The following is a 57,671-nucleotide window of genomic DNA, read 5'->3' on the forward strand; positions in this document are numbered from 1 at the left end:
CAATCGCTGGCGGAGGCCATTTCAACTGCCTTCGAGCAAATTGACGAGCTAGATATGTACAACTGGTTTACTCATTGCTGCTATTGTTCCTCACCCACTTGAGAAACGCTATATACTAAATCAACACAAAAGGCAAAAGTAACTAATGTAGTTACTTTTGCCTTTTTAATTTAATCTTATGCAAGCTCTAGAGGAATTCAAGCTGCGCGGTAGCGAAGCGGTATTGCTCTTAGCAAATCGCCCCTTCTCGCCGAAGAGCTATACCTCTGATTGCTGCATCATACCCGCCGTCTTTTGCCGATCTAGCTTCAGGATCAGTACCCCCAGCGGAGGCAAACACAAATCAATCGAATAAGGACGATTATGTACAGACCACTCATCCGTCCACTTCCCGCCTAAATTCCCCATGTTACTGCCACCGTATTGACGCGAGTCGCTGTTAAACAACTCAGTATAGAATCCCGCTTCAGGCACGCCAATCCGATAATGGCTGTGAGGTTGAGGTGTGAAATTGCAAACCGTCACCACAAATTCATCGGAATCCTTCGACCGACGGATAAACGAACCCACACTATGGCGATTGTCGCTGCAATCAATCCACTCAAAACCTTGTTGAGCGAAATCCTGAGTATAAAGAGCTGGTTCGCTGCGATAAAGATGATTTAAATCTGTCATAAACCGCTTCAACTGTTGGTGCGGTTCGTACTCCAACAAATGCCACTCCAAATCGCCCCAGACATTCCACTCGCTCCACTGGCCAAACTCCATACTCATAAACAGAGTCTTTTTGCCTGGGTGCGCGAACATATAGGTAAACAGGCAACGCACATTTGCTAACTTCTGCCAAACATCCCCGGGCATCTTGCCGATCATATTACTCTTACCATGCACAATCTCATCGTGAGAAAGCGCCAGCATGAAGTTCTCGCTGTGGTTGTACCACATACTGAAAGTAATATTGTTCTGGTGGAACTGGCGGAACCAAGGGTCCATGCTGAAATAATCCAGCATATCGTGCATCCAACCCATGTTCCACTTCAAATTAAAGCCCAATCCCCCCACATAAGTAGGCCAAGACACCATCGGCCAAGATGTTGACTCTTCGGCAATCGAGAGCGTACCAGGATAATAGCTAAAAATTGCATGATTTACCTGGCGCAGGAAATCAGCTGCTTCAATGTTTTCTCGTCCCCCGTATTGGTTGGGTAGCCATTCTCCAGGCTTGCGGCAATAGTCCAAGTAAAGCATCGAAGCAACAGCATCCACCCGGATACCATCAATATGGTACTTGTCAAACCAAAACAGGGCATTCGCTACCAGGAAGTTACGCACCTCATGGCGGCTGTAGTTAAACACCAGAGTTCCCCACTCCTGATGTTCGCCTTTGCGAGGGTCAGCGTGTTCGTATAGGTGCGTACCATCGAAATATGCTAGACCGTGACCATCCTTGGGAAAGTGACCCGGTACCCAGTCAACTATTACGCCAATACCATTTTTGTGGCATTGGTCAACGAAATACATAAAGTCTTCAGGAGTGCCATACCGAGATGTGGGAGCGTAGTACCCTGTCACCTGATACCCCCAAGAGCCATCAAAGGGATGCTCTGCTATCGGTAGCATTTCGATGTGGGTATACCCCAAATCTTTGACATAGGGAATCAGTCGCTCCGCAAGTTCGCGATAGGTGAGGAAACGCGCTCCTGGCTTTAGTTCCGAAACGGGGACAACTGGCTCAAGTTCTCCATTTGGCTTCTTTGCTGGTTCAGCTGAGGAGGCATGAAGCCATGAACCCAAGTGAACTTCATAAATAGAAATTGGCTGAGTTAGAGCATCGGTGTGACGCCGCTGCTCCATCCAGTCGCTATCGTTCCAAGTGTAAGAATCTAAGTCAGTAACGATGGAAGCTGTTTTAGGCCGGACTTCCTGCTGGAAACCGTAAGGGTCAGATTTTTCGTAGGGGTGGCCGTCTTGGTTTTTGATTTCATACTTGTAATGTTCCCCCATGCCCAAATCAGGAACAAACAGTTCCCAAACGCCGCTACCACCTTTACGCATTTGATGTTTGCGTCCATCCCAAAGGTTGAAATCGCCGATAACTGATACATTGCGGGCGCTAGGTGCCCAGACAGCAAAGTAGACCCCTTGTACGCCATCTACTACCATCAGGTGGGCGCCAAGTTTTTCGTAAATGCGGTGATGATTGCCTTCGGCAAATAGATGAATGTCAAAATCTGTCAGCTTGGGAGAGCGGAAGGCATAGGGATCGTAGATTACACGCTCGCGTTCCCCTTCTTTGATCCGTATCTGGTAGTTTGCCAGTTCTGGCGTGTCAATTGTGCATTCAAAGAAGTGCGGATGATGCACTGCTTGCATAGGATATTCTTTGCGTTCTTCTGGACGCACTACCCACGCGGCATCAGCATTTGGAAGATAGGCCCGCACCGCCCAGGTTGTCTTGCCATTCTGCTCAATGGGATGGGAACCGAGTATTTCAAACGGGTCGTGATGCTGATTCCAAACAATCCGGTCAATCTGTTCAGGGGCAATTGTCATGGACATAAACCTACCTATCTTAAAGGTCGTTACCGATCGGTTTTGTTTGCGCGAAACCTCCCAACCTTACCCCTTCGTTATCACCAAAGGAGAAAAAGCTAGGTTCACAGCGCTTTATATGTTCTAGTTTCCGGAAACATAGACGAGTATATTCACGGTTTATCAGGTGTTACGCTGAAAGGCTGTAGTAGTTCAGCCTTACTCCCGCCTTTACACATAAGGGAGTTGCTTTACAACACATATTCTCTGAACCTTCCTTGAAACAAGTAGAGCTGGGTAAGCTTGGCGCGGGCAGCAAATATTGCTAGTTGACGACAACACCAAACGCAGATATCTACAAAATGGCGGGGATTAGTTTTGTTGGCGCGAAACCACGCCGCTTCCCCAAGCCTGCTGCTATCAAACCAGGAATTGCAGCAAAATGTAAATAAATATGTACTTTACCCTAGCAAATCATGGCAATAGTCTCAAATCATCAGTAAGCAGAAGCATATTTTGCTCACAATGGCAGGCCGATCGTCCGCAGCAGCTGCCGCACGCGGAGCAGGAAAATTAAGTGCCTCACTTCGGGATCGATGGGCGGTGCGTTTGGACTGGTTTGCAGCTGGGCTTGCAGTTGGGCGTACTCGGCTGCGGTCATGGGCTTGCCGTCGATGGGCGATCGCGCCCCAGTGATAATCTCCGTCCGCAGCACCTCTTCGGGCACATCATCGGGTGGGGGCAACGACAATGCAGGCATCGCCCCCACTGTAAGACTCATTAATACACTTAGCCCAAGCCATACAGTCTTCATATGAAACCTTGATGAAGAGAAGTAATTGCCTATTAACCGATGGCTCTTTTTCTGACTCATAACTTATCTAGTCCAGGCGGGGGGGGTTCGCCACAAATTTTATGAATCTCAACTATGCGCTCAAATAGCCAGGGATAGCCTTGACGGTATTCGGGAATTAGCGCTAAGGGACTTAGGAGGGCGGCGGCGGCAATGTCTGCAACGCTGGGGCAATCGCCCACCAGATACTCCCTCAAATGCCACTTACTCGACAGCACATCAAGCGCGATCGCCATCCTACTTTGTGCCAGTTCCACTGTCTCTCTAGTGATGCCGTACTGACGGCGCACCACATTGATTACCATCTGGCTCATCAGCGAAGAATCTATTTGCTTCCCCGCACCAGCCCGAAAGTCATAATAAATAAACCTAGTTGCTGTACCAATGCTTTCATCCAACCAATCTTCCAGCATCCAGGCTTCTTTTTGCTGTCGCTCGTCCGGCAACAACAGTGAGGGGGAGGGACAATAACCTTCCAGAAATTTGAATATCTGCGTCGAGTCTGCGATCGCCTCCGGCTGGCCCTCCACTTGGGGCAACAGGACGGGCAGCGTTGTCAAACCCGTTAGAGGCTTTAGCTTCAGGATGTGAAGCCCCGGCGTTAAATTTTCTACTTGATAGTTAATCTTTTTGTAGCCTAGAGCCAGCCTTGCTTTTCGACAATAGTGCGACGTACTAAATTGCAGTAAAAGCATCCTACTCTTGACACTTGTGTTAAAAGAGCTAGTTCAATATTTTAGCTCTTCGTTTTTCTATGGTCTTTTTTATGTCTAAATCCCGCCTCTATGAGAAGGCGGGATTTTTACTAAACCTGATGGTAGAGGTCGTTTTTAGTATCTGTCACCCAACATGCACGCTTTCCCCTAACGGCTAACCTTACAGGTATAGCCAGAATCAAGCGCGTTATTTTTATATAAAGCGGATCTACTGAGGAGCGATGGCACGCTTGCTTACTTGCTGGGAGTGGGAGACGCAGCGGGTGGTTTAGCGGGCGATTCGCCGGGGCTTGCGCCGGGGCTTGCGCCGGGACTTGGGCTAGTGCTTGAGTTATCACCGCAAGCTCCCAAGAAAAGGGTGCTCATGCCGAGTACGAGAGCCAAACTAATTACTTTTTTGTTCATACACTCCTTTTTTCCGGATGGCGGTAAAAGAGATTTGCCGCTATTAAATCGAGATTCTGTATTTGTAGCATACCTGACGCCTTTTAATCGCATATCTACAATATGAGTTTGCCACTGCCCCTCAATTGCGTCCCCCAAGAGCCGCTAGTATAAAAATTTATAGCGCTTGCGATCGCAGCGAAGTTATGCATATGGAGTGACTTAGAATACAACTTAACAACTGGCTGTAGAGCTAAATTAAAAAGGCTTACCGACCAGTAAAGTGTTTAGAATGACTTAACCAGAGGAATCATTGCGCCTACCTATAATTTGAATGAACGCTACTTAAAGTCTTATTTAAGGAAGGCATGGTGATGTTTAAAGAGGGGGGTATGTTGGGGGGACTCTCCTCAGCCAAACAAATAATTGCTCGAACCAGCCAAATATTCCCAGCCCGTATTCAGCATCCCCAAAAAAATTGGACACCGATCCAAAAAATAATCGATCGCATCCGCAATTCCTTGGAGTTAAACGTTGTACTTCAAACTGCGGTAGACGAAATTGGTATGATGCTGCACTTGGATCGCTGCTGTTTCTTTTGGTATTTCGAGGATACACAACGGATCATGGTGGTAGTAGAGAGCATTCAAGGCGCTCAAACAGAGTCTCTTGTAGGTTACTACCCGTTAGAAACATTTGGCACAGCTTCAATGGCGATCGCTGCGGGTGAATTAATTATCAACAGCAAAACTGCCAGAGTTAATCGAGCATCAGCCAGTTTGATCGCTCGACTGCAAGCGCTGCTAAATCGCAAAAATAGTATACAAGACAAGCATAGTCAGACTGCTACAGCAATACTGGGGGCGGCGTTTAATTTATTAGTTCCTGTCAAAGGTTCCCAAGGTTCGATAGGATTTATTGCCTGTCTTGCACAAAAGCCCCGCTTTTGGTCTAAAGCAGAAGTTGACGTTGTAGTGGCGATCGCGCACCATCTGGAGACTTCCATTACTAACGCCCAACTTTATGCAGATACCCAGAAACAAGCTCAAAGAGAAAAACTGGTAAATCAGATTACACGTCTTACCCGCCAGAGTTTTGACCTAGAAAAGATTTTAACCTCATCCATTAAAGCCCTGATGACAGCAATGGATGCAGATCGGTGTCTAGTTCATCTCGTGGACAACGAAGGCGACACCCATGAAGATTGGCACAATAGCAATCCCGCACCTTTGCTTGCAGGAGACGAGAAGAGTGTCAACAGAGGACAGGGGGATATTCCTCAATCTAAAATCCAAAATCCGAAATCTAAAATCGAACCATCCCCCTTGCCCCAAATTACCTCCTTTGGTGTCACAAGGCGACCCAAACATCTCTATGAAGTTTGCCGCGAACCTTTTCCCCCTACCATCGACGGCTTTGATACGCACGGGCCAATAACCCAATGGGTGATACAGCACCGAAAGCGGGTGCTGATCTCAGATATCACCCTTGATGAACGAATCGGACAGGACAATGAAGAATACCAAAATGCTCAAATTAAATCTTCGCTAGTTGTACCAGTCCAAGCCAACGGGACGCTGCATGCGATTCTCTATCTCAATCAGTGTTCTCACATCAGGTACTGGTCGAAAAACGATCAGAAACTAGCCCAATCCGTTGCTGACTGTCTGGCCATTTCTATTCAACAAGCCAATCTGTACGCTCAAACCCAGCTTGCAGCCGCTCAAAGCGCCGCCCAAGCCCAGCAACTGACCCAGACGTTACAAGAACTACGCCTAACGCAGAGCTTGGTCATTCAAAGTGAAAAGATGTCGAGCTTGGGCCGGATCGTGGCTGGTGTTGCCCATGAAATTAACAATCCGGTTAACTTTATCTACGGCAACATTCCCTATGTGGAGAAGTATGTTGAGGACTTGTTGCGGTTGATAAAAGCCTATCAGGAACTCTACCCCGAACCAGTTGCCTCCTTAGAGGAAATGGCGCAGGAATTAGAGCTAGATTTCTTAATGAGAGATCTACCCCAGATTTTAAAATCAATGCAGGCGGGGGCGGGTCGAATCCACGAAATTGTTAAATCTTTGCAAAATTTTTCCAGCCACAATCAAGCAGCGCTGAAATTAGCGGACATTCATGCAGGGCTAGAAAGTGCGATGGCTCTAGCGTACAACCAGAAAAACGGCGAAATAAAGTTTGTGCGGGAATTTGGAGAATTGCCAAAGGTAGAATGTTACCCAAAGCAAATCAATCAGGTGTTTCTGAGTCTGCTGAACAATGCCATCGAAGCAGTCATGCAGTCGCAATCGTCGGACAAAACGATTACCCTGAAAACTGAATTAGTACAACTTGAACAAATAGGCGATCTTTGGGTGCGTCTGGCGATCGCAGACAATGGGCCTGGGATCTCTCTTGAAATTCAACCCAAAATTTTCGATCCGTTTTTCACTACCAAAGACGTTGGCGGGGGTAGAGGATTGGGGTTGGCCGTAAGTTATCAAATCGTCGTAAACCAACACCAGGGGCATTTACGCTGTTACTCGGAACTGGGTAAAGGTGCAGAATTTGTTATTGAAATTCCTGTTAAGCACCCCAAAGGCGTTGACTTCCAAGAATCGCACTTCTCGAAGAGTGACCAGCCCGGGCTTAATCGTCACAGCCCGGACTATAGACTATAGACTATGGACAATCTAAAGTTTTAAATCTGAAGTCTAGAGGCTTATGTCTGTCAGCCCCCACTCAGTTGATTCTACTCGACGGCTCCGGTCTAGAAGACCAGCTGTTTCATCACAGCAAAGCACAAGGAAGGTGATGCCAAAGCCTCCACTAACGGGCTTACCATCTAGAGCAGCCACTCACCAGAGGGTGGAAAAGTTGCCGGATGTAAATCAAAACCCCCTCTGGTTGCGATCGCTGCTGTTTCTACAGCGCAGCTCAAGCGTTGTCACTTTCTGCCTTATTGGTACAACCCTTGCCGTTTACGCTTGGACCGTCTACACCCAGCAGTTGTGGAGTCGCGAGTACCGCAAGCTCGAAAACTTGCAACGCGAAGAACGTCAGCTGACAGGCGCCAATGAAGTAATGAAAAACCAACTGGCTCAACAAGCAGAAAGTACTGGGACAGGTTTGGTTCCGCCAAACCCGGCTAACACGCTCTTTCTCCCACCAGCGCCCCAACGCTCTGTTGCAGCTACACCAAATAACGCTAACTCCGATCCGAAGCCAGCGCCCAAAATGCCACTGGGGTATTAGATGAAGTCAAAAGTCAAAAGCCAAAAGTCCAAATTAAGAGTCGCAGAACCAGAAAGAGAAAAACCCGCAGAAGGAGAAAGAGCAAAACCCCAAAAATCCTCTCTTTTGCCTTTTGCCTTTTACCTTTTGCCTTCCTTTCGCCTGTTCGTCGTTTGGGGGGTAATGATGGCGGGGTGTGTGGGGCTAGGTGTGAATTTGTACAAGCTACAAATTGTGCAGTCACCAACCCTACTACAAAAAGCGCGGCAGCAGCAGATGGTCTACCTGCGCCCCTTCCTCCCTCGCCGCGAGATTGTTGACCGCACGGGAAATGTTTTAGCGACTGACCGACCCGTGTTTATGCTGTACGCGCACCCCAAGTTATTTAAAGATTCCAAGGAAGAGGTCGCCTCCAAGCTGGCTCCGCTTTTAAGTACCACGCCTGACGAGCTGGTAAAGCAGTTTAATAAGGGTAAAAGCGGACTGAGAATTTCTTATGCCCTAGCAGAAGATGTACGCGATCGCATTTCTAAGCTGCATATCGATGGCCTAGAGATGATTCAACATTACTCGCGTCTCTACCCCCAACAAGAACTAGCGGCTGATGTCGTTGGCTATGTCAATATTGACCATCGCGGTCAAGCGGGTGTGGAATATAGCCAAGAAAATTTACTCGAACGCAGCGTCCGTACTATCCGACTCAGCCGATCTGGGAACGGGGCGTTGATGCCCGATCTGATGCCAGAAGGATTTCTCCACTTTGATGACCTGCGCCTGCAACTAACAATTGACAGCCGCGTGCAACGAGCCGCACGCTTTGCCCTCAAGCAACAGATGCAGCTTTATCGTGCCAAGCGCGGTACTGTCATCATCATGGATGCGCGGGACGGTTCCCTATTAGCGTTAGTTTCTGAGCCAACTTACAACCCGAATGAATACTTCAAGTCTGATGTGGCTCTATTTAAAAATTGGGCGCTATCAGATCTTTATGAACCAGGTTCTACATTTAAGCCGCTCAATGTAGCGATCGCTCTAGAAGCTGGAGCCATCACACCTGATACCAAATTCTATGACGGCGGACAAATCACCATAGCTGGATGGCCGATCAAAAACGCCGAGGGTGGCGGCAGAGGTTCTCTAAGTATTGCGGAGATTCTCCAATACTCCAGCAACATCGGTATGGTGCACATCATCCAAAAAATGAAACCCAGCGTTTACTACGGCTGGCTAGAACGCCTTGGACTCGGCCAAACGGCTAGAATTGACCTGCCCTTTGAATCAGCAGGGCAGATGAAGAGCCAAGAGCAATTTACTAGATCTGTCATTGAACCCGCAACTACTGCATTTGGTCAGGGATTCTCTCTCACGCCTATCCAATTGGTGCAGATGCACGCTGCTCTCGCCAATGGCGGCAAACTTGTTACACCCCATGTAATCCGAGGACTATTCGATTCTCAAGGACAGGTTTACTGGCAACCCCGCCTCCCGACTCCGCGCCCCATCTTTTCACCGAAAACTACGCAGCAAGTGTTAGAAATGATGGAAACTGTCGTCACTAAAGGCACTGGGAAAACCGCACAAATCCCAGGTTATAGAATTGCTGGGAAAACTGGCACTGCTCAAAAAGCTAGTGCCAGAGGCGGCTACCACAACACTGCTTTGATCACCAGCTTCGTTGGCATTTTACCTGTTGAATCTCCCCGCTATGTAGTTCTAGCTGTAGTAGATGAACCTCAAGGGGCAGAAGTCTTTGGTTCTACGGTAGCGGCTCCCATTGTTAAGTCTGTAATGGAGGCGATTATTACTATTGAGCGCATCCCGCCTTCTACTTCTGCTAAGACTGAAAAAGGCAACAATTAGTTGTGTATTGAGAGTTAGGAATAAGGTGGCGATCGCACAATAAATTGTATAAGATTATACTCCTACGCTGAGCAGCCTGGGAGTATAATCTTATAATCGAAATCTATGTCAAAGAAATATTTTGTGCTAGTTCTTCCTCATCGAAATCATCATAGCAAAAAAATTGGTTAAAGTCTAGAACCTAAAAAAAATGTGCGTCAAAATGCTAATTTTGCTTGAATGAGACAATAGATTTTAAACAACACCCCTAGTTTCACTTTTCTGGATTTGTTGTAAAAGCTGTTCGTTGGTTTTCGCGGCTGGAAGACAAGCTATACCCTTGCAGACTAATCCTACCGCGTCTAGTGGAAGATCCGACTGCACGGAAAATACAGCGGTGGGGTGGTACTGGGGAATTAAAGAAACAAGCTGCTCAGAACTAGAGCGAATTAAAGTAGAGTTAAGATACCAATCTAAGGCAGCAAAAAGACTGGGACAAGCTTGAGGCGATCGCTCCATGACACTGCTAAAAGCTTGTAACGCTCGCTCAGCACGATCGAGATATGCTAGATTTTCGGTGAGCAGAGCGAGACGAACTAAATTAGCGATCGCCACCCCATTAGCTGAAGGCGTAGCATTATCAACATAGCTGCGTTCTCTTACCAACAACTCGCGATCGCTATCGCCAGCAGTATTATAATATCCCCCAGAATCTGCACTCCACAGTAACTCATCGAATTCCTTTTGTAGAGCGATCGCGTTATCTTTCCACTTAGTCTGTTCTGGAGAGCAATACTGTAAATCTAGTAGCGCTTTAACGAACAAAGCATAATCTTCTGATTGCGCCAAAACGGCGGGTTTACCATCATAATTTAGACGATGGAAGCGTCCCGCCACAAACTGATTATCTAAAATAAAATTAGCTGCTTTTACGGCTAACTCCAGATAACTAGGTTGCTTAAATACTGCATAAGCTCTGGCTAAACCTGAAATCATCAAGCTATTCCATGCCACAATCATCTTAGTATCAGTAACAGGCGGAATCCGACCAGGCCAGTTAACAGCTTTAGCCTCTTGATTATTCCGCGCTGGTGGGAAAGTTTCTAAGGATTCAGCTGTAGCACCATAGCGAACTTGAAAAAGTTTTTGCAGTGCAGTTTCCAATGTTCCGCTTAATTGTCCTGGATTGCGACGCTGTAAAACATTTTTTCCTTCAAAATTCCCCCCTGTAGTAACAGTAAACTGCTCTTTAAGTTCACCTAACTCCTCAGAAGTGAGAATTTGTTCTAGTTCTTGGTAACTCCATACATAGAATGCGCCTTCCTCTGGTTCCACCTCAGTCGGTGTGGTAAAATTATCAGCATCTTGGGCAGCGTAGAAATAACCTTCAGGCGCCGTCATTTCGCGCTTCAACCATTGAACAGTAACTGCGATCGCTCTTTCAAAAGCAGGTTCTTGTACTCCAGCACTCCATAGATTAGCCAGATATTCAACAATCTGGCCGTTATCGTAGAGCATCTTTTCAAAGTGGGGAACAGTCCAATTTTGATCTACAGTGTAGCGGTGAAAACCGCCGCCAACATGGTCATAAATTCCCCCCAACGCCATATCCAAACCGCGCTTATTACAAGCTTGATTTGGGTCATGCTGCAATTGAAAATTAAAGCGAATTGCCCTTAGCGCCAAGCTGGCATAAGGTATCATTGGAAAACGGGTGTCGTAATCGGCAGAAGCGATAATACTCGTGCTGCTTTCTAAGCCGCGTGAGAGCAAAGTGTTATTTAAAACTTGAGTAGCGCCGCCTTCAAGAATAGCCGCTTGCTGAAGATAACCCAGAAGTTCTTCTTTAAGCGATCGCACCTTATTTTTTTCAGTATCGTAGTAGCGGCGAATTCCTTGCAGCACTTGTAAAAATCCGGGACGACCGTACTTTGGGTCTACAGGAAAATACGTGCCGCCGTAAAATGGCACTAAATCATCAGGCGAGAGGAAAACATTTAGAGGCCAACCGCCGCTACCTGTAAGCATCTGCAAAGCTTGCATATAAATGCTATCGAGGTCTGGACGTTCTTCGCGATCTATTTTAATAGGAAGAAAATTGGCATTCATGTACTGCGCGATCGCAGTATCTGAAAACGCCTCTCCTTCCATGACCGTACACCAGTGACAGCTTGAGTAGCCAATAGAGAGGAAAATTGGTTTATTCTCCGCCTTTGCCTTTGCGAGTGCTTCGTCAGACCAAGGCCACCAGTCTATCGGATTGTCAGCGTGTTTGCGGAGGTAAAGGCTTTGGGATTGGGCTAGGCGATTAGTCATAATATAGTACAAGGCGTTGAGTTGCTAGTTGTTGTGTTGGTGCGTTGATATTTCTATCAATCTCCCAACTACTACTGACTTACCAATTACCAATTAAATCTCAGAGGTTTTCAACCAACTAGAGGAAGACTCTTCGTGCTTATCATCTTGGGGAATAGAGTTGGCTTTCGCGCTGCTTGCCAAACGCATATCTGTGCTGGTTAAGCAGCAGCCTATCTGTAACCACTTACCTAGAGTAACAAGGCGTATATGAATCCCGGAGCGGGGATTGAAATAATTTTAAGGGCATATTAACCCACTGAGCGATCGCTCTACCAAAATTTACCGTCAAAATGTCACACTCACGCAGCAATACGGGAGAAAGGCTCGCTTTACTGCCAGCAATTAATAAAGAATTTTATACAGCCAACTCACTATTGGCGTTGAGTGTTGCCGCAAGGGTAATTCTACCTCTTTAGGAGTAGCAGTTGGCGAACTCATCGCCGCAAGACAGTTGAGTAAAAGCGTGATTGTGGCGGCTTGCAGAAGTTTTTCCAGCATTGGAGACACCCCAAACTCTAGTCTTCATTTCTAAAGTACGATTGTTTTGCTGTATTGCACTTCATCTAGTTGACTCACCCATTCAGGTGATTTTGATAAATACAGCCGGACAGACCCGCGATCGCGCTGTATGCGATTTTCCAACGCGCAAATGCCACATTTTTCCTTAACTGTGCCAGAAATCCCTTTGCCACAAATGCTTTCGCAAGAGATAAAATAATCATAACTGTAGTTTTTCCGATAAATCTCCTGAATAAAATTCTTATTTATTGTCAAGAGCGCGGGTAATATAAAATATTACTGTTGGCAGATGTATTATTGCAAAACCAAGTTAATATAACAATTATAAATCAGGTGTGAGAATCTTATTCTTTCTTTTCTGCGCGTTAGGAAGCGACGAAAAGAGCGTAAGAGACAGTTTAAAAATGATTTAGGATTGCTATCGTTTATTGGTAATTAGGGGCAACCGAAGAGCTGCGTATAAAGCCATACATTTTCGCGATCGCGCTTTTATTTATTCGTGCATTTCGTAGTAAATAAATACAAGTAATACTTTGTTTTAATATTGTATGCTGTGGCAGAGAAAACGCTAGCGTATTTAAGATTTATTTTAGTAGTTAAATTAATCTTAAATATCAATTAATTAGTTAACAATTAGCTTTAAATACGAGTATTTTAAGTTAAAAACCAGTAGGAATTAGAAATAATTGCACTTATTCAGAGTTGAAGAAAAGAAAGATAGAAGATGCGATCGCATACTACTACCTAGAGTTCCTCGCTCCTCTTGTGGCGTTTTTGTAGTACAACCGTCTCGCCTGTAGGGTTCAAACTGTTACGAGCAACAATCGCTACAATCTAAGAAAAATCACCAAGAACAAGCAGGCTCCATGATACCTACCGTTATTGAACAATCAGGTCGCGGCGAACGCGCATTTGATATCTACTCCCGGCTGCTGCGGGAGCGTATCGTCTTCCTGGGACAACAGGTTGATTCCGACCTGGCTAACTTAATCGTGGCTCAACTGCTGTTTCTAGAAGCCGAAGACCCCGAAAAAGACATCTACGTCTACATCAACTCCCCCGGTGGTTCCGTCACGGCAGGCATGGGCATCTTTGATACCATGAACCAAGTCCGCCCGGATGTCTGCACTATTTGCGTGGGACTAGCAGCCAGTATGGGAGCCTTCCTGTTGAGTGCTGGAACCAAAGGCAAGCGCATGAGCCTGCCCCACTCCCGGATCATGATTCACCAGCCGCTAGGTGGCGCACAGGGACAAGCAACAGATATTGAGATTCAGGCTAAGGAAATCCTCTACCACAAAAGCCGCTTAAACCACTTACTGGCCGAACATACAGGTCAGCCGTTAGAGCGGATCGAGCAGGATACCGAGCGCGACTTCTTCATGTCGGCAGAAGAATCAAAAAATTACGGTCTGATTGACCAAGTAATTGACCGCCGTCCTTCTGCTACCAGTCCAGCCGCGGGGCTCGTCGGCTAAAGGATTTGCGATTTTAGATTCTGGATTGTAAATCTAAAATCCATAGCGATTCTCAATTCGCTGAGATAGATCGGTAGGGGCGCAAAACTTTGCGCCCTTACATTCAAGAGAATGAATGCGAGTGAGAACCGCTATAAAATCTAAATTTACTCAACAGGCGATGGCTGGGATCTTAAATAATCGAGGAATTCCCGCAATTGTTGGTCGTTGAGTAAAGAGCGCCCCCGCTTGCCATAGGTTCGGATCAAATAATCGCGTCCTTGCTCGTCAGTCCACTTCAATCGCTTGATTTCGACTGTGGTTTTAGCAATAAGGTCAGAAAAGTCATCAGGTGGGCTGTTCGAGGACGCTGGGGTAGCGCTGGCCTGAGATTTTTCGCTCTTGCTAGATTTAGACGTTGACTTGGCTTCGCTTGCTCCTTTGTCGGTTCGCGACGATTTAGGTTCGCTAACGGGAGGCTTTGGCGCTACAGGCGTAGGTGATTCAAAATCCGTCTCGTCTTCACTCAGAGGTAACTCATCGGCAAAAGGGATATCGCTGGCGTCCCAAGAAACTGGTGGCGCGGGAGGGTCAAGTTCCGGATGTTTTACCTCTGGAAAAGGTATCAATACATCATCATTACTTGAACTTAAACTTTCTGTAAAAATAGAATTCTGGCTTGCCTGCGGAAGCTTTTCGGGCGAAAACGTCGGTTGAGGTATGTGAATGGGGGCTTGATGGACGGACGCAAGAGGGACAGGCGGCGACGCGATCGCAGACTCAGCAGCAACGGTGGCTGTTGTGGAATGAATCCCTAAAACTGCCAAAGCGCGGCTTCTTGCCTGGTCTTCCGCCATCTCAACCGTTTCTGCCGCTGCTAGACCTGTAGCCAGGGTTACACCCTCAACCACAACGAGCGATCGCACCACGTAATTAGCGCGATCGATAGTCACTAACTCACTAATCAGACTGCCTTTAGGATAACGAACTCGGAATTGATTAAACATAATCTTCCCACCCCTAAACGAGCGTAGGATTTTGGGCTGCACATCAACGTTAAGTATAAACGCAGTTTTTTAAAACTGATTTTCAAGAGCGCACGCCCAGAATCTAAAATGATTACAGGCTGTTCTTAAGCTACTGCTCTCTTCCCTACCGATGTGGGCATTCGGCACAAGCAGCTATTTCCCATCTGTACAAGGCAATTACTCTGCTGGTGCTTCTCGTGACAGACACCGTGTAGGGGGTTTGTCGTTGGCTTGCTACGAAAAATCTTTCCGGTTTTGCCAACTAACCACCGAACACACAAAGCATCGGGCAACGGTCGATCCACATCCCCAGTTGTATCCTTAGTTTCCATTAACAAAGGGGGATGTTGGGGGTTTCTCGCCAACAAAACTAGCCCCGACGCGGCTGCCACAAGCAAATATCCCAACAGGATTGTGGCATAAATCACACTTGAGATGTTGGGGGGTTCCCGCCAACAAAACTAAGATGATGTGCCGCTTGAGCAGGGAAACACTTGTGCATGAAACCCCAGCCGCCTGAGTCAGAATCAAGGAACGTTGTGGGTTGCTTCGCGGGTGCGCGTTTAGAGGCAAGCGGTATGGGGAATAGGGCATCCCCGGACAAGATCCAGGGAAAGAGATGAACAGCAAATAGGCAATAGCCAACAACCAACAGGGAACAGGATAAAGGATCGAGGATGAATGATGAAGGATGAAACGTTCGCTATAAGAATTCAACAGGCATCAAAAGCGAGATAGGACACAAGCGACAGGGGAGACACGCCCGCGTCAGAGACATACTCCCTTAAACCAAAGCTGACGGGGCAATTGCTGACTCCTGATACCTACAGTTTGTTAATTCTGACTCGCTGCAAATGCTGACAGATGAACTCCCAGAACGTTTCATACTTTATGTTGTGCTACGCACCGCTTAACACGCACTTCGTACTTTATAGAGCCAATAGTCTCTTATCCGTCCCTAGCATGGGGCCATGGCTGGAACCAAAAAACCCGATTCAGATAAACAGGATTATCCCCAGGGCGGAGGCCAAGCAAGCTGCATGGAATTTTCAATCGCTACACTACTTTCTAATTTCACTGATGACAAATTAGTTGCTCCCAAAGTTTTGGAAAAGAAACTGGGTTGCCAAAATGATGAGGATCTAGAGAAACTACAGATTGCTTTGGATGCGCTGGAAAAAGTTGGCATTTTGGTCAAAGAGAAAGGCAGATATCGGCGCATATACGAAGAAGATGTCGTAGAAGCAAAACTGCGCTGCTCAAGTAAAGGATTTTGCTTTGCTATTCAAGATGTCGAAGGAGCTGAGGATATTTACGTGCGGGAGAGCCATCTAAGTACGGCTTGGAATGGCGATCGCGTTCTTGTTAAGGTTCTAAAAGAAGGCAGTCGCCGCCGCTCTCCAGAAGGAGAAGTACGACTAATCTTGGAACGAGCCAATCCCTCAGTCTTAGCGCGGGTTAAGCAATCAGAAACAGGTTTCCAAGCAGTTCCCCTAGACGATCGCCTGCTATTTGAACTTGCCCTTCAATCAAATGGCATCAACCTAGAAAATGCCATCGATCACCTCGTCCACGTCGAAGTACTGCGCTACCCTTTAGCGGCGCGACCCCCCCTTGGCCGAGTAGCTCGCGTTCTTGGCAGCGATGCAGAAGCAGCCGCTGATACCGATATCGTCTGTTGCAAGCACGACCTGCGCCGGGTTTTTTCCAAAGAGGTTCTGGAAGCAGCTCTTGCATTACCCAAAGAAATAGGGAAAAAAGAACTGAAAAAACGGTTGGATCTGCGAAGTCTGCTAACCCTCAGTTTCTCTTTTTCAGAACTGACCGATGGTGCAGAACAACAAACTGGCGACGCAGAACAACAAACTGGCGACGAAGACGCTGAAGCCAATTCTTCCCAATTTCCAACCATAGAGAATGCGATTACTCTGGAAAAAACAGAGGACGGACAGTGGCGCTTAGGCATTCACATTGCTGATGTGGCTCACTACATTGAGCAAGACGAACCCCTAGACTATGAAGCCAGAAAGCGCGGCATCGCCGTATATCTGGGAGACATGGTGCTGCCCCTTCTGCCTAATGCTGCGGTCGAACGCTGCTCTCTGGTTCCTGGGAAGGATCGTTTAGCAATAAGCGTGCTGCTGACCCTAAATGAGACTGGTGAGGTTGTAGAGTTTGAGATTGCACCTACAGTCATCAACATTGACAGCACCCTAAGTTACCAGCAAGCTGCTGCAATTCTGGATCGTCATCAAGAGGTTGAGCCGCCCGTCTTTGAGATGCTCAACCAGTTGTTTTTGGTGCTGTGTCCAACAGTAAAAATTCAGAGGCTTTCGCGGGGTGCTTTTGAACTAAATCTGTTGGAGACTAACTTCAGCTACCCAGATGAAGGCAGGCTCGGAGCAATATTCATCTCGCAGTCTCTACCGCTGAGTTCCCTGCTGGCGGAGTTAGCTATTTTGGCAAATCAAGCAGTGGCGTCTCATTTGCAAGCGCTGCCCATTCCTGGAATTTACTGCATTCAATCGGCACCAGACCCAGTTGAAATCCAGGATTTAATAAAATTGGCCAGCAATCTGGGGCTAGATTTCCAACTGGAGCAAGAAGATGAGGTTCGACCCTCGGACTTCAAACGCTTTACTGACATGTTGGTTAAATCGCCTTCGCCGCGAGTTCTGAATTATTTGTTGAAGTCTACCCTGACGCTTCCAGGCTACAGCACAACACCTGGCCCTCACTTTGGTCTGGCTTATGTTGGTTACACCCACTGTGTCTCGCCGTTGAGACGCTATGCCGACTTGCTGGTGCAACGGGTTCTGCACGAGCTGTTTGAAAAAGGGCGCGATCGCCGCACTACGAGAGCTAAAGAAAGCGTCAATCTCCGTCACAGTAGCTGTCATGGCAAAATTAACTGGAACGTTTTGCCGCCAGATGTCCAGGAAGAGCTAGAAACTCAACTTTCTTCTGCAATTTCTCATCTCAACGATCGCGAAAAGCTTACCGCTGATGCCGAAGCCGATCTAGAGGGTCTAAAGAAAGCGGAACTAATGAAGGAGCGTACTGGCGAGGTATTCTCTGGACTGATAACGGGCGTGCAGTCCTACGGTTTCTTTGTGGAAATTGAAGACTTGCTGGTTGAGGGCCTCGTACACGTCAGTTCTCTCAAAGATGACTGGTATGAGTTCCGCTCAAGGCACAGTTGCCTGGTGGGGCGCAAAAACCGCACAGCCTATCGACTAGGCGATCGCGTAGAAGTCCAAGTCAAGAGCGTCGATTACTACCGCCAGCAAATTGATCTTGTTACCGTCAGCGGCGGTAGCCAAGCCAGTAACGAGGATATGGACGACTAGAAACTGGGGGATTCGATCTTCCCCTGGGGGTGATTAGGGGTAATGGGGAACTCGATCTTCCCCTCAAAAAATTAGGAGCATAGGGAATGAGGAATGAAAATATAAACTCAAAATTCAAAACGTGCTAGGCACGGCTAGGCTAACAAAACCTTAGCGGAGCGTCTCCGCCTCCGCTCAAAACTATCTTCCTCAACTCCCACTACTTAATGACAAAACCTCTTATCTTAGGCGTCACTGGCGCTTCCGGCTTAATTTATGCCGTGCGTGCATTGAAATTTTTGTTAGACGCTGACTATGCCATCGAACTGGTAGCCTCCAAATCGACCTATATGGTATGGCAGGCAGAACAAAATATCCGCATGCCTGCTAATCCCGAAGAACAAGAGGAATTTTGGCGACAGCAGGCTGGTGTGGAGAAGAACGGTAAACTACGTTGTCACCCTTGGGGCGATGTAGGAGCTAACATTGCTAGTGGGTCGTTCCGCACTCTGGGTATGCTAATTATGCCTTGCAGCATGAGTACGGTAGCAAAACTTGCCGGGGGCTTGAGTTCCGACTTGCTGGAGCGTGCAGCTGATGTTTGTCTTAAGGAAGGACGTAAACTTATTATCGTGCCCCGCGAGACTCCGTTGAGCTTGATTCATCTGCGGAACCTAACTTCTCTGGCAGAAGCTGGCGCTAAGATTGTCCCCGCCATTCCAGCTTGGTATCACAACCCCCAAACGATTGAGGATTTGGTAGATTTTGTTGTAGCTCGTGCTTTAGATCAACTGGACATCGAGTGCATCCCAATGAATCGCTGGAAGCAGGATTAAAAGGCAAAAGTAAAAAGTAAAAAGGCAAAAGAAAGAAAAGGGGATTGAGTTTTGAGTTTTGCCTCTCTCATCCCCAACCCTTCTCCCCAGGTTCCGGACTCAAATGACTAATAATCGGCTCTTTTGGCTTGCTTAGTTGCCCTTTTGTCGTAGCCCTTCTTCCTTGTACCTTTTACCTTAAATATACGTGTTATGCGGATTGTGTTGTTAGTGGCGGTTATTGCAGGACTGGGCGCGATCGCGGGTCAAAATTGGTCGCCCATCCTGCCGTTGGTGTTTTTGGGGGTAAAGAGTCAGCCATTACCACTGGCGTTGTGGATAATAATGGCGATCGCATTAGGTGTCATAACAAGCTTTTTGTTGCAAATTGCCGTTTATCTTCCCCAGAGTTCTTTACTAGCACGCATCCGCAAACTGGAAGCCTCATCGCGCCGTCCGTTCGCTAGGAAGAGCGAGAATACTCAACCCCAGCCGACGACATCAACTTATACTGATTCACCCTCCAGTTATGCTGATTCACCGCAACCTAAGCAAACTGTTGAAGAGATTGAAGAAGATTTAGAGGACGAAGAGCCAATTTCTGAAGAGTGGGACGATTGGCAACAGCCAGAACCAAGAGCATCTAGTTCCTCAGAAGTGCCTCGCGATCGCACCACCTACGAGCGTCAGCAGGAACCCAAGAGTAGCAGTCAATCTGGTACGGTCTACTCTTACGGCTATCGAGATCCAAACAATTCCGGAGTAGGCAAAACAGAGACAGTCTACGATGCCGATTACCGAGTCATTAAACCCCCCTCACCACAAAAGCCATCGTCACCTGAAAATGATTGGGAATCTCCCAGAGACGACGAAGATGACGACTGGAAATTTTAAGGCTGTGACGTGTCTAAGTCTGCGCCCAGAGGGGTGGCCCGCGATCGCTCCTTACAACGCTCCTAGCATTGCGCTGTCAACAATTCGCGGGATTCTTGGCGGACGTTCCCTGCCATAGCCGCTTGCTGCAAGCGCATAAAAGCAGTCAGATCTTCTCGGTCATACTTCTTAGCTAGCAGTTGTCGCAGCTGCTCTTCGGCTTCAACGGTCAAATACCCGGTGGCAATGGCCTGTTGGACTAATTCACGGATCAGTATCATGCTTGCTTTTACCTAAAACAACACCAAGATGAAAACGCCGAGCTGTGGAATCGCTTAAGGAAATTTACAGATACGGTTGACACACCCGGTTAAACAAGTAAACAGATTTGTAAATGCGGTCCGATCTAAGAGTTTTCCCCTCTTAAATTTTCTTCCTTCAGTATATTCATGGAAACTCTTACTAGCTTTAGATTAATTTTAGATAAAGTTTCCATGAATCTAAGCATAACTAAGGTAAATATAGATAGCACCTAATAAACGTTAGTAAATTCGTTAAAGCTTAATCCAAAGTTCGCTAATGCTTTATATTTAATCCGTTAGGATTAAGCCTTAAGATTAATATTTAAAGTGGGTTAAGGCATGGCATCTACCGAAAATACCCTGGAAGTAGAGTTCAGCGAGGCGTCAAATAATTGGAACTTAGAAAAATTATATATAGATCTAGCAGCAGCTAAAGGAAAAGGGCTGACACCAGTTGAGAAGAAATTTTTGAGAGGATTGCTCTGCGGCTACAGTCCATCGGAAATTGCCGATCAAGTGTACAAAAGCCGCAGTAGTAGCGCTGTTAGAGTGTATTTATCAAACGGTTTGTATAAATATATTCAGGAATTAGTAATTAGGCAAAGTGGAAATCTTATAAAGATCAAAAATTGGAGTCGGGTTACTAATTTACTAGAAAAAGCAGGATATAAAAAGGGATTTTTAAATCAAATAGAGGAAAACGATCGCGAACTATATCGAAATAAAAAAGAAAGTGAAATAAACCAAAACAGCAGCAAACACTACGATGGCCAGCAAGCCATTATTGATGTAGAAAATTTTCACGGGCGTGCAGACGAAATCGCCATCGTCGAGCGATGGACGATCGGCGAAAACTGTCGCTTAGTTGCTCTTTTGGGTATGGGTGGAATCGGTAAAACAGCCCTAGCAGCAAGCACGGTAGAAAAGATTCAAGACGAATTTGAGTGCGTTATTTGGCGATCGCTGCGTGCTGCTCCATCGCTCGCAGAACTCTTGCTCGACCTGATACAATGCCTGTCGTGCGGGCAAGAAACCGAGTTATCAGCAAACGTCGATCTTCTCGCGTCCCAACTGATGAAATATTTGCGATCGCCTACCGCACGCTGTTTAATTGTCCTCGATGGTGTCGAAGCAATTTTGCGAAGCTGCGATCGCGCTGGATACTACGCACCCGGATATGAATGCTATGGCGAACTTTTCGCACGCATAGGAGAAGAAAACCATCGCGGCTGTCTGATACTCACAAGCAGAGAAAAACCAAAAGAAATAGCCTCACTTGAAGGAGAAAAACTACCCGTTCGCACCCTAGCTTTGACTGGGTTAAAAACATCAGCAGGCCAAGAAATTTTATCTGCAAAAGGTCTACTTGGATCACCAGAGGAACGCAAAGCTCTGATCAAGTGCTATGCAGGCAATCCCTTAGCGCTGAAAATGGTAGCGACCACTATTCACGATGTCTTTAACGGTCATATTGCCGAATTCTTAGAACAAGGTACGCTTGCTTTCGGCGATATCCGCGATTTATTAGATCAGCAGTTTAACCGTCTCTCGCATATAGAAAAAAAACTCTTGTACTGGCTGGCTATTCATCACCGATTGGTTCCCCTACGCGGCTTGGTAGAACAGGTTGTACCAGGCATATGCCAAAGAGAGCATCTGGAAGCTATTGAGTCGCTGCGGAGGCGATCTTTATTAGACAAAAATTCCACAAGCCTAACCCTCCCCCCAGTCCTGCGGACTTATATCACTGAAAAATTAAGCGAGCAGATTTCCTCAGAGATGACCAGCAAAGACCTCGCTATGTTAGTCAGTATGAGTATTGCTAACGCACAGTTTAAGAATTCCGGCATTTCATTAACGCCAAGTGCCAAGGGAACCCCAAAAGCGTTGAGCCAAGAGCGTCCCAAGACAACAGAAAATTACTATCAAATTTCTAACGACTGTTAACGCTAACTCTAAAGTTTGCACGCAATAGCTGCAAGCACTCACCCTTAAGAGCGCAAGACATTGGAAAATAGAGCAGTTGGGGTTTAGAGACTATATCCTCTAAACCAGGGTTAATCAGGAGAAGCAAGTGCTAAAGGGACTCAATCTCTACCTCGTCGGAATGATGGGTGTTGGCAAAACGACGGTAGGGCGCGAACTAGCTACTCGGTTAGGCTATCAATTTTTTGACACCGATACGCTTGTCGAACAAGTTGCCGGAAAAACCATTAACGAAATTTTTACACTGGACGGAGAATCTATCTTTAGGCAGATAGAGACCCAAGTGCTAGCAGAACTTTCGACTTATACCAGAAAGGCGATCGCTACGGGCGGCGGTATAGTCCTGCGACGAGAAAATTGGAGCTACCTGCATCACGGCTTGATCGTCTGGCTGGATGCACCAGTCGAACTCTTAATATCTCGTCTCCAAAACGATACTACCCGGCCTTTGTTAAAAAACCCTGACCCAGCAGGCGAACTGCAAAAACTCCTCGATCAACGGCAGCGACTGTATGCCCAAGCCGACCTAAAAATCAGTGTTTCTACGGGTGAGACGCCTGAAGAAATTGCCACGCGGGTGATTGAGGCTATCCCCAGCGTGCTGAAACCGCCTGCTGTCTACCTAAATGAAAACGGTCAATAAGCCGTGATTAAGGCTAGCGACAACTGCCTCAGTCAAGCCTGGATGCTCTAAACTTCTATAAAACCTGCAATATCTGCTGGCTATGATCAACGAGAGCGAATACATCGAGAAAGATTCTGCAACTCGCGTCCGGGTGCTGAGTGAAGCGCTACCTTACATTCAACAATTTTCCGGTCGCACGGTAGTCGTTAAGTACGGCGGTGCTGCTATGAAAGACAGCAGCCTCAAAGACAAGGTGATGCGCGACATTGTATTTTTGGCCTGTGTCGGTCTGCGTCCCGTCGTGGTACACGGCGGCGGGCCGGAAATTAATTCTTGGCTGGATAAGTTGGGAATCGAGCCTCAATTTAAGAATGGTTTGCGAGTTACAGATGCCGCCACGATGGATGTGGTGGAGATGGTTTTAGTCGGTCGGGTGAATAAAGAAATTGTCCGTCTGATCAACCAGGCCGGTGGTTTGGCTGTGGGGCTTTGCGGCACAGATGCCAATTTAATAAAAGCACGCCCAGAAGGTCAAGAAGGCATTGGCTTTGTGGGAGAAGTAAGTAAGGTGAATATCCAGCTTTTGCAGTCACTTGTCAGCGGTGGTTATATCCCTGTAGTGTCCAGCGTAGCGACAGATGAAAAAGGGCAAGCTTATAATATCAACGCTGACACGGTGGCTGGAGAATTAGCGGCGGCTTTGGGGGCGGAAAAGTTGATTTTGCTTACCGATACTGCGGGAATTTTGGAAAATTACAAAGACCCCTCTACTCTAATTGCCAAGGTTGATATTCAACAAGCACGACACCTGATTAGCACTGGTGTGGTCGGCGGTGGGATGATTCCCAAGGTAAATTGTTGCGTTCGCAGTCTCGCCCAAGGTGTGAAAGCTACTCACATTATTGACGGTCGCATTCCTCACGCTCTACTGTTAGAAATTTTTACTGACTCAGGCATCGGCTCGATGATTGTGGCGTCGGAGTTTAATAGTTAGTTTGAGCGAAGGGTGAAGAGTGAAATAAGTGATTCACTCTTCGCTAAATTTAAGTTTATTTCCCACTAAACGCTCGCTCATAAATACAGTTGCCAATAGTACTTATTTTTTACTGTAATTTATTAAATAAAATTATCTAAATATGCTTGTGTTTTGCACGCGAACGTCATAATATAGTAATTGTATTTGTATAACCAAATACTCCTCTTCATTCTGCTCTTCAAAAGTATGTGGTTAGACGCGCAACGGACAATGTTCCGTTGCGCGTCTAGGGGCAAAAATCAAAATTTTGCCGCTACCAATCGCTAGTTAGTGTTTAATAACCCACGCGCGGATAGTAAACTTTAGGGTAGCTTATTGGATTAACTGGATTAACAATTACAGGGTTAATCAACACGGAATCGGTAATACGTGGATTGACCAAGGTGGGATTGACTAGGGTGGAATTATCAACCCTCACCCTACCTCGATAGGGTACGCCGCGATCGCGGTTGTAGTAATAGGTTGTCCCGAAAGGGTCTACCCCAAACGGTTGACTTACCGGAAGCGGGGGGGAAATTGGCCTACCGTAGAAGCCGGGACTGGGAATATTGTTGAAAATAGGGTTGGGAAAAGCCGGAAACGGGCTGTTGTAGTAACCAGGGTTGGGAAGCGGGGTGCTGTAGTAACCGCCACTAGAATACGGACTGCTGTAGATGTTGCGAACGGTGGTTGGCTGACCCACGCCGATGAAGACACCTCCCTGAACAAATGAGTCTGCATGACTTGGCGCAGCAACAGTAGCTAACAGGGCGACAGCCAGGGTTAAGGGTGTTAAGGCTAGGGAAAGATTAACTCGATGGGAACAACCCAGAGAAAAATGTGATTTCTGGAGCATGATTTTACCTCAACTAATTTAAAAACTTGCGCGAACAAACTAACTGATGGGGTTTGCTTTTAGGATAATCGGCTTCGCTACAATTTGGTTGGGTATATTAGGTGCTACCAAAAAAGTAAAAACGTGAGTTCAGAAAACAGAGAAAATTTTACAATTGAGTACCAAGCAGGCAAAGCCGCATTTGAGCGCGGTCAGTATCGCCAGGCGGTGCAGCACTTGGAGTCGGCGATCGCGCTGGAATCTCCTAACTCCAAATTAGGAGGAGAAGTGCAGATGTGGCTGGTGACGGCTTATGAAGCAGTTGGACTGCAAAATGATGCGATCGCGCTTTGCAAACAACTGACTCGCCATACAGATCCCGAAACCCGCAAGCAAGCCAAACGAGTCCTCTACATTATGGAAGCCCCTGCCTTAAGCAAGCGTCCGGAATGGCTGACTAAAATCCCCGATCTAGCTGCACTGCCCGAAGGTGACGAAAAGTATCGCACTACTAGCCCTACTGGGAGTGCAAAACGTCGCCCAGCCGCGCCAAAAGAACCCGAACCCGTAGATTTAAGCAAGGTAAATACTAAAGATAATCGATTTATCTGGGTTGCTCTGGTTTTAGCTGGTTTAACGCTGGGTGGCTTGATTTGGTGGAATTTTTAAACCGCTAAGGTTAAGGTGCGTGGGGCGATTAGCTAAGAGCAATACCGCTTCGCTACCGCGCCCCTTCTGCCTACAAGCTGTAATCGTCATACTTGACGATTTTGTTGTTTAGCGTCTTTTAATCCTTGTTTCCATGCCCAATACGGAGTTACAGGATTTGCTGCTCTTGCTTTATAGAATTCCTCTAGCAGTCCATCTAGCTTTTGTTTTAGCTGCTGGGGTGAAATTTCTGTGAATGAATCAAAATTCACCAAAATTTGAAACTTATCATTAAGAAACTGAAATTCATTCCCCGCCTTCCAGTGAGCTTTCGCCCTTTCATTAGGGTCTAGAAAAGTTGACAGAGCCGTAAGAATCGCTACCAAAATTGATAAGCCACCAGCCACCATACTACTATGATCGACTTTTGAGAAAGCTGAAGCGCCAGCAATAGCAGCCAAAATGGTGTTTGGTATTCCTACAATAAATTGCAAGTAGCCCCAAATTGTAGCTGTGCTAAAGTGAGCTTTAGATAAAGCAAGAGTATATATTTCTTTTTGTCTGGCTTGTTCTAAAATACCAAATTTAATATCAGGGTTGGCAGACGCAGTGGAATTAGCCATAATGTGCAGAAAAAAGCAAGCTCTAGGTACTAGGATAACCGTAATTAGACTATCAGTAACTATAAGCACATAGCTGCATAAAAAATTATAACTAAAGTAGTATGCCTCAAAATAATTTTGAGATAGCGATCGCGCCTTCGTTACGCATCCTCTGGTAGTAATATTTAAAGTGCGATCGCTATCATAAAGGGGAGCGATCGCTAGGATAAACTTTTATATGCAACTCTCGATGCACCAGACGCGATACACCCACGGTAGAATATCCCTTAACCATAACCAAGATAATTAACGAACCGCACTACGCTGGCGACCCAAACATTATAAAAAGAGGAGTAATCTGAGTGAAGCGACTTGTTTTGGGAAGGAATAAAAGACAGAATTACTTAATTCGTGTTATTGGCAGCCTATTGGTAAGGATGCGGGTTATCTGGGTGATGATGCTAGCAGCCCTCTTGCTTTCTGGCTGTGTGAAGTATGATGCGGGGGTGCATTTCGAGGGCGAGCATCGTGGGGAAATTGTCCAGCATATTAAGGTGGGGGAACAGCTAACGAGTTTTAGCGGCGAATCGGCGCAGGAATGGTTAGATAGCATAGAGCGTCGGGCGCGGCAGTTACAAGGTAAAACTCGCAGAGTCTCCAAGCAAGAACTGACAGTAACGATTCCTTTCTACAGTGGTGCGGAACTAGAAGACAAGTTCAACCAATTTTTCAACCCAACCGATAAGAAAGGTTCCAAGGTGGCGACAGTGGGAGGGGTTGATTTACCGGATATCAAGTCTCACCTAAGCGTAAATCAGGGGAATTTTATTTTTTGGGTGAGAAATAAATTGACCTACGATTTAGACTTGCGATCGCTCGCCGTCCTCTCCAACAACGGTAACGCGATCGTTAGCCCCGGTTCTCTCATCAACTTGGAGTTTAGCTTGACAACGCCAGGAGGCGCAAAAAGCGTAGAGACAGGCGCTAATGCCATCAACCCAGTCTCGCAAAAGGGACGACAGCTAGTGTGGACGCTTAAACCTGGAGAGATCAACCATCTCGAAGCGGTATTCTGGCTTCCAAGCCCCTTGGGAATTGGTGCGCTCATCATCGCCCTATTTGTAGCATTGGGTATCTATCTTAAAGAAAAAGTTTTTCCCGGCGTGACACCGCCGCCCATTCAAACGCCCCTAGTGTCCGAGTAGAGACGCAAACAAAATGAGCGAACCCTTAAGGGACGAAGAAGTCTTCGTCTTTCCAGTATCTTTTGCCCAAGCTAGACTGTGGTTCCTCGACCAGTTGATACCAGGCAACCCCTTCTATAACGTCCCAACCGCCGTTCGCCTCCAAGGTGATATCAACTCTTCAGCCCTAGAGAAGACTTTCAACGAAATCGTGCGTCGCCACGAAGCGTTGCGGACAACCTTTGGGATCATTGAAGGGCAACCAGTCCAGCTAATTGCGCCCACCTTAAGGGTGTCGCTGCCCGCAATAGATTTGCGTCAATTACCACCAACCGAACGGCAAGCGGAAGCGAAACGGCTGACAAATGAAGAAGCAAAGCGCCATTTCGATCTAGCCAAAGGGCCATTGCTGCGAGTGATGCTATTGCAGTTAGAAGATACAGAACACGTTCTGCTGCTAAACATGCACCACATTGTCGCCGATGATTGGTCAATTGGGGTACTGATTCGAGAACTAGAGGCAATTTACACATCTTTGGCTTCTAAAAATGCGGTTAATTCCTCTCCCTTAGAGGAGTTACCCATTCAATATGCAGACTTTGCACAATGGCAGCGCGACTGGTTGCAAGGGGATATTTTAAAGACGCAGTTAAACTATTGGCAGCAGCAATTAAATGGCATTCCCTTATTAGATTTGCCTGCTGACCGCCCCCGCCCAGCAATTCAAACCTACCGAGGCGCAACGGAATTTCTAGAGCTATCGCCAAGCTTAACTGAGTCTTTAGAATCTCTTAGCAAACGCCAAGGAGTCACTTTATTTATGACCCTGTTGGCAGCATTCCAAACTTTGCTGCATCGCTACACGCAGCAGGAAGATATTGCAGTAGGTTCGCCAATTGCTAACCGCAACCGCAGCGAAATTGAGGGATTAATAGGATTTTTTGTTAATACTTTAGTGCTGCGTACCAATTTATCAGGCAACCCAACATTTGTAGAGTTGCTAAGTCGAGTGAAAGAAGTAGCCTTGGGGGCTTATGCCCATCAAGACTTGCCTTTTGAGAAGCTAATTGAGGAACTTCATCTAAAACGGGATTTAAGTAAAAATTCATTGTTTCAAGTAACATTTAGCCTACAAAATGCCCCTATGGGCGTATTAGAGTTACCGGGACTAACATTAAGTCCGCAGTACTTTGATATTGAAACAACGCGGTTTGATTTAGAGTTCAATTTATGGCAAGGAACGGCGGGATTTAGGAGCTTTGGCGGAAATCAGTGGGAACACTCGGAAGGGCTTAGAGGTGTAGTTGTATACAACACAGATCTATTTGAGCGAGCCTCTATTACGCGAATGCTGGCACATTTCAAAACACTGCTAGAAGGTATTGTGGCTAATCCAGAAAAACGACTTGCTAGTTTACCGCTATTGAGTGAAGCAGAACTACATCAACTGTTAGTGGAATGGAACGATACTCAGACAGATTATCCTCAAGATAAGTGTATCCATCAGTTGTTTGAAAAGCGGGCAGAGCAGAATCCTGATTCTATAGCAGTTGTATTTGAAGACGAAAGTATTACCTACGGCGAGTTGAACATCCGCAGCAACCAATTAGCGCATTATTTACAGAAATTGGGGGTAGGTTCGGAAGTTTTAGTTGGCATTTGCCTAGAGCGTTCTGTAGAGACGATCGTAGGGTTACTGGGAATTCTAAAAGCGGGAGGGGCTTATGTACCTTTAGATCCTAGCTATCCGCGCGATCGCCTGAATTTTATGCTTGAAGATGCTCAAGTTTTAGTATTGCTAACACAGCAAAATTTAGCTCAGCATTTTGAGGGATTTTCAAATTCAATAGTTTGCATCGATAAAGATTGGGAAATCGTTGCTAGAGAAAGCGCAACCAACCCCAATAACAACTTAACAAGCGACAATTTAGCTTATGTAATTTACACCTCTGGTTCTACAGGAAAGCCCAAGGGGGTTGCTGTAAATCACAAAGCGGTAAATCGGCTTGTATGCAACACAAACTATGTGAAATTAGAACCAACTGATAAAATTGCCCAAGCCTCTAACACTTCCTTTGATGCTGCGACCTTCGAGATTTGGGGAGCGCTACTTAATGGCGCTCAACTTGTGGGAATTAGTAGAGATGTCACCCTTTCACCCCACGATTTTGCATTGCAACTCCGGCAAAAAGGCATCAGCGTTTTATTTTTGACAACTGCTTTATTCCAACAGATTTCCAGAAATGTTCCGCAAGCTTTCGCTACGTTGCGCTACTTGCTATTTGGAGGGGAAGCGGTCGATCCAAGGTGGGTGCAAAAGATTATAAAAAATGGTGCCCCAGAGCAATTAATTCATGTTTACGGCCCTACAGAAAGTACAACATTTTCTTCTTATTACCACGTCCAAGAAGTACCGGAAGAAGCCAAAAACATTCCCATTGGTCGCCCCATTGCAAATACACAAATTTATTTACTGGATGCTAATTTGCAACCTGTCCCCATTGGCATTGTAGGGGAGTTATACATCGGCGGCGATGGACTAGCGCGAGGATATCTCAACCGAACTGAGTTAACCGCTGAAAGGTTTATTCCTAATCCTTTTATCTCTTATAGAGACGCGATTAATGGCGGAGCTACAATTTATAAAACTGGCGATTTAGCCCGCTATCTACCAGACGGAAATATTGAATTTTTAGGCCGCATTGATAATCAAGTAAAAATTCGCGGTTTTCGTATCGAGTTGGCAGAAATTGAAGCCATTTTATGTCAGCATCCAGCAGTGCGCGAGGCGGTAGCGATTGTTAGAGAAGAAGTACCTGGTGATAAACATTTAGTAGCTTATATCGTTGCCAATGAGCAACTAATTAATCCAAAATCGAATGACTTGCGGCAATTTTTAATAGACAAGTTACCAGAGTACATGATTCCTTCAGCCTATGCGCTGATAGAGTCATTACCGCTGACCCCGAATGGAAAAATCGATCGGCGTGCCTTACCTGCGGTAGATACGCTCAATCTTGATATCAAAGAAAATTATGTCGCACCTCGTACTGATATCGAGCAAGTGCTAGTGGAAATTTGGGCTAAAGTTTTGGGAAGAGAGCAGGTAGGCGTCCACGACAATTTCTTTGAATTGGGGGGTCATTCTCTATTGGCGACTCAACTAACTTCCCGAATACGCGACGCTTTTCAAATAGAGTTGCCTGTACGCAATTTGTTTGAAACACCGACAGTGGCTAGTTTGGCTAGATACGTTGAAACAATGCGTTGGGCAGCGAAGGGCGTAGATAAAATTAACTCTAATAAAAATGAGCGAGAAGAGGTTGAATTTTGAGAACTGTTGAATTTTTATCTTATATTCGTAGCTTAGATATTCAAGTTTTTGTCGATAACGATTTGCTTCGCTGCAACGCCCCCGAAGGAATAATAACACCAGAACTGCGTGCAGAGATCCAAGCTCGCAAAGCAGAAATAATTTCATTTTTAAACGCAGCTAATTATAGTAATAGCCACACTTATACATCGATTGTACCTATTTCCCGGAATCAAAATTTACCACTATCATTTGCTCAACAGCGCTTGTGGTTCTTAGATCAATTAGTTCCCAACAATCCTTTTTATAACGTTCCGGCAGCACTGCGTCTAACAGGTTCGCTGGATTTAGAGGCGCTGGAACAAACTTTTAACGAAATTGTGCGGCGTCACGAAGCTTTGCGTACCACTATTGTAATGGTAGAAGGGCAACCAGTTCAGGCGATCGCTCCTAACATAAAAATATCCTTACCATTAATAGATCTTCAAGAACTGCCAGCAGCAGAACGAGAAAAAGAAGCGCAACGCATCACAACTCAAGAGGCGCAACACCCTTTCAACTTATCAACCGATCCATTGCTGCGAGTAAGGCTGCTGCGCTTGGATGAAACAGAACATATTCTATTGCTGAATATGCACCACATTGTCTCCGATGGTTGGTCTATCGGGGTGCTAATTCGGGAACTAGGCGCACTGTACACAGCCTTTGCTTCTTCTAAAGACGCGATTAATCGCGTCTCTACGATTCTGCCAGAATTACCAATACAATATGCAGACTTTGCCTATTGGCAACGCGAGTGGTTGCAAGGCGAAGTTTTGGAAAAACAACTTAGTTACTGGCGGCAACAATTAGACGGCATTTCTATATTAAACCTGCCTACCGACAGACCGCGACCAGCAGTTCAAACTTACCGGGGTGCAACCGAAATTCTGCAATTACCGAAAAGCCTTAGCGAAGCGCTAGAGGCTATTTCGCAGCAGGAAGGGGCAACTTTATTTATGACCTTGCTGGCAGCATTCCAAATTTTACTTTATCGCTACACCCAGCAAGAAGATATTGCTGTAGGTTCGCCTATTGCCAATCGCAACCGCAGCGAAATTGAAGGGTTAATTGGCTTTTTTGTTAATAGTTTGGTGTTGCGTACCGATTTATCGGGAAACCCAAGTTTTCGCCAATTGTTGAGGCGAGTGAAAGAGGTAGCTTTGGGAGCCTATGCTCACCAAGATTTGCCTTTTGAGAAGCTGGTAGAGGAACTGCATCCAGAACGCAAGTTAAACCAAAATCCCCTATTTCAAGTCGGGTTTGCGCTGCAAAATGCGCCGATGGGAGCGTTAGAGTTACCGGGGTTAACGCTAAGTCCGTTGGGATTTAATAGCGAGACAACTCGATTTGATTTAGAGTTTCATTTGTGGGAGCGATCGCCGAATAATGGGTTATGGGTAGATAGCTCCGAAGGCATTAGCGGCTTTGTAATCTACAGTACAGATTTATTTGATAGAGCCACTATTACCCGGATGTTGGGGCATTTCCAAACGCTGCTGGAAAATATTGTTGCGAATCCAGAACAAGGAATTGCTAACTTATCGATTTTAAGCGAATCTGAGTTACATCAGTTGTTAGTTGAATGGAACAATACTCAGACAGATTATCCTCAAAGTAAATGCATACATCAGTTGTTTGAGAGCGTTGCAGAGCTATCGCCTGATGATATAGCGGTAGTATTTGAAGACAGAAACTACACTTATCGAGAGCTAAACATCCGCAGCAACCAGCTTGCACGTTACCTACAGAAACAGGGTGTTAAGGCGGAAGTTTTAGTGGGACTTTGTGTAGAGCGATCGCTAGAAATGGTCGTGGGAATGTTGGGCATTTTGAAAGCGGGTGGCGCTTATGTGCCGTTAGATCCAAGCTATCCCGTTGAGCGCTTGAGCTTTATGATTGAAGATGCTCAAGTGCCAGTGGTATTAACTCAGCAGCGGTGTGTTAATCGTGTTGAAAAACTCAGTTCACAAGTAATCTGTCTTGATAAAGATTGGAAAATAATTTCCCAAGAAAGCGAAGATAATCCTATTAGCAACGTTACAGCAAACAACCTTGCTTATGCCATTTACACCTCTGGCACTACAGGGAAGCCTAAAGGGGTACAAATTGAACATCGCAGCTTGGTAAATCTAGTCTGTTGGCATCAACAAGCCTTTGCAGTTACGCCGCTTGACCGAGTAACGCAAGTTGCAGGAGTAGCCTTTGACGCTTGCGTGTGGGAAATTTGGCCTTATCTTAGTGCAGGAGCTAGCATCTATTTTACAGATGATGAAACCAGGCGATCGCCTGAAAAAATCCGAGATTTTTTATTATCAAAAGCGATAACAATTAGCTTTTTACCAACACCATTAGCAGAAAAACTTTTATTATTAGATTGGCCGAATGATGCAGCTTTGCGAATATTACTCACCGGTGGCGACAAACTACATCAGTATCCTTTGACTTCCCATCCTTTCCAAGTAGTAAATAATTACGGGCCGACGGAGAATACCGTTGTTACAACATCAGGCATAGTTCCTGTTAGTAAGCACGATGTATTACCTGCTATCGGTCGTCCCATTGCAAACACCCAGATTTATGTGCTAGATGCATATTTACAGCCTGTCCCCATTGGCGTTGCTGGTGAATTGTATATAAGTGGTGATGGACTTGGGCGAGAATATCTCAACCGCCGCGAATTAACTGCGGAACGCTTTATTCCTAATCCTTTTATTTCTTATAGAGACGCGAGTAATTCAGTCTCTAAAATTTACAAGACAGGCGATTTAGTCCGCTATCGAGCAAATGGCAACATTGAATTTTTAGGACGCCTCGACGATCAGGTAAAAATTCGCGGCTACCGCATAGAGTTAGGTGAAATTGAAGCCATACTTAGCCAGCATCCTTCAGTAGTGCAAACAGTAGCGATCGCTCCTGAAAATGCAGGCGAAACTCGTCTAGTAGCTTATGTCGTCCTAACGGCTGACGACAGCAACCAGCAACAAATGCAATTGCAAGACGAGCAAGTTTCGCAATGGCAGATGCTTTACAACGACACTTATAATCAACCTGCTGCTGATGCAGATCCAACCTTCAATATTGTTGGTTGGAATAGCAGTTACACCAATCAGCCTATTCCGCCAGAACAAATGCGCGAATGGGTAAATAACCAAGTCGCGCAAATTCAGGCTTTGCAACCTAGCCGAGTGTTAGAAATTGGCTGCGGAACAGGTTTATTGACGTTCCGAATTGCGCCGCATTGCACTAAATATTGGGGAACCGATTTTTCGCCTTTTTCCCTTAACTACATCCGCCAGCAATTAGAAAATGTAGAAACACGAAATGTCGTGTCTCTACATCAGAAGATGGCTACTGACTTTGAAGGAATCGAGCCAGAAGCTTTTGATGCGGTAATTATAAACTCGGTTGTGCAATATTTTCCCACTATCGATTATCTTGTACGGGTGATAGAAGGTGCCGTGCAAGCAACTGCTCCCGGTGGGTTTATTTTAATAGGAGATGTGCGTAGTTTGCCGTTGCTGCAAGCTTTCCATGCGTCGGTGCAACTTTATCAAGCAGAACCCTCGCTAACCCGCGAGCAATTGCAGCAACGGGTACAAATGCAAGTATTTCAAGAAACTGAGTTAGCGATCGCTCCCGCTTTCTTCCAGTCATTAAAGCAGCGATTTCCCCAAATTAACGACGTACAAATTCAACTAATACGGGGTCGCCGCCACAATGAGTTAACTCAGTTTCGTTATAACGCGATTCTCCATGTTGGCGCTAAAGCAGATCCCCCCAACCTCCCTTACCAAGGAGGCTCGACATCGATTAAATGGGACGAAAATAACTTAACAGTTTCAACAGTAGAACACCTATTAATCGAGGATAAACCAGAGATTTTAAGCATCACCAGTGTGCCTAATGCGCGAGTAATGGCAGCGGTTAAAACAGCAGAATGGCTATCTGGTGCAGAAGAATTTAAAACAGCAGGTCAGATGCGTGAAGCTTTGCAAAAGCTCCAAAATTTGGGTATAGAGCCAGAAGAGTGGTATGCGCTGAATGTACCCTACAAGGTTAATATTAGCTGGTCAGATTCAGGTATCGAAGGACGCTACGATGTAGTGTTTATCCGTCAAGATGTGCCTCACTTGATGCCTTTTGTGCAACAGGAACATCTGCGATCACTGCCATCTTATGCTAATAATCCCCTGCAAGCAAAAGCGGCGCGTAAATTAATACCCCAGTTGCAAGCTTATCTAACAGAAAAGCTGCCTGAGTATATGATACCCTCGGCTTTTGTAGTCTTAGAATCCCTACCCCTTACGCCTAATGGCAAAGTAGATCGCCGCGCTTTACCTGCACCAGACCAAATTAAGGCAGAAATAGCAGGAGGCTATGTTGCGCCTCGCACTCCAGTTGAAGAAGTTTTAGTTAAAATTTGGACTGAAGTTTTAGGACTTAAGCGAGTAGGTATCAACGACAATTTCTTTGAATTAGGCGGACATTCATTACTAGCGACTCAACTTATTTCCAGAGTACGCGACGCATTCGGGGTAGAGTTACCTTTGCGTAGCGTTTTTGAAGCACCTGCGATCGCCCAACTTTCTAAACTAATTGAAAGCCACAAAACTACCACTACTAAAACTCAAGCTCCAGCCTTAATACCAATTTCCCGCGATAGTCGTCGCATGAAGCTATCATCTCTCAATAAACAAAGCCAAGATAAATAATTACGCCACTTCTCAAAAGCGATAAGTCGCCTTTAAGTTGTTCTGGTACGTCCAGCCAAGCTTGCAACTATAGCAACCAAATCGTCTGGCTCTATTGGTTTCGCTACGTGCATCTGGAAACCTGCTGAAAGAGCTTGCAAGCGGTCTTCCTCTCTAGCGTAAGCTGTTAGGGCGATCGCTGGAATGGTTCCTCCAAGTTTTGGAGCTAGCGATCGCACTTTGCCGATAAAACTGTAACCGTCTTCTTCTGGCATGCCGATATCGCTTACTATTACATCTGGCCTAAACGACTTAATTGCCTCAAGCGCTTCACCTGTTGATGCAGCGGCGCTCGTCTTAGCGCCAGACTGTTCGAGCGCAAAAGTTACAAATTCTCGCGTATCTGGCTCATCATCTACTACAAGTACGCGCACGCCAGCCAGAGAAGAGGAAAAAGGAAAGTCTGAAGAGTTTATATTTTCCAAATTTTCGGTCGAATCTCCTTTCCCCAAACTGTTATAAAGTGGCAGTTTTACGGTAAACGTTGTCCCAAGTCCTTCTCCAAGACTTTCCACGCTGACATTACCGCCATGCAATTCTACCAAGTGACGCACGATTGCTAATCCCAACCCTAATCCGCCAAATTTCCTAGTAATAGTGCTATCAGCTTGGCGGAAGTAATCAAAAACATAAGGTAGAAATTCTTCAGTAATGCCTTTGCCTGTGTCCTTAACTTGAATTTGAGCAAACGAACCTATAGTCTCAAGTAAAATTTCTATACGCCCTCCTTGCGGGGTGAACTTAATCGCATTAGAGAGCAAATTCCAGACAACTTGCTGCAATCGGTTCCCATCGCCGGAAACTATTGCTCTAGTCGAATGAACCAGCGCCTCAATTTGAATCGACTTAGCTTCAGCAGCTAACCGCATAGTATCTATCGCTGCTTCAATGATTGATGCTAGATTAACCGGAAACGCATTCAAGCTGATTTTTCCCTGCATGATGCGTGAAACATCCAGCAAATCTTCAATTAATTGCGTCTGCAAAGTGGCGTTGCGCTCGATTATCTCAAGAGCGCGAGCAGTAGTAGCGGCATCATATTTGCGCGATCGCAGCAGCTTTGCCCAACCCAAAATTGGGTTGAGCGGCGATCGCAATTCGTGGGAAAGCACTGCCAAAAACTCATCCTTGACTCGGTTGGCTGACTCAGCCTGAGTGCGTGCTATCTGTTCAGCTTCGTACAACCGTCTATTCTCGATCGCCACCGCTCCCATCTGTGCTAGCTGCACGATGATGGCTTCATCTTCTTCGGTAAACTCGCCCTCATACTTATCCGATAGCTGGATCAAACCAATGTTTCGTCCGTCTCGCCCTACAAGCGGTGCCGCAAGCCAACCGCGCATCGGCGGATGCTTGTCAGCATGCTTGCCAAACCCTTGCCATTTTGGATGAGCTTCGAGTTGCGCTTGAGTCATCCGCATCGGACGATTTGCATGGCAGACACAAGCGTAAATACCAGAGCCATCAGTCTTTTCATCATAGTCTCGCCACGCTGCATACTTATCCGAGAGCAAGACACAATTGATAGCCTGCGTCCAGTTTTGATCGATAGTCATACTCGTGACTGACTGGTGTGCTAGGATAATTTCCTGTGCTTGTTGCGCGATCGCTCTTAGCACGTCTTCGGTTGAAACAGCCGAGTTGATAGCAAGCGAAGCTAGCGCCAGCTTTTGTAATCGCGTTGTATGTTGCAGCTCTTGTGCCAGCAGGCGTTCGCGCTCTTGCTCTGCTTCCTTGCGGCTGGTAATATCCCGGAAATAAATGCCAAGCCCGTCTTTGTAAGGATAAGCATGGATCTCCAACCATATGCTTAACGGCTCGTAGAACTGCTCAAAATGTACAGCCACCCCATCGGCGATCGCGCGACGATATTCTTGCTCAACTCGCTGTCCTACTGACCAAGGCCAAACTTCCCAGTGAGTTTTGCCAATGAATTCTTCTGGCTTTTTCCCGGTAAGCCTCGCCGCCTCTCTGTTGATATAGGTAATTCGCCACTGGTTATCTAAAGCCACAAACGCATCATTGATGCTTTCCAAGATACTTATGCTTCTCTCCTGTTCCTCTTGCGCTTGATCGCGTGCCTTTGCCAGTTCTTCGTTCGCTGCTAGCAGCCGTAGGTTGACCTCTTGTAACTCCTGCAACCTCAGATAAATCTCAGCTTCCATCTGCACCGCACGGCTTTGCAGCTTTTCATTTAGCTTTTGCTGCTCGATTTCCTGCTGCTTGAGCCTGATGAACTCGCTGATATCCTCAACATAATTAAAGATATAGGCAACCTGGTTGTCCGCGCCAAAAACTGGCGAGTTGACGACACTCCAGTATCTCTCCTCAAATCCACCCCCCTCAGATTCGGGACGGCGAATGTCATACTTCTGGATCGCCATAGTGTCTGAAGCCCGATTCTGTAGCACCCGCTTCAGCGAGTTTCGCAGATTGCTGACCCCCTTAGCGTTGGGATCTTCAGGATTGTCAGGGAAGGCATCAAAGACTTGACGCCCCATAATTTCCTCGCGTTTCGTCATCGTTGCACGCAAGTAAGCATCGCTCGCCGCCACGATAGTAAAATCCGGCGTCAATACTAAATACAAGCCTGGTGCTGACTCAAACAAAGTCTTAAAGTCAGGCATTGTTAGAGGGATTGAGGAGTGTGTCATAATTATGTGCCCGCTCGACTATTCTTTGTTCCGATACAGCTTTACTTGTTGAAATATATTTAAGCAGATAGAACTTTATATAACCCAGTAAACTTTCGTCAGCTACCTCAAGATTGATAAAGGGGCAATCAATAGTTCTAAAGAAATTATTTTTCTTTACTGCATCTTTTGCTCTGCAACGCTATGGTTTTAATGAACAGTTAGTTTGCGGCGATCGCTTCTACAATAACCTGTTTCAGATTTAATTTGTCTACAGTCACTCCCAAAAAGTTTTGAAGCGCCCTGATAGGATTGGTTCTTGGAGTGCATTTGCAATATAGAGCTAGCCTAACAGTCATTCTTATCTTTTGCTTTTTGCCTTTAGATCTTTCGCGCCAACGCTTCCCTAGTGTAACTTGTTGTAGCGCTTGTTACTTAGAGTTGTAATAGAACTGAATTCAATCATTTCATCTTATAGGTTGCATTAAGGTACAAAAACCAACATTTAATGTAATTTGATAGCTTTCACTGGCGCTCTAGCCATTCTACAAATAATTAAATCCGTCTAATTAGCACCATATTTGTCATTGTAGAAGGGGAATAACGCAGGCGAACCCTACAAAAAGCTGCGCTAACGTTTCTTGGCTTAAGCGTGCTGATAACTCCGCTTGTCTCCAGATAGCGTGAGTTGCGCGTGGGTAGAGTAATTGAGGCATAAATCGCAGCCATGCCATTTTGCTCAACTTCTAAGGATAAACTAACCTTAATCCGATCGGCCCATATTAACTTCTGTCCACTTCTCAAAATTTTTCATCTTTTAGCTATAGCAATCCATACCAGTCTTGGCTTTGGGATTGTTCACTTGCATGGGTATCGGTGCAAATAAAGATATGCTTGATAAATCATTGTTTTTTAGTACGAAACCGTACTGAACTCAATTGTAAACTCACTTATCCTGAAAGAACATCGGCGGCTATTAGACTCTAAAGTATTGCACTATACTCGTTGCTCTTGTTCACCTAACTAAATTAGAGAAATTCTCAGCCTCGGCTAAAGGTACTAATCGAGTAATAACAATTACTCGCATTTGTCCGCGTACAGAACCGTAGACGAATGTTGTCTGCTTCATTTGACAACTTTGTATTATATAGAGGAAATATCTTCAGGTGATGTGTTATCAATCTTTGCCACCGCTTGATGGGCTGCAAGTCCTCGTTGTTGATAACGATCCTGATTCTAGATATTTACTGACACTGGTGTTTGAAGAGTATGGCGTTAAAACGATTGGGGCAACATCGGTAGGCGAGGCTATAGAAATCCTCAAACACATTACACCAGACCTCCTGATCAGCGAACTTGGCTTGCCCAAAGAAGATGGCTACTCGCTGATGCGCCGGGTGAAAGCCCTTGAGAGCGGGCGATCGGAGATTCCAGCGATCGCCCTAACAGCATATGCAATGGAGAGCGATCGCTCCCAGGCTCTATCGGTCGGCTTTTACAAACACTTATCCAAACCTTTCGACATCGACGAATTAATAAAAACAGTTGCTTGCCTAATTTTTAATAAACAATTTCAAACGGTACCTACATGAATACCACTGTCTTTGCTCAACAAGTAGAAGCGATGTCTGAGCGCTTAACGATCCTCTATCAAGGAATCGACATATCCTCTTCACTACCGCCTGCTTTACTACCATCTGCTCTCAAAGAACTGGGTGTTGCATCGGAGCGACTTGAGGTAGCAGCAGAAATGCTGCACCAACAGAATCGGAAGTTATCATTGGCTGACCAGAGTTTGGAAGCCGAACGTCAGGAACACCAAGTATTGTTGGAGTTTATTCCCGATGCTTACCTGCTAACAGATGCAGCAGGAATAATTCAGGAAGCGAATTCGGCAGCTACCAAGTTGCTTAAGATCCCGCAATCTTTGCTGATTGGTAAGTCGATAAAAGCTTTTGTAACTCGTGAAACTCAGCAAGCGTTTGAGGCTGAGTTGCAGCGGCTCCCGCAAAGATCTTGGAAACAGGAGTGGCAGATCCGCTTGCAGCCTTATCAAAGCGAGACGTTTAATGCCAGCGTCCTCGTAGAGGTAAACCGCCAGCAAGCAAACCAACCGATGACCGTGCGCTGGCTGTTGCGCCAATCGAGCGATGCTTTTGGGGGAACGCGCAGCGACAATCGCAGCCAGGTCGAAGTATCAGAAAAACCTGAAAACTATGACGATCTCGGCTACCGTTTGCAGGTCTATCACAAAGGGGAAATCATTCCTTTAAACCCTAACGTGATTTGGCAGGTTCGTTCAGGCTTGGTCAAACTAACAACATTTTCTGATAAGGGCCAAGAAGTGTTGGTTGGGTTAGCAGGTGCCTCAGCCCCCTTTGGTTCTAGCTTGACTGCCCTGCCACTCTATCAGGCAACCGCTCTGGCCGATACTCAGCTATGGTGCATTCCATGCAACGACTTCGCGGCGTCTCCTAAACTCAAGCAGCGCCTTTTACCCCAAATTAGCCAACGACTAAAACAAACCGAATTGCTGCTAGCTGTTTACGGACAAGTACGAGTCGCAGACCGCTTGGAGAGTTTATTAAAGTTGTTAAAAGAGGAAATTGGGCAACCTGTAGCGAATGGCACTCGGTTGAGCGTTCGTCTAACACATGAAGACCTTGCTAATGCCTGCTGCACAACCCGAGTCACCATCACCCGGTTGCTTAGTCAACTACAGCAGCAAAACAAGCTGAGTATGGACTCTCAACATCACATAGTTTTAAAGGCATAGGACAGCTAAAGATCGGCACTCCTGTGGCTTAGACCCTGACGAACTTATCTGGAACTTTTTGCACAGAGGGTGTGAAGAACTCTTTCAAGCGATTTTTGCGTAGCAAAAATCGCTTGAAAGAGTTCTAATTACTTGTGTAGCCTGACACTTTTCCATATGCCTCGTGAAAACCGCCTGCTTGCCAACATATGCCGTGATTTATACGCCAAACTCGCCCCTGACCTGAAGCAAGTTTCGCTGGAACAGGGCACGATACTCCACCATCCGGGCGAGACTATCAAAAATCTCTATTTCCCCATCGATTGCCTGCTCTCGATCACCGTCACGATGCTTGACGGCGCTACGGTTGAGGCGGGTTTAATCGGCAACCGTGAAGTAATCGGCGTCAATGCCTTCATGGGCGGAAGGGAGACTACGCAGACCGAATACATCGTCCAGATGGCGGGCAGTGCCATCAAGGTGGATGCAGAACTGCTGCTGGAGGAGTTCGATCGCAATAAGAATTTGCGCGACGTGCTGCTGCGCTACACGCAAGCACTGATCGCGCAGATCTCGCAGACCACCGCCTGCAACAGCCTCCACGTTCTAGACCAACGCTTGGCACGCTGGCTGCTCGAAGCGCAAGACCGGGCTGACACGGACGACCTTAAGCTGACGCAGGAGTTCCTCGGCCATATGCTGGGCGTGCGCCGCGCTGGCGTCACTCAAGCTGCCCAAAAGCTTCAGGAGAAGGGTGTCATCCGGTATCAGCGAGGTCACGTCCATATCTTAGACCAGCAGGGGTTGGAAGCGGCTTCGTGCGAGTGTTTCCATGTTCTTAGAGAGGAATACGATCGCTTGCTTGGAGGAAAAAATAGAGATGGCTGATCAGATCTTTATTACCTTCTGTAGTGGGGCAGAAACTGAAAAAGGCAAAGGAGAAGGCGAAAAGGTAAACGCGGGTCTGAAGCCTCGCCCATAAAGGGCGAGGCTTCAGACCCCAAAAACTTTTTCAGCCGATCGTGTGAAGGGCCAAGCTGTGTTAGCAAGTGCCATCGCGTACAAATTAAGTCTCTTCAGGCTGTAACATATGTCTCTTCCTCAGCCTGGAGAGAAGAGTGTCACCAGAGGAGCAAACAAGAAATAAATGATCCAGGAAAAAGATGCCTCACCAACAATACTGTTAGTCGAAATGGATGATGATACGCGCCCGATCCTGAAGCATAACCTTTGCAGCCAAGGCTACAGGGTAATTGTGGGGCTAGAGGAAGAAGACGCGATCGCCTTAGCGCGTGGTGGACGCGATCGCCCTAAGTTAATTTTGCTCAACCAAGTCAACCTATCGATAGACGAGTTTGTGAATATGGGGCGGCGCATCCGCGAATGCGCGGAACTCCCCAGCAGTACGCCGATTGTCGTCACTGCTGAACGCTACGGGGAGGATATGGAAGGCAAGAACGTTAAGGTGGGCGAAAGCGAGTACGTGACCTACCTAGAGGATGCGGAACAGTTGATGAATCTTTTGCAATGTCTTTGTCCGGTATAGACGCAGCCTAATAAGCTCAAGGAAATGGTGCGGCGTGGCGATCGCGGGATTTCCTTGAGTATGCTGGAGGGACAATTAGCGCGATCGCTCCCAAACAATTCCTACTAAATCCCCCAATCTTCCCGTCCTCTATTGGAAAGGAATCTCGATCCAAAACTCAGTACCCTGACCTGGTTGCGACATACATCTTAATACCCCACCGTGTTTTTCCACCACTATTTGATAGCTGATAGACAACCCTAACCCTGTTCCCTTGCCCACAGGCTTAGTAGTAAAAAATGGATTAAAAATTCTCCCTCGTACCGCTTCCGCTATGCCGGGGCCATTATCTCTTATCCGAATTACAACTGAAGAAAGAGACGTGGCTCCCTCATCCTGATTTTTAATTTCCGTGCTAATAGTAATTTGACTGGGTGAAGTTTTAATTTCTGCGGGCGTTCTCTTTTCATCGTGTTGCTCCAACGCATCAATCGCATTGCTTAAAACATTCATAAATACCTGATTCAACTGCCCTGCATAGCACTCGATTAAAGGCAATTTACCATATTCTTTTACAAGGTTAATCGCGGGGTAGTTTGGCTTTGCAGTAAGTCGATGTTGCAAAATTACTAAAGTGCTATCTATGCCTTCGTGGATATTAACTGGCTTCCTTGCAGACTCATCCAGCCGGGAAAAATTCCGTAAAGACAACACTAATTGCCCGATGCGGTCAGCGCCAACTTTCATTGATGACAGCATCTTAGGTAGATCTTGGATTAAAAACTCTAACTCAATGTCGTCAATTCGTTCCAAAATTCTAGGAGTAGGCTTAGGGTAATCTTGTTGGTAAAGTTCCAGGAGACTTAGCAAATGATGCGTATATTCCTTAATGTAGTCAATATTGCCATTAATGAAAGTTACAGGGTTGTTAATTTCGTGAGCAATACCAGCTACTAACTGACCTAAACTCGACATTTTTTCGGTTTGAATCAATTGAGCTTGGGTTCTTTGCAAAGCATCCAGAGCAAACTCTAAGTGTTCGGCTTTTTGCGTGGCTGTAGCAGCAGCAGCGCGGCTTTGTTCGTATAGTTCTGCTTGATGAATAGCGATCGCGGCTTGATCTGCTAACTGTTGCAACAAATCAAGTTCATAATTGTGCCAATTTCTGGGAGCGTCACACTCATGGGCAATCAGCAACCCCCACAGGCGATCGCTTCTCCTTATCGGTACGACTAGGTTAGCTTTTACCTGAATTTTCTGTAAAAATTCTATATGACAGGCGCTCAAACCTGCCTCAAGTATATTATTAATAGCTCTAACTCTTCCCGCTTGATACTGATAGGTATACTCCACCGGGAAGCAATTCGGCTCGTAGATTTGTCCTAAAATAGACAGGTTTTTATCTGTCACATCTTCGACCAATACTTTGCCTTCCCAACTCTGTAAGAAGCGGTAAACTATCACTCTATTTGTGTTTAATAATTTCCGAATCTCTTGGACAATAGTTTGCAAGATAGTTGGTAAATCTAAAGTACTGCGAATTTGGTTGGTAACTTGCTTAAGAACTTTAGCTAATTCCAAAGATTGCTGCAATTCATGCGTCCGCTGTTTGACTTGATGCTCTAAATTGGCGTTTAAAGCCTGCACCTGTTGGTAAAGCTGGTGCTGTTGGATCGCCATCGAAAAATGGTTGCCTAAAGCTTGAGCCAGTTCAATTTCTCCAGCAGTCCACTCGCGGGGTTGGCCGCTTTTAAACTCTCGCCATGCTTCAAAGGATTGGCGAGGTTGCATTTGTTGGCTAGTAGAGTCAAAGCGTCCCGCCCATAATATTTCTGTGGTAATCTCTTGGCTAAAAATCGTCAAATAACCGAGCGATTGCTGAGAGTAAAAAAGAGGGATAACCAACAGGCTCCGAATCCCGCGATCGCGGAATATTTCCGCCAAACCTTGCAGCTCGATTTCGTTATATATATCTCTAATTAGCCAAGGAACGCCGCTTCCCCCAACAGCTAGCTCTAGATGAGTATGCTTTAAACATTTACTTATCCATTTCTGCCATACCGGATGCCGATCGAGCGAATTATCTTCCCTTTGGCTAGCTATTATTGGTTGCAAACCGCAGCTATATAACTGTGCTGATAAGATGTTATCCGCGTTTATATAAAGTCTGCCGCCGCAACCTTGCAGTACAGCAACAATTTCCTCTAAAGCAGTTTGCAATGGAGGCGTTTGCAAGGTGTGAAGTATAGTTGCCACTCGGTTAATAGTAGCTTCACGCTGCGCTTTTTCTCGGGTTTGGCTGAGGAGAGTTGACTGCGCGATCGCAATCGACATCTGATCTGCCACTCGCTGCACCAATTCCATTTCTGCATCTGTTATCGAACGCGGTTCGCAGTGATGAGACACCAACAACCCCCACAGTTGTTCGCGATACAGAATCGGCACAGCCAAAGAAAATTTTACCCCCATTGCTGTTAAATATTGAATGTGGCATGAGTCTGCTGGTCTATACTTAATATCGGCATTCAAAGGTTTTCCTGTTTCTGAACAGTCTAGGGGACTCATGCCAATCTGCTGCGACGCAACATTTACAATCGAGCGCTGACGAGTTTTAACAAATAAATCGCGGACGCGAACAGGAATATCATCTGCTGGAAAATTCAGACCTAGCAGGGATGAGAGGCGATTTGGATTTATCGCTTCAGCAATTACCTCCCCACTGCCATTGGCATGAAATCGATACACCATAACTCGGTCTGTTCCTAAGAATGACCGGATTTCTGCTACAGTAGCCGTTAAGATTTCTGCTAATTCTAGAGATTGCCGAACTCGGTTGGCGATCCGATGCAGCAAAACTTCCCGATCTAGACCTTGCTGTAGCTCTTCTGTATTCTCAGCGATTTTCATTCTTTATATGCCTTAAGGCTGATGCTTATAAAACTTAATTTTAATATCATCTTTATTTTTAGAATAAGCCAAGTATTGTAAAGAAAGTTATAAATTATTGAAATAAATTAATAAAATTAAAAGAAAGCTCTAGGAAAGACCCAAAAAAAGTTTATAAAGACCATTTAAAATCAACTAAATTATTAAAGAAAATAGCGCGAACTAGCAAATGGGGATTCGCATATTTGTTATGAAAGAAGCACAAAAAAAACGCGATCGCTCTTTTTTACCCGATGCTAACCTGATGTTGAAGCCAAAAATTTTCGATAGAAAAAGCCCTCAGCCAGTTTTAGGATACGCGACAGCATTAACAGTTGATAATGAAGCGTCGCGATTGATTAAACTGGTTTGGTATTGGTTCAGTGAGGTATAGGCAATGACTACCATTCCTGAACTTATTGCTACAAGTGCCCCATTATAAGTTGCAAGCAAAAAGATGCAAACTAGCTACCAATTTCCAGAAAACTTTATGTGGGGAGTTGCTACCTCCGCCTATCAAATAGAGGGAGCAGCATCAGTTGGCGATCGCAAACCCAGCGTGTGGGATACATTCAGTAGCATCCCCGGACTTATTGAGGATGGCAGTTCGGGCGCTGTTGCTTGCGACCACTACCACCGCTACAAATCAGACATAGAACTGATGGCAAAACTGGGCATCAAGCATTACCGCTTCAGCATCGCTTGGCCCCGTATTATTCCTGACGGTCGCGGAAAAGTGAACGAGCAGGGGATAGATTTTTACAAGCGCTTAGTTGATTGCTTGGTCGAGAACGGAATTACACCACACGCTACCCTATTTCATTGGGACAGTCCTCAAGCACTAGAAGACTTGTACGGTTCTTGGCGCAGCCGAGAGATGGCTTCAGATTTCGCTGATTATGCAACTGCTGTTGTCAGTCGGTTGGGCGATCGCGTCACCAACTGGATGACAATTAACGAAATCTCTCAATTTACTCATGTCGGCTATGCTGCAAACCACCAACCCACCAAGGCTCCCGGCACTATTGTCACCTCTCTCAAAGAAGTATGGCAGACTTGTCACAACGCTCTATTAGCTCACGGTTTGGGCTGTCAGGCTATCCGTGCAGCCTCGCCCGGTTCCTGTTCTGTTGCCCTCGTGGCTGATATCGGCGTATCGGTTCCCCTCACCGAGTCAGCCGCTGATGTAGCAGCAGCGCAGAAGGCTTTTCATGTCACCTGGTTCAACGGCGGTATCATTTTTCCCGCCATCACTGGTGCTTACAGCCCCATCATATTAGAGCAGTTGGGAGCGGATGCTCCTGATATTCATTCAGGCGATTTAGAAACAATTAATCAGCCACTTGAAGCGCTGGGTATTAATAATTACACTGGCCATTATGTACGTGCTGCTGATAATAAAGATGGGTATGAATTCCTCGCTTTACCCAAGAGCTATCCGCGACTTAATATGCCTTGGCTGAATATCGTTCCTGAAGGTATGTATTGGGGCATTCGTAATATCAGCGAAGTGCTTGGGCGTAAAGATTTGCCCCTCTTGATTACTGAAAATGGCTGCGCTACTCAAGACGAAGTTAACGCTAAAGGCGAAGTAATGGACATAGACCGCATTTTCTATCTGCGGCAACATTTAAAAGCGGCTCATCGAGCAGTTAATGAGGGGTATCCTTTGAAGGGTTATTTCTTGTGGAGTTTCATGGATAACTTTGAGTGGGAGCAGGGTTATACTCGCCGCTTTGGAATTACCTATGTCGATTACAAGACGCAAGAACGCATTCCGAAAGCGAGTTTTAATTGGTATGCAGAGTGCATTCGCCAGAATAGGGTGGTTTGAGACGAAATAGTTCGCACGATTAGCATACTTATGCAAGTGGTAGATATGCGATCGCATGACGGCGCTCTTCGTTGCGATCGCGCAACTCTCTAAAATAGTTGAAAACTTGAAAGACAGCAATAGCAAACAGAAGTAAACGGCTAAAATAACTATCAAAGTTCTATTTAGTGGGATGTTATCGCTATGGCGAATGAGGAACACCTAGCTCTACTTCAGCGGGGTGTAAATAGCTGGAATGAGTGGAGAAGAAGAAACCCGCAGATTTTACCAGACTTCAGCCAAAATGTCTTTAGCCAAAATGTCTTTCAGAGTATCTGCAACCTTGACTTCATCTTAGGTAACTCCAGCTCGGATGCGGTTAGCAAGACTGAATCCAGAGAAGTTAAAATCAGCACAGCTCACTTCAGTGGAGCCAACTTTAGCCAAACCAACTTTAGCGGAGCTAACCTTGCTGGAGCCGAGCTTCGTAGAGCTAACCTCACAGAAGCCAATCTTAGCAGAGTTGACCTCACTGGAGCTGACCTCACTGGAGCTGACCTCACTGGAGCTGACCTCACTGGCGCTAACCTCCTTGGTGCTAGGTTCAGTAAGGCTAACCTTACTGTAGCTAACCTCACTGAGGCTATAGGTGGACTGCGCGAAGCTGACGCTAGCCCTGAACAAGCTGACTCTAAGCGTGTTTTGTTCAACAAAGCTAACTTGAGTGGAGCTATCCTTAGCAAAGCTAACTTCAGTTTTGCTGACTTCAACAAAGCTAACCTAGCTGGCGCTAATCTTAGTGGATCTAGCTTCCACAAGTCACACTTCCATACAGCTAATCTCGCAGAGGCTGACCTTAGTGAAGCCAACCTTAGTGAGGCTGAATTCAGTTTTGCTGACCTTCGTAAAGCTCGCCTACGTGGGGCTAATCTTACTGGAGCTTACTTCTGGATGGCTGACCTCCGTGAGGCTGACCTCTGTGGAGCTACAACTAACCTTGGGGAAAGTTATTTATTTAGAGCAAACTTTATTGGAGCAAATCTCAGCAGGGCTGACCTCAAAGATGCTGACTTCAGTAATAGTTACCTATTGCAAGCTAATCTCACCGAAGCCATTCTTGTAAATACAAATCTCAAAGGAGCTGAACTTAAAGGAGCAATTATGCCAAATATTACAACCCCGAAACCAATAACTGTCTTACGGGTAATAAAAAAGAATTAAATACTGATTAAAGAGTAGAGGTTTTGTCTTTCGGGCATTATTGAAATTTCATGTTGCTATGAAGTCATTGCGATCGCAAAAAGACAACCAGTACAGGCGATCGCATCTCTCTCAATCAGACTCAGCACCACCAATACACTAAAATCAGAACAAGATTTATCCTGGGAAAGCAGCAAGCCATGACTCAAGCCTTACCCAAACCGATTGCATTTGAAGGCTTTCTAGAGTGGAAGCCCGAACCGGGGCGCTATGAACTACATGACGGGGTGATTATTGAAATACAGCCTACAGGAGAACATGAAGAAGTCAAAGGTTTTTTGGCAACAAAATTGACCATAGAGTTTGACCGATTAAATGTTCCCTACTTCATACCCAATCAAGCGCTAGTCAAGCCGCCAGAAAAAGAATCAGGTTATTTACCAGATGTACTAATACTAAATCGGACTAACCTAGCGGCGGAACCGTTATGGAAAAAATATTCAACTGTTACTCAAGGTGCATCAATTCCCCTAGTAATTGAAGTAGTCCGTACCAATTGGCGGGATGATTACCTACTTAAAGTGGCGGATTATGAAGAAATTGGTGTTCCGGAATACTGGATTTTTGATTACCTGGGATTAGGCGGTAGGCGATTTATTGGCAACCCTAAGCAACCTACTATTTCGGTTTACTCAATGGTTGAGGGTGAATACCAAGTGAGCCAATTTAGGGGTAGCGATTCCGCTAGCGCGGATAGCTTCGCTTCACGCATCGAGTCACCAGCGTTTCCAGAGTTAAATTTGACTGTTGAACAGATATTTAGAATTGGGGCGCTTCCCCAATAGCAACAATAAAATGAAAGCTGAAGAAGCAGAAGTTTTTGTATTCCCGGCATCATTTGCCCAGCAGAGATTATGGTTTCTCGATCGTCTATTTCCAGGCAATTGTTTCTACAATGTGTCCGCAGCGCTTCGCCTGACGGGTTCGCTCAATGCTTCGGCGCTGGAGGAGACGTTCAATGAAATTGTGCGTCGCCATGAAGCTTTGCGTACTAATTTTAGGATGCTGGAAGGGGAACTTGTTCAAGTAATTGCTCCCCAATTAACCATACCTTTGCCTCTTGTAGATTTGCAGAATTTCTCAGCAACGGAACAGCAAGCTGAAACTCGACGAATAGCAAATGAGGAGCGATCGCGTCCTTTCGATTTATCTCAGGATTCGTTACTGCGAGTGATGCTGTTACAGCTAGACTCCTCAGAATATGTACTCCTCCTGAATCTGCATCACATTATCTCTGATGGCTGGTCAATTGGGGTGCTAATTCGGGAAATAGGAACGCTGTATGCAGCCTTTGCAAATAAAGAGCGATCGCCCTTACCAGAATTGCCCATCCAATATGCAGACTTTGCCGATTGGCAACGCGAGTGGCTGCAAGGTGAAGTCCTAGAGACTCAATTAGCTTATTGGAAGCAGCAATTAGACAATCTTCCCCTGCTAAATTTGCCCACCGAGCGATCGCGCCCTGCTACTCCAACTTACCAAGGTGCGGCGCAATTTTTGGAATTACCTAAAAGTTTGAGTGCGGAATTAGAAGCACTTTCGCAGCGCCAAGGTGTTACTCCCTTCATGACTCTTTTGGCAGCATTTCAAACCTTACTCTACCGCTACACGCAGCAAACAGATATTGCTATCGGTTCCCCAATTGCTAATCGCAACCGCAGCGAGATAGAAGGTTTAATTGGTTTTTTTGTTAATAATTTAGTGTTGCGTACCGACTTATCAGGCAACCCCAAATTTGTGGAATTGCTGGACAGAGTACGGGAGGTAACGCTAGGAGCCTATGCCCATCAAGACTTACCTTTTGAGAAGCTTGTAGAGGAACTGCATCCAGAACGCAACCTGAGCTATCATCCATTATTTCAAGTTGCATTCAGCCTGCAAAATACACCAATTGAAGTGCTAGAGTTACCTGGCCTTACGCTCTCGCAATTGGACTTTGACAACCCTAGCGCAAAGTTAGATCTGGAGTTCCATATGTGGGAATCTCCAGAAGGTTTGAGAGGACAGATAATTTATAGCACTGATTTATTTGATGATGCTACCATTACCCGCATGCTGGGACATTTCCAAATACTCCTAGAAGGGGTCGTTGCTAATCCAGAGCAGCGTTTGTGTGAATTACCAATTTTAACCAACGCAGAGCGGCATCAATTACTGGTAAACTTCAATTACCATCAATCAAAAACACAAAATCCAAAATTCAAAATTGAACAGTGTTTCCATCAGTTGTTTGAATCGCAAGTAGAGGAAACTCCTGATGCGATCGCTCTCATTTTTGAAGACAAGAAATTAACCTATCGCGAACTAAACAGCCGCGCTAACCAACTTGCACGCTACCTGCAACAATTAGGGGTAGTCCCAGATGTTTTAGTTGGCCTTTGCTTAGAGCGTTCTATAGAAATGATAGTAGGACTATTAGCTATCCTCAAAGCTGGAGGAGCATATCTACCTCTAGATCCTACTTATCCTCAAGAACGCCTCAGCTTCATGGTGCAAGATTCTCAAGTATCGCTCTTATTAACTGATTCTATATTAGCTCCCCTTTTTAAGGGAATTTGGGGGAATCTCCAGCACGATATAGCTGTAGTTTGCTTAGATACAGATAGCGAAATAATCGCACAACAAGACCACCACAATCTAACTAACAACCTAACACCTGACAACCTAGCTTATGTAATCTATACTTCTGGATCAACAGGGAAACCGAAAGGCGTTCAGATCGCGCACCGAGGATTATCCAACTTAGCAGAAGCTCAAATTAAAACTTTTAACGTAAAGCCAAATAACAGAATTCTGCAATTTGCATCGCTAAGTTTTGATGCTTCAATTTTCGAGATTGTTATGGCGCTGCGTTCGGGAGCAACACTCTATTTAGCTAAAAAAGAATTGCTTTTACCTGGACAACCATTAATTCAGCTATTGCAGAAAAATTATATTACCCACGTCACGCTTCCGCCTGCGGTACTTGCAGTTTTACCTACAGTAGAACTTCCCGCATTACAAACTATTATCGCCGCAGGAGAAGCTTGCTCTAAGGATATTGTAAAACGCTGGTTGCTCTCCGGGCGTCGTTTTTTTAATGCTTACGGGCCAACTGAAACAACTGTATGGGCTACTATTGCAGAAATAAGCGATCGCAGCATAACTCCGCCCATTGGTCGCCCAATTTATAACACTCAAATTTATATATTAGACGCTAATTTACAGCCCGTACCCATTGGGATTACTGGCGAATTATACATCGGCGGTGAAGGATTGTCGCGAGGATATATAAACCGTCCCGATCTAACTGCTGAGAAGTTTATTATTAATCCTTTTATCTATTGTACAGAGGCTAGCGATCGCGTTTCTAAAATTTATAAAACTGGAGACTTAGGTCGTTATCGACCAGACGGCAATATTGAGTTTTTAGGTCGTATAGACGAACAAGTAAAAATTCGCGGTTTTCGCATCGAATTGGGAGAGATAGAAGCAGTTTTGAGCCAGCATCCTGGCGTGCGAGAAGCTGTAGTAATTGCTAGAGAAGATGCATCTGTTAACAAGCGGTTAGTAGCTTACGTCGTACCTGACGATAAACTCATTAATGCAGAATCTAAAATCCAAAATCTAAAATCGGAAGAATTACGCGCTCGCATCAAACAAAAATTACCCGATTACATGATACCTTCAGCTTTTATTGTGTTAGATTCTCTCCCAATAACACCTAATGGCAAAGTAGATCGCCTTAATTTACCTGCGCCGGATTATTCTGTTAGCCAAACACTAGATAAAGAATTTGTTGCTCCTCGTACCCCAACCGAGTCAACAGTTGCAAAAATATGGGCTGAAGCCCTTAACATAGAACGTGTAGGAATTTATGATAACTTCTTCGACTTGGGAGGAGATTCGCTGCTGTCTATCCGCCTCATGGAGCAAATGCAAAAACAGTTTGAACGGGATATACCCCTGTCTTCTCTGTTTTTGAATCCAACGGTCGAAACTTTAGCAAATACTATCGATTCAAAAAGCGGCTCTCAGCCTTGGTCGCCTTTAGTGGCAATTCAGCCTAAAGGTTTAAATCCACCTTTTTTCTGCGTTCATCCCATCTTTGGTGTTGTTTTTCCTTACTACGAATTAGCCTATAATTTGGGTACGAATCAACCATTTTACGCACTACAACCAAAGGGACTTGACGGCGACTTAACTCCATTAACTAACATTAAAGATATGGCGGCTTATTATATTGAGGCGTTGCGTGCAGTTCAGCCGAAAGGGCCTTATTTTCTGGGTGGTTGGTCTTTTGGAGGTTTGGTTGCTTTTGAAATGGCTCAACAATTGCAGCAAGCGGGTCATGAAGTAGGTCTACTTGCTATACTTGACACCGCTGCACCAATACCAGCCAATAAACCTTCCTTTTGGGATGGGTTGAAGTTTCTTTTTACCACAGCGATGCGATCGCTATGGCCTTTCTTTATCGATTATGTTTATCTACTTGTTGGTGGAAATAAGCCTAAATTTCCTAATTTAAATAAGTTATTTCACAAATTAATAAAAAATGAGTCGCGGCAATCCATATTGGGAAGAGCCGCTCTAGCTAGCCTCATGCCTGATGAATCTAAGCAGCGGATTTTAAACGAATTAACTATTCGTCCTATGCTTCGCGTATTCCAAGCCAACAGCGAGGCAACATTGAGTTACCTACCAAAGGTTTACCAGGATAATATTATTCTTTTTAAAAGCAGCGAAAAATCGGGTAAAGTTACTGGGGATGCAACTATGGGCTGGAGCGCTCTAACGACGGGAGGAGTGGAACTTAAGATGGTTCCAGGGAATCACCTAACTATGCTGAGAAAACCCCATGTAACGGTTCTCGCAGAACAACTAAAAGATTGTATTGAAAAAGCAACGACTCGCCCGGTTGCAATCTTACCGCACTGACCCTGCACCGATGGTTGCAGCCGCCGCGCAGTTTACTTTTCCCCATATATTTTAAGGCATTAGAAACTATGCGATCGCTACATAATTTTGACACGCGATCGCTTACCCCCGACGACTTGAAATGACCGCAAGGAGGAATTTTTTATAGGATTTCAATTGTATAGAACTTATCTACTTAAACCAAACTTTAGCGAAATCCACGCAAAGCAGAAGCGCGACTTTCAAAAAGTTGCGCCACTCCTTCAGCAATTTTACTCACCACATCACCATCACACTCTGACAAAAATTCACCAGCAGAAATATTTCCAGCAAAGAACTCTTTAGATTGCTTGAGTAGGTATCCGCTAGAGGTAAACCCGATAGATTTGATGATAAAGGTAGATACTGGTGAGTTTTTAATATCATAAGCCGAATCCCGATTTCGCCCCTTATTTAACAGTTCCAATACCTCCCTTTCTAGAGCAGTTTGTGGCTCACACGCTCTCGCGATATCTGGCAGAAAATGGTCTAACGCTGGCGTCAAAATACCCGGTGAAGGTAGTTCACCCATCAATGTAGAAAGGGGAATATCTCTTCCCAAACGATAAGAAAGCGCTTCCAAAATGGCGATCGTGATCAGCTTAATTCCTAGATAAAGCTTGGCCACTTCCATGTTCTTTCTAGTTCTAGAAGCAAGAGCCAAGTATGTTTGGTCATCCGGCTCTCCCATGAACTGTTGGAACACCAATTCCGGTTTAAGGAAATTCATAAATCCTTCCATCTTTTGCAAGGATCTGCGGAATCCATGAACCGTGTAGGCATTGCGGTGTAACAATTCGTGGTTAGTTTCGGGTAACAGATTCCACGTATTGTCCAGAAAATCGGCAGAATTAGGATAGGCAAAATTCTCCACATCCCGGTTCGATAATCGGACTGAGCGCTTGACTACTTCACAAGTTTTGGCATCTGTCCATCCAAAATTAAACTGCTCGTTAGCCTTAATTAAGCGCTGGTACAGAAGATCGCTAGGAGTTAAACCAGATTCCAGCTTCGGACGAAAAGGAATCGTCGCCTCAATACAAGCTGCTATCTCAGCGATGATATCAGGTGTGAGGAAAAACTCTAAAGCTTTGGCAGCAACAATTGCACTTAGAAATTCGTTTTGCCCTGAAAATGGAGATAGCGGCTGAGCGGGAACAAACCCAAACACCGCCGCTACAATTTCAAACATACGATCGTTTGGCAGTTGCGAAAGCTCGCGAATCACTAGCTGTCCGCGCACCTCTTTGACAAAAGGCGAAATGTAACAGCTGATATTGAGACTCACGCCCTGATCGACTTGCACGTAAACAAGATCGTGAAACAAAGCTGCCAAGACCTCAATGGCATCGACCGACCCACCCACCTCAAAAATGTGTTCTGGAGTATGAAAATAACGCCAGGGGCCAGTCATTGTTTGGATAATCAGCTCGGCTGTCTCTTCGAGTTGAGTAGCATCGACGTGACCCTTTAGCTCCTTGATTGCCCCCAGTAAACAATCCAAGCACCGTTTGCTATCGGCTTGTTGCTCCACCTTTGCTCTCCCTGGTTTCCCTGATTTTTCTGCATGGTATCAAAGGCGTTTGCAAAACGCCATGTGCCACTTATTAAGATTCCGGAGTCGGTTACATAGTCATACCCTAAAGTAGTTCTGGGTTTGGGCGTGGTATTTTTAGCTACTGTCGGTTGTACTGCCCTTCCCATTCGTTACAAGTTCAGAGAAGCGTCTTAAAGGGGTCTGCGGGCATCGGCGACCGATATAGTTGTGAGGGATGCAAGGATGCCCCACATGGACGGGATTGCTGCCATTCAAGCGATTAAGCAAAGCCTACCCAATGGGGTTATTGCTGACTTCCCATACCTGGCAAACTGAGGCCATTGCAGCAATCTACAGCGGTGCCGATGCCCCAATAGTTACTAATATGTGTTACTTGGGGCTAAAGCTGAAACTAAATGTCATTAAACCTGCGTCCCTCATGGCTGCCTCTGAAGATGAACTAAAACTCTCCGAAAAAGGGACCGTTTTTGATACTGCCATCGGGCATAATGGTTTCGTAAACAAAGTTACCATAACTCCAAATAATATTGGGACTGATGTAAGCATCTCTGAAGTTAGTTCTAATCAGAATAGCGAACTCGAAACTCCTGATGTTGGCTCCACAGAAGATAGCACGAGTAGCATTCATCTGAGCCAAGTTGGTTCCTCCCAAATCGGCTCCAGTCAAATCACACCAACGCAAGTTGGCGGAATACAAATTAGCATCCCTGATAATAGCGTGCTTCAACCAAGCTCTTTCCAAGGAAACACCAAACAAATCGGCTCCAGTCAAATCGGCTCCTCTCAAATAAGCTTGTCTCAAATAGGCTCCACGCAAGTTAATATCTCGCAAAATAGCCCCTTCGAGGTCAATCATACAATCCTGGGGAACGCCCTCGGATTGGATCAACTCAATCCCTCGAAAATCGCGCTCTCCATCAGCATACCTAGCCAACAATTCCTCAGCAGTGATTTTCCAAGCCATAATTTAACCTCCAATTTGGTTTCTAGGCTCAAATCTAGCGCAACTAATATTTAGTCCGTTTTACTAAAAACGGAAATTCTATGCGACATCAACCTCCAAATAAAAAACATCCCTACCGGACAACTACCAGAAGCTGAAATCACCAAACCTGAAACCAGGGATGTGAAAAATCTTAAGAATTTTTTCACAAGTTGTACCCCTCTTAAGCCCAACTCCTCGATATCATAACGGGGCAATTAATTGTAATGTGTTAGCGCGGATAAGCCCTCTCTAGCTATTTGGCGGTGAAGACTAGAAGGTACTAGAGAAAGGGGAGAGGTGACAGCGATCGCCTGCGAATATTTGTTACTTTAGAAACCAATGTAAAAAACGCATAGATATAATTTTGGAGGAAAACTCCATAAAAGGATAAACGTACAATGACGAGTTTATACGAGAAGATTGGCGGACAAGCAGCCGTTGCGGGCGTAGTGGATGATTTTTATAAGCTTGTTTTGGCAGACGATACAGTTAGTTCGTTTTTCGTTCATACAGATATGGAAAAACAGCGTCGTCATCAAACTGCTTTTATTTCCTTTGCCCTTGGTGGCCCTCAATACTCAGGCCGTTCGATGGAAAAAGCGCACGAAGGTTTGAATTTGCAGCCGCAACACTTTGATGCGATCGCCAAGCATCTGGGCGAGGCAATGGCTGCACATGGAGTACCGCAAGAAGATATTAACACAGCACTCGGACACGTTGCGAGTTTAAAAGATGCTGTTTTATACAAGTAAACCCAAAGCCCAATCTATTGAATTTTCAACAGGTTGGGAATAGCAGCGATCGCTTACCATAAATATCTATCCTGTGCCCCTAATTCAGCTATTTTTCTAATTTCCTCTTCTATCCAGCAGCGAACAGGCAATAAGTCCGGCATATCACCCAACGCACAAGATATAGAATTTGGCAGAACTGTTGTAGACAGCTATTAATATTCGCTTTTATTTGAACGCGCCAGCAAAGACAAAATTCAGGTAGACCCTTCGTTTCTCATCTTGGGCGGCGCCATGAAGCGATCGCGGTCTATCCAGAATCTGACAGTAGTAATTTAGCTCTTTGCTCGTGGAACTACAGCCAACGTGCTTGTGTCGTACCTAGAAATAGCGCTGAGAATTGAAAAATGAAGAAAAACTTAATCAAGGGCACAGGAATAGTTAGCTTTGGGGTTGTAGCTATAGGAATTTTAGCTACTAACTGGCTACCAGTTTTTGCACAGTCTTCATCAGCCCCAACCAAGCAAACTAAACAGGCAATTTCTAGTCTACCTAACGGTAACTATTTTTACGGCTCATCACGTTTGCCTTATAAATCCGGTGGTGATTACGTTATTTTCCGTAAAACAGGTGGCACGATAACAGGAATGAAGTATCCAGTTCCTGGAGAACCAACTTGCTTTAAGGGAACTGCTAGCCGGACTACAATTACTAACGTTACCGTGCAGTACGTGCCGCTAGGCGAATCAAACGCTCAAGGCAATTTTGTACCAAGGAATCCCCTCAACTTAAGTTCTTACTATAAACTCAAGTTTGACCAAGCACCTAATTTTGCTAAAAAAGGTTTGCAGGGATGCGTCCAAGTATTTGCTAATAAAAAATAAACCTTTTTCGATACTGCTTTTCTGGCAACCGATTTACTACAGTTTGGTTTAATCGGAAAAATGCCAGTCGCGACAACAGCCAGTTTTGTTCCTGCTGGCTGTTGTTGCGCTAGAGTAATTTTGGGTAGAGGCGAAGCAGTTCTGGTAGTATCTTTTTTGCATAAATGCGATCGCCCCCCTGAATTTAGTCTGGATGCACTTGCCCTACTTAAAGAAATTGCTAAAGATGCAAATGGCTTAAAGTAACAGCAGTAGCGCTACAACTGTGGAGCAGATTGATTTGGATCGGGAAGTTCAGGAGATCGCGCGATCGCATCAAATTTGTATCCTTCAAGTTTTAGCTGTTTAACAAATTGAGTGCTATCTAAATTTGACGATCCTGCAATAGTTTCTTCTGACGGTTTTGGAGTTGCAGACCGCTTGATTTGTTTGAGGC

At 45.6% G+C, this 57,671-nt stretch carries 44 protein-coding genes and 2 pseudogenes (1 of these 46 running past the window's edge); 25 read left to right on the forward strand and 21 right to left on the reverse strand.

Going from position 1 to position 57,671, the window contains the following annotated elements; all coding sequences use genetic code 11:
- Nucleotides 1-258 precede the first annotated feature (258 nt).
- The 4 genes from glgB to H6F77_RS04350 form a co-directional block, all read right to left on the reverse strand.
- Complete coding sequence (gene glgB, locus H6F77_RS04335; RefSeq protein ID WP_190485732.1) at nt 259-2,559, reverse strand: 1,4-alpha-glucan branching enzyme; 2,301 nt, start codon at nt 2,557-2,559, stop codon at nt 259-261.
- A 493-nt stretch (nt 2,560-3,052) separates the two neighbouring features.
- Entirely contained in the window at nt 3,053-3,406 is a 354-nt protein-coding gene (locus tag H6F77_RS04340) for a hypothetical protein (protein ID WP_242021902.1), read from the reverse strand.
- Entirely contained in the window at nt 3,403-4,080 is a 678-nt protein-coding gene (locus H6F77_RS04345; RefSeq protein WP_190485733.1) for a glutathione S-transferase family protein, read from the reverse strand. Before H6F77_RS04345 ends, H6F77_RS04340 begins: the two co-directional genes overlap by 4 nt.
- Nucleotides 4,081-4,335: 255 nt before the next feature.
- Entirely contained in the window at nt 4,336-4,506 is a 171-nt protein-coding gene (locus H6F77_RS04350) for a hypothetical protein (protein WP_190485735.1), read from the reverse strand.
- Between the two features lie 353 nt (nt 4,507-4,859).
- On the opposite strand from H6F77_RS04350, the gene H6F77_RS04355 reads away from it, so the two are divergent.
- The 3 genes from H6F77_RS04355 to H6F77_RS04365 all read left to right on the forward strand — a co-directional run bounded on the left by H6F77_RS04355 (nt 4,860) and on the right by H6F77_RS04365 (nt 9,570).
- Entirely contained in the window at nt 4,860-7,157 is a 2,298-nt protein-coding gene (locus H6F77_RS04355; protein WP_190485737.1) for a GAF domain-containing sensor histidine kinase, read from the forward strand.
- Between the two features lie 133 nt (nt 7,158-7,290).
- Complete coding sequence (locus H6F77_RS04360) at nt 7,291-7,731, forward strand: K-box domain-containing protein (protein WP_242021904.1); 441 nt, start codon at nt 7,291-7,293, stop codon at nt 7,729-7,731.
- Complete coding sequence (locus H6F77_RS04365; RefSeq protein ID WP_190485741.1) at nt 7,732-9,570, forward strand: peptidoglycan D,D-transpeptidase FtsI family protein; 1,839 nt, start codon at nt 7,732-7,734, stop codon at nt 9,568-9,570.
- A 234-nt stretch (nt 9,571-9,804) separates the two neighbouring features.
- Here H6F77_RS04365 and H6F77_RS04370 read toward each other — a convergent pair whose 3' ends face one another.
- From H6F77_RS04370 to H6F77_RS04380, 3 genes are all read right to left on the reverse strand, one after another.
- The gene (locus tag H6F77_RS04370) at nt 9,805-11,865 is read right to left on the reverse strand and encodes a thioredoxin domain-containing protein (protein WP_190485744.1); all 2,061 of its coding nucleotides are present in this window, start codon (nt 11,863-11,865) and stop codon (nt 9,805-9,807) included.
- 384 nt (nt 11,866-12,249) lie between these two features.
- On the reverse strand, nt 12,250-12,405 hold the full coding sequence (locus H6F77_RS04375; protein ID WP_190485745.1) for a QAALIT motif small membrane protein: 156 nt from the start codon (nt 12,403-12,405) through the stop codon (nt 12,250-12,252).
- 74 nt (nt 12,406-12,479) lie between these two features.
- Complete coding sequence (locus H6F77_RS04380) at nt 12,480-12,629, reverse strand: hypothetical protein (RefSeq protein WP_190485747.1); 150 nt, start codon at nt 12,627-12,629, stop codon at nt 12,480-12,482.
- Nucleotides 12,630-13,247: 618 nt separating this feature from the next.
- Between H6F77_RS04380 and clpP the strand changes: the two are divergent.
- Nucleotides 13,248-13,904 (forward strand): annotated as a pseudogene (clpP, locus tag H6F77_RS04385) (ATP-dependent Clp endopeptidase proteolytic subunit ClpP); the annotation flags it as partial.
- 146 nt (nt 13,905-14,050) lie between these two features.
- Here the strand turns inward: clpP and H6F77_RS04390 are convergent.
- The 3 genes from H6F77_RS04390 to H6F77_RS04400 form a co-directional block, all read right to left on the reverse strand.
- A complete protein-coding gene (locus H6F77_RS04390) occupies nt 14,051-14,890 on the reverse strand; it encodes a slr1353 family protein (protein WP_190485751.1) in 840 nt (279 codons plus the stop codon).
- Between the two features lie 125 nt (nt 14,891-15,015).
- Complete coding sequence (locus H6F77_RS04395) at nt 15,016-15,243, reverse strand: hypothetical protein (protein WP_190485753.1); 228 nt, start codon at nt 15,241-15,243, stop codon at nt 15,016-15,018.
- Entirely contained in the window at nt 15,233-15,505 is a 273-nt protein-coding gene (locus H6F77_RS04400) for a hypothetical protein (protein WP_190485755.1), read from the reverse strand. Before H6F77_RS04400 ends, H6F77_RS04395 begins: the two co-directional genes overlap by 11 nt.
- A 446-nt stretch (nt 15,506-15,951) precedes the next feature.
- Between H6F77_RS04400 and H6F77_RS04405 the strand changes: the two genes are divergently transcribed.
- From H6F77_RS04405 to H6F77_RS04415, 3 genes are all read left to right on the forward strand, one after another.
- Nucleotides 15,952-18,261 (forward strand): ribonuclease R family protein, encoded by a 2,310-nt coding sequence (locus H6F77_RS04405; RefSeq protein WP_190485820.1) that lies wholly within the window; start codon nt 15,952-15,954, stop codon nt 18,259-18,261.
- A gap of 206 nt (nt 18,262-18,467) precedes the next feature.
- Nucleotides 18,468-19,076, forward strand: a complete 609-nt coding sequence (locus H6F77_RS04410) for a flavin prenyltransferase UbiX (protein ID WP_190485757.1) — start codon at nt 18,468-18,470, stop codon at nt 19,074-19,076.
- A gap of 192 nt (nt 19,077-19,268) precedes the next feature.
- Nucleotides 19,269-19,949: a LapA family protein gene (locus H6F77_RS04415; protein ID WP_190485758.1), complete on the forward strand. Its 681-nt coding sequence runs from the start codon at nt 19,269-19,271 to the stop codon at nt 19,947-19,949.
- A gap of 62 nt (nt 19,950-20,011) precedes the next feature.
- Here H6F77_RS04415 and H6F77_RS04420 read toward each other — a convergent pair whose 3' ends face one another.
- Nucleotides 20,012-20,209: a hypothetical protein gene (locus H6F77_RS04420; RefSeq protein WP_190485761.1), complete on the reverse strand. Its 198-nt coding sequence runs from the start codon at nt 20,207-20,209 to the stop codon at nt 20,012-20,014.
- 360 nt (nt 20,210-20,569) lie between these two features.
- On the opposite strand from H6F77_RS04420, the gene H6F77_RS04425 reads away from it, so the two are divergent.
- The 3 genes from H6F77_RS04425 to argB all read left to right on the forward strand — a co-directional run bounded on the left by H6F77_RS04425 (nt 20,570) and on the right by argB (nt 23,835).
- Nucleotides 20,570-22,177 (forward strand): NB-ARC domain-containing protein, encoded by a 1,608-nt coding sequence (locus H6F77_RS04425; protein WP_190485762.1) that lies wholly within the window; start codon nt 20,570-20,572, stop codon nt 22,175-22,177.
- A gap of 127 nt (nt 22,178-22,304) precedes the next feature.
- Nucleotides 22,305-22,859, forward strand: a complete 555-nt coding sequence (locus tag H6F77_RS04430) for a shikimate kinase (RefSeq protein WP_309228800.1) — start codon at nt 22,305-22,307, stop codon at nt 22,857-22,859.
- A gap of 82 nt (nt 22,860-22,941) precedes the next feature.
- On the forward strand, nt 22,942-23,835 hold the full coding sequence (argB, locus tag H6F77_RS04435; RefSeq protein ID WP_190485765.1) for an acetylglutamate kinase: 894 nt from the start codon (nt 22,942-22,944) through the stop codon (nt 23,833-23,835).
- A gap of 316 nt (nt 23,836-24,151) precedes the next feature.
- Here the strand turns inward: argB and H6F77_RS04440 are convergent, their stop codons facing one another.
- A complete protein-coding gene (locus H6F77_RS04440; RefSeq protein ID WP_190485767.1) occupies nt 24,152-24,712 on the reverse strand; it encodes a hypothetical protein in 561 nt (186 codons plus the stop codon).
- A 123-nt stretch (nt 24,713-24,835) separates the two neighbouring features.
- On the opposite strand from H6F77_RS04440, the gene H6F77_RS04445 reads away from it, so the two are divergent.
- On the forward strand, nt 24,836-25,360 hold the full coding sequence (locus H6F77_RS04445) for a tetratricopeptide repeat protein (protein ID WP_190485768.1): 525 nt from the start codon (nt 24,836-24,838) through the stop codon (nt 25,358-25,360).
- An 86-nt stretch (nt 25,361-25,446) separates the two neighbouring features.
- On the opposite strand, the gene H6F77_RS04450 is transcribed toward H6F77_RS04445, so the two are convergent.
- Nucleotides 25,447-25,962 (reverse strand): SLATT domain-containing protein, encoded by a 516-nt coding sequence (locus H6F77_RS04450; protein ID WP_190485770.1) that lies wholly within the window; start codon nt 25,960-25,962, stop codon nt 25,447-25,449.
- 341 nt (nt 25,963-26,303) lie between these two features.
- Between H6F77_RS04450 and H6F77_RS04455 the strand changes: the two genes are divergently transcribed.
- Together H6F77_RS04455 and H6F77_RS28995 are read left to right on the forward strand one after the other, a co-directional pair.
- Entirely contained in the window at nt 26,304-27,146 is an 843-nt protein-coding gene (locus H6F77_RS04455; protein WP_309228801.1) for a DUF3153 domain-containing protein, read from the forward strand.
- A 52-nt stretch (nt 27,147-27,198) separates the two neighbouring features.
- Nucleotides 27,199-35,189, forward strand: a pseudogene (locus tag H6F77_RS28995) (non-ribosomal peptide synthetase); the annotation flags it as partial.
- Nucleotides 35,190-35,224: 35 nt separating this feature from the next.
- Here H6F77_RS28995 and H6F77_RS04470 read toward each other — a convergent pair.
- Both H6F77_RS04470 and H6F77_RS04475 read right to left on the reverse strand, forming a co-directional pair.
- Nucleotides 35,225-37,858 (reverse strand): hybrid sensor histidine kinase/response regulator, encoded by a 2,634-nt coding sequence (locus tag H6F77_RS04470; protein ID WP_190485776.1) that lies wholly within the window; start codon nt 37,856-37,858, stop codon nt 35,225-35,227.
- A 227-nt stretch (nt 37,859-38,085) separates the two neighbouring features.
- Nucleotides 38,086-38,223 (reverse strand): hypothetical protein, encoded by a 138-nt coding sequence (locus H6F77_RS04475; protein WP_190485778.1) that lies wholly within the window; start codon nt 38,221-38,223, stop codon nt 38,086-38,088.
- A gap of 810 nt (nt 38,224-39,033) precedes the next feature.
- Here H6F77_RS04475 and H6F77_RS04480 point away from each other — a divergent pair.
- From H6F77_RS04480 to H6F77_RS04495, 4 genes are all read left to right on the forward strand, one after another.
- On the forward strand, nt 39,034-39,456 hold the full coding sequence (locus H6F77_RS04480; protein WP_190485779.1) for a response regulator: 423 nt from the start codon (nt 39,034-39,036) through the stop codon (nt 39,454-39,456).
- Nucleotides 39,453-40,640: a helix-turn-helix domain-containing protein gene (locus H6F77_RS04485; protein ID WP_190485782.1), complete on the forward strand. Its 1,188-nt coding sequence runs from the start codon at nt 39,453-39,455 to the stop codon at nt 40,638-40,640. Before H6F77_RS04480 ends, H6F77_RS04485 begins: the two co-directional genes overlap by 4 nt.
- Before the next feature lie 156 nt (nt 40,641-40,796).
- Nucleotides 40,797-41,507, forward strand: coding sequence for a Crp/Fnr family transcriptional regulator (locus tag H6F77_RS04490; protein ID WP_190485784.1), 711 nt, complete (start codon nt 40,797-40,799; stop codon nt 41,505-41,507).
- A 259-nt stretch (nt 41,508-41,766) separates the two neighbouring features.
- A complete protein-coding gene (locus H6F77_RS04495) occupies nt 41,767-42,165 on the forward strand; it encodes a PleD family two-component system response regulator (RefSeq protein ID WP_190485786.1) in 399 nt (132 codons plus the stop codon).
- Between the two features lie 16 nt (nt 42,166-42,181).
- Here H6F77_RS04495 and H6F77_RS04500 read toward each other — a convergent pair whose 3' ends face one another.
- Complete coding sequence (locus tag H6F77_RS04500; RefSeq protein ID WP_190485788.1) at nt 42,182-42,319, reverse strand: hypothetical protein; 138 nt, start codon at nt 42,317-42,319, stop codon at nt 42,182-42,184.
- Nucleotides 42,295-45,051, reverse strand: coding sequence for a GAF domain-containing protein (locus H6F77_RS04505; protein WP_190485790.1), 2,757 nt, complete (start codon nt 45,049-45,051; stop codon nt 42,295-42,297). Before H6F77_RS04505 ends, H6F77_RS04500 begins: the two co-directional genes overlap by 25 nt.
- A 229-nt stretch (nt 45,052-45,280) precedes the next feature.
- Between H6F77_RS04505 and H6F77_RS04510 the strand changes: the two genes are divergently transcribed.
- The 3 genes from H6F77_RS04510 to H6F77_RS04520 all read left to right on the forward strand — a co-directional run bounded on the left by H6F77_RS04510 (nt 45,281) and on the right by H6F77_RS04520 (nt 48,103).
- Nucleotides 45,281-45,463, forward strand: coding sequence for a hypothetical protein (locus H6F77_RS04510; protein ID WP_190485792.1), 183 nt, complete (start codon nt 45,281-45,283; stop codon nt 45,461-45,463).
- Between the two features lie 63 nt (nt 45,464-45,526).
- Nucleotides 45,527-46,903: a GH1 family beta-glucosidase gene (locus H6F77_RS04515; protein WP_190485794.1), complete on the forward strand. Its 1,377-nt coding sequence runs from the start codon at nt 45,527-45,529 to the stop codon at nt 46,901-46,903.
- Nucleotides 46,904-47,086: 183 nt separating this feature from the next.
- A complete protein-coding gene (locus tag H6F77_RS04520) occupies nt 47,087-48,103 on the forward strand; it encodes a pentapeptide repeat-containing protein (RefSeq protein WP_190485796.1) in 1,017 nt (338 codons plus the stop codon).
- A 56-nt stretch (nt 48,104-48,159) separates the two neighbouring features.
- Here H6F77_RS04520 and H6F77_RS28225 read toward each other — a convergent pair whose 3' ends face one another.
- Complete coding sequence (locus tag H6F77_RS28225; RefSeq protein ID WP_255515689.1) at nt 48,160-48,291, reverse strand: hypothetical protein; 132 nt, start codon at nt 48,289-48,291, stop codon at nt 48,160-48,162.
- On the opposite strand from H6F77_RS28225, the gene H6F77_RS04525 reads away from it, so the two are divergent.
- On the forward strand, nt 48,283-48,927 hold the full coding sequence (locus H6F77_RS04525) for a Uma2 family endonuclease (RefSeq protein ID WP_190485798.1): 645 nt from the start codon (nt 48,283-48,285) through the stop codon (nt 48,925-48,927). The two genes, H6F77_RS28225 and H6F77_RS04525, sit on opposite strands and share 9 nt — an antisense overlap.
- A 10-nt stretch (nt 48,928-48,937) precedes the next feature.
- Nucleotides 48,938-53,059: a non-ribosomal peptide synthetase gene (locus tag H6F77_RS04530; protein ID WP_190485800.1), complete on the forward strand. Its 4,122-nt coding sequence runs from the start codon at nt 48,938-48,940 to the stop codon at nt 53,057-53,059.
- Nucleotides 53,060-53,246: 187 nt separating this feature from the next.
- On the opposite strand, the gene H6F77_RS04535 is transcribed toward H6F77_RS04530, so the two are convergent.
- Both H6F77_RS04535 and H6F77_RS04540 read right to left on the reverse strand, forming a co-directional pair.
- Entirely contained in the window at nt 53,247-54,611 is a 1,365-nt protein-coding gene (locus H6F77_RS04535) for a hypothetical protein (RefSeq protein ID WP_190485802.1), read from the reverse strand.
- A 463-nt stretch (nt 54,612-55,074) separates the two neighbouring features.
- Nucleotides 55,075-55,599, reverse strand: coding sequence for a pentapeptide repeat-containing protein (locus H6F77_RS04540; RefSeq protein ID WP_190485804.1), 525 nt, complete (start codon nt 55,597-55,599; stop codon nt 55,075-55,077).
- 419 nt (nt 55,600-56,018) lie between these two features.
- Here H6F77_RS04540 and H6F77_RS04545 point away from each other — a divergent pair, with 419 nt between their 5' ends.
- From H6F77_RS04545 to H6F77_RS04555, 3 genes are all read left to right on the forward strand, one after another.
- Nucleotides 56,019-56,372, forward strand: coding sequence for a group I truncated hemoglobin (locus H6F77_RS04545; RefSeq protein WP_190485806.1), 354 nt, complete (start codon nt 56,019-56,021; stop codon nt 56,370-56,372).
- A 386-nt stretch (nt 56,373-56,758) separates the two neighbouring features.
- On the forward strand, nt 56,759-57,235 hold the full coding sequence (locus H6F77_RS04550; protein WP_190485808.1) for a hypothetical protein: 477 nt from the start codon (nt 56,759-56,761) through the stop codon (nt 57,233-57,235).
- Nucleotides 57,236-57,295: 60 nt separating this feature from the next.
- Nucleotides 57,296-57,481 carry a hypothetical protein gene (locus tag H6F77_RS04555; protein ID WP_190485810.1) on the forward strand — a complete coding sequence of 62 codons (186 nt, stop codon included), beginning with the start codon at nt 57,296-57,298 and terminating at the stop codon, nt 57,479-57,481.
- A gap of 11 nt (nt 57,482-57,492) precedes the next feature.
- Here the strand turns inward: H6F77_RS04555 and H6F77_RS04560 are convergent, their stop codons facing one another.
- A protein-coding gene (locus H6F77_RS04560; protein ID WP_190485812.1) for a hypothetical protein crosses the window boundary here: on the reverse strand, nt 57,493-57,671 show its 3' portion. It continues 16 nt past the right edge of the window; 179 of the gene's 195 nt are visible here — the last part of the coding sequence; the start codon falls outside the window, past its right edge — the gene reads right to left on this strand; the stop codon is at nt 57,493-57,495.

It is taken from the genome of Microcoleus sp. FACHB-831 (genome assembly GCF_014695585.1).
Taxonomy (GTDB): Bacteria; Cyanobacteriota; Cyanobacteriia; order Cyanobacteriales; family FACHB-T130; genus FACHB-831.

Excerpts from the sequence above, each read along its gene's own strand:
- glgB (WP_190485732.1), bottom strand. The coding sequence starts at position 2,559 with ATGTCCATGACAATTGCCCCTGAACAGATTGACCGGATTGTTTGGAAT.
- H6F77_RS04340 (WP_242021902.1), bottom strand. The coding sequence starts at position 3,406 with ATGAGTCAGAAAAAGAGCCATCGGTTAATAGGCAATTACTTCTCTTCA.
- H6F77_RS04345 (WP_190485733.1), bottom strand. The coding sequence starts at position 4,080 with ATGCTTTTACTGCAATTTAGTACGTCGCACTATTGTCGAAAAGCAAGG.
- H6F77_RS04350 (WP_190485735.1), bottom strand. The coding sequence starts at position 4,506 with ATGAACAAAAAAGTAATTAGTTTGGCTCTCGTACTCGGCATGAGCACC.
- H6F77_RS04355 (WP_190485737.1), top strand. The coding sequence starts at position 4,860 with ATGTTTAAAGAGGGGGGTATGTTGGGGGGACTCTCCTCAGCCAAACAA.
- H6F77_RS04360 (WP_242021904.1), top strand. The coding sequence starts at position 7,291 with ATGCCAAAGCCTCCACTAACGGGCTTACCATCTAGAGCAGCCACTCAC.
- H6F77_RS04365 (WP_190485741.1), top strand. The coding sequence starts at position 7,732 with ATGAAGTCAAAAGTCAAAAGCCAAAAGTCCAAATTAAGAGTCGCAGAA.
- H6F77_RS04370 (WP_190485744.1), bottom strand. The coding sequence starts at position 11,865 with ATGACTAATCGCCTAGCCCAATCCCAAAGCCTTTACCTCCGCAAACAC.
- H6F77_RS04375 (WP_190485745.1), bottom strand. The coding sequence starts at position 12,405 with ATGCTGGAAAAACTTCTGCAAGCCGCCACAATCACGCTTTTACTCAAC.
- H6F77_RS04380 (WP_190485747.1), bottom strand. The coding sequence starts at position 12,629 with ATGATTATTTTATCTCTTGCGAAAGCATTTGTGGCAAAGGGATTTCTG.
- H6F77_RS04390 (WP_190485751.1), bottom strand. The coding sequence starts at position 14,890 with ATGTTTAATCAATTCCGAGTTCGTTATCCTAAAGGCAGTCTGATTAGT.
- H6F77_RS04395 (WP_190485753.1), bottom strand. The coding sequence starts at position 15,243 with ATGGAAACTAAGGATACAACTGGGGATGTGGATCGACCGTTGCCCGAT.
- H6F77_RS04400 (WP_190485755.1), bottom strand. The coding sequence starts at position 15,505 with ATGCCCTATTCCCCATACCGCTTGCCTCTAAACGCGCACCCGCGAAGC.
- H6F77_RS04405 (WP_190485820.1), top strand. The coding sequence starts at position 15,952 with ATGGAATTTTCAATCGCTACACTACTTTCTAATTTCACTGATGACAAA.
- H6F77_RS04410 (WP_190485757.1), top strand. The coding sequence starts at position 18,468 with ATGACAAAACCTCTTATCTTAGGCGTCACTGGCGCTTCCGGCTTAATT.
- H6F77_RS04415 (WP_190485758.1), top strand. The coding sequence starts at position 19,269 with ATGCGGATTGTGTTGTTAGTGGCGGTTATTGCAGGACTGGGCGCGATC.
- H6F77_RS04420 (WP_190485761.1), bottom strand. The coding sequence starts at position 20,209 with ATGATACTGATCCGTGAATTAGTCCAACAGGCCATTGCCACCGGGTAT.
- H6F77_RS04425 (WP_190485762.1), top strand. The coding sequence starts at position 20,570 with ATGGCATCTACCGAAAATACCCTGGAAGTAGAGTTCAGCGAGGCGTCA.
- argB (WP_190485765.1), top strand. The coding sequence starts at position 22,942 with ATGATCAACGAGAGCGAATACATCGAGAAAGATTCTGCAACTCGCGTC.
- H6F77_RS04440 (WP_190485767.1), bottom strand. The coding sequence starts at position 24,712 with ATGCTCCAGAAATCACATTTTTCTCTGGGTTGTTCCCATCGAGTTAAT.
- H6F77_RS04450 (WP_190485770.1), bottom strand. The coding sequence starts at position 25,962 with ATGGCTAATTCCACTGCGTCTGCCAACCCTGATATTAAATTTGGTATT.
- H6F77_RS04470 (WP_190485776.1), bottom strand. The coding sequence starts at position 37,858 with ATGCCTGACTTTAAGACTTTGTTTGAGTCAGCACCAGGCTTGTATTTA.
- H6F77_RS04475 (WP_190485778.1), bottom strand. The coding sequence starts at position 38,223 with ATGACTGTTAGGCTAGCTCTATATTGCAAATGCACTCCAAGAACCAAT.
- H6F77_RS04480 (WP_190485779.1), top strand. The coding sequence starts at position 39,034 with ATGTGTTATCAATCTTTGCCACCGCTTGATGGGCTGCAAGTCCTCGTT.
- H6F77_RS04485 (WP_190485782.1), top strand. The coding sequence starts at position 39,453 with ATGAATACCACTGTCTTTGCTCAACAAGTAGAAGCGATGTCTGAGCGC.
- H6F77_RS04490 (WP_190485784.1), top strand. The coding sequence starts at position 40,797 with ATGCCTCGTGAAAACCGCCTGCTTGCCAACATATGCCGTGATTTATAC.
- H6F77_RS04495 (WP_190485786.1), top strand. The coding sequence starts at position 41,767 with ATGATCCAGGAAAAAGATGCCTCACCAACAATACTGTTAGTCGAAATG.
- H6F77_RS04505 (WP_190485790.1), bottom strand. The coding sequence starts at position 45,051 with ATGAAAATCGCTGAGAATACAGAAGAGCTACAGCAAGGTCTAGATCGG.
- H6F77_RS04510 (WP_190485792.1), top strand. The coding sequence starts at position 45,281 with ATGAAAGAAGCACAAAAAAAACGCGATCGCTCTTTTTTACCCGATGCT.
- H6F77_RS04515 (WP_190485794.1), top strand. The coding sequence starts at position 45,527 with ATGCAAACTAGCTACCAATTTCCAGAAAACTTTATGTGGGGAGTTGCT.
- H6F77_RS04520 (WP_190485796.1), top strand. The coding sequence starts at position 47,087 with ATGGCGAATGAGGAACACCTAGCTCTACTTCAGCGGGGTGTAAATAGC.
- H6F77_RS04525 (WP_190485798.1), top strand. The coding sequence starts at position 48,283 with ATGACTCAAGCCTTACCCAAACCGATTGCATTTGAAGGCTTTCTAGAG.
- H6F77_RS04530 (WP_190485800.1), top strand. The coding sequence starts at position 48,938 with ATGAAAGCTGAAGAAGCAGAAGTTTTTGTATTCCCGGCATCATTTGCC.
- H6F77_RS04540 (WP_190485804.1), bottom strand. The coding sequence starts at position 55,599 with ATGGCTTGGAAAATCACTGCTGAGGAATTGTTGGCTAGGTATGCTGAT.
- H6F77_RS04545 (WP_190485806.1), top strand. The coding sequence starts at position 56,019 with ATGACGAGTTTATACGAGAAGATTGGCGGACAAGCAGCCGTTGCGGGC.
- H6F77_RS04550 (WP_190485808.1), top strand. The coding sequence starts at position 56,759 with ATGAAGAAAAACTTAATCAAGGGCACAGGAATAGTTAGCTTTGGGGTT.
- H6F77_RS04555 (WP_190485810.1), top strand. The coding sequence starts at position 57,296 with ATGCCAGTCGCGACAACAGCCAGTTTTGTTCCTGCTGGCTGTTGTTGC.